Here is a 55,357-nt window from a genome sequence, read left to right as displayed (position 1 = left end):
CCGCGGTGGCCCTCCGGAGCCTCCTCGGTGGACAGGGCCGAGGCACCCGCCGTCTCCGCGCCGGCGGAGAGGCCCTGCATGAGGCGCAGGACAACCAGCAGGGCAGGCGCCCAGTAGCCGGCGGTGTTGAAGTCCGGGAGCGCGCCGATCAGGAACGTGGCCGATCCCATGAGCACCAGGGTCAGGACGAGGGTGTTCTTGCGGCCGATCTTGTCGCCCAGGTGGCCGAAGACGACGGCGCCGAACGGGCGGGCCACGTAGGCGACGCCGAACGTGGCAAACGAGGCGATGAGGGCGACGGTTGCATCGCCTGAGGGGAAGAAGATCTTGGAGAAGACCAGCGACGCAGCGGTGGCGTAGATGAAGAAGTCGTAGTACTCGAGCGCGCCGCCAAGGAAGGCGGCGAGGGCGGCCTTCTTGGCGCGCTTGAGTTGGTACTGCTTCGCCTCAGCGGTGACATTGGGGGCGAGATCGGTCATTGCAGGGGTCCTTCCGCACTGAAAGACGGGGTCCGGATTTTTATATTTGTGCGTATCGCGAACAAGAGTGCGATATGCGACTAGAAAAAGGATAGCGCAGAGTGAAGCGGCTCACAATCCGCTTTTGTTGCCGGCTCCCGGCCGGAGGTTGCCCTGCGCCCTGCCGGAGGGTGGCCCGTATTCTTGGTAGGTCAGGAACAGCGCGCAGCTTGAGGTGCAGGGAGCTCATGGACGAACAGCCGGCCTACTTTGTGAAATCGGTCGAGAAGGCGTTCGACGTGCTCCGGGCCTTCACCCCGAGCACTCCCCGGCTGACGGTGTCCCAGGTGGCCGCGGCGGCGGACACCACCAGGGCTTCCGCCCGGCGCTTCCTCCTCACCCTGGCCGATCTCGGGTACCTGCGGGCGGACGGGGCGCACTTCGAGCTGACCGCGCGTTCGCTGGACATCGGCCGGTCCTTCCTGGCTAACCTCGAGCTTCCGGCCATCGCGGACCGGCACCTGAAGGCGCTCGCTGCCGAGCTGAACGAGACCACGACCCTCTGCATTCTCGACGGCGCCGACGTCGTGTACGTCGCCTGCGTGCCGTCGCCCCGGCTCCTCAGCGTGACCATCACCGTGGGCACCAGGTTCCCGGCCTGGGCCACCTCCATGGGGCGTGTGCTGCTCGGCGCCCTGACTGAAGGGGAACTGGAGGCCTACTTCGAAACCGTGCGGCTGCAGAAACTGACCGAGCACTCCGTTGCCAGCCTCGACCAGCTGCGGGCCGAAATTGACCGTGCCCGGTCCAGGGGGTGGGCCATGGTGTCGCAGGAACTGGAAGAGGGACTGCGTGGCGTGGCGGTGCCGGTATGCCGCGGCCATGAGGTGGTGGCGGCCGTCAATGTTTCCCTGCAGACGCACCGCTCACCTGCCGAGGACATCGAAAAGTCAGTGGTGCCCCGCCTGCAGGCGGCTGCCCGGCAGATCGGCCTGGACTACGGCGGGGACGCCTCCGGGCTGCGGCGGGCCTGATGGCCAACTCGCCCTCCGGCGAATCCGTCATCCAGCGCGTCGTGAAGATCCTGGATGCCTTTTCGAAGGGCCGCCCGCGGATGTCGCTGAGCGAACTGGTCCGCGCCACGGGCATGTCCAGCAGTACCGCCCACCGGCTGGCCAATGACCTGGTGGACAGCGGGCTGCTGAACCGCAGCGAGGCCGGCGATTACGGCGTGGGCATGAAGATGTGGGAGCTGGCGTCCCGCAGCAATCCGCTCGAGGAATTCCGACGGCGGGGCCTTCCGTTCCTCGAAGGCGTCCACGCCGCCGTCCGGGAGCAGGTGTCACTCTCCATTCCCGACGTCGGTTCCGGCACCGTGCTCTACCTGGAGCAGCTGGACCGGCACGGCACCGCCACCAACCTTGCCGCGGTGGCCGGCAGGCTCCTGATCCACAACACCTCCTCCGGCATGGCCATGATGGCGCACATGCCGCGCGACGTGCAGGAACGGTTTCTGGCGGGCCGGCTGGAGAAAACCACGGCGGCAACGGAGACGGACCCGCTGCGGCTGCGCGCCCAGCTCGCCCTGGTCCGCGAGCGCGGCTACGTCCGCATGGCGGGCGTCCTGGTGGAGGAAAACACCGCCTATGCCGTGCCGGTCTTTGGCGAGGGCAACAGCGTGATCGGGGCGATCGCCGTCGTAATTCCGACGGCGGACGAGGACCCCAAGGTGGTCCTTCCCGTCCTGGTGGCCGCAGGGCGCGGCCTGTCCCGGACCATGGGCGCAGAACGCCGTCCCTACGGCACCCGTCCTTGGCTCCAGGGCGCCTGACCCGGGGCTTTAGCGGCCTTTCCCTTCGCTTACCGGGCCAGCCGGCGTCCCGTTGAACGGGAAGTTTCGCCCCGTCGCTTTGCTCTGCTCCTAGTGTTTTTCTCCAGGGCGACAGCCACCCGAAGCGGTGCACGCCCAAGCCTTTGGCCCCCGCCAACCTCGGTGGCGGCCGCCCTGGAAACTCAATGAGGAGAACCGATGGGACACGTCCAACCCCCAACCCCCGCTGCGGAAACCGCCGTCCTGGAGCAGGCTCTCGTGAAGCCCGCGGACAGCCTGCCGGCAAAGACCCCGCGGAGGGCCGCGCTGGCTTCCTTCCTGGGATCCACGCTGGAGTACTACGACTTCTTCATCTACGGCACGGCAGCAGCGCTGGTGTTCCCCAAGATCTTCTTCCCCGGCGGAGACCCGGTGGTGGCCCTGCTCGGCGCGATGGCCACGTTCGGCGTCGGCTATCTGGCACGGCCGCTGGGCGGCGTCATCATGAGCCACTTCGGGGACAGGATCGGCCGCAAACAGGCGCTGATGATCACGCTGGTGATCATGGGTGTTGCCTCCATCGGCATCGGCTTCCTGCCCACCTATGACCAGCTCGGCTACTGGGCGACGGCGCTCCTGCTGGCGGGCCGGCTGGCGCAGGGATTCTCGGCCGGCGCCGAGGCCGCGGGCGCGTCCACCCTGACCATGGAACACTCCCCGGATGGACGCCGCGGCTTCTTCACCAGCTTCGTGATGACCGGCTACGCGTCCGGCATGGTGCTCTCCACGGTGGTGTTCATTCCGCTCGCCGCCCTCCCCGAGGAGCAGCTGCTTGGCTGGGGTTGGCGCGTCCCCTTCTGGCTGTCCGCCGTGGTGCTGCTGGTCGCTTACTGGATCCGCACCCGGCTGGAGGAGCCGCCCGTGTTCGAGGAGACCGTGGAGGCGAAGAAGCCCAAGGGAATTCCGGCGGCCGAGGTGCTGAAAACGCAGTGGCGCGACGTCCTGCGCGTTGCCCTCGTGATGCTGTTCTCCGTCATGCAGACCACCTTCACCGTGTATGCGCTGGCGTACGCCACCGGCAAGGGCATCGGCCTGGACCGGACCCTGATGCTCACGGTCAACGCAGTCACCATCGGCCTGTCCATGTTCACCATCCCGCTGGCCGGCATCATCTCGGACCGGGTGGGCCGCAAGAAGGTGCTCCTGATGGGCTCCCTCGGCTGCGCCGTCACCGCGTTCGGCTACTTCTGGGCCATCAGTGAGCACAACATCGCCCTGATCTTCGTCTTCGGGTTCCTGAACATGTCCGTCTTCTACTCCTGCTGGAACGGTGTGTGGACCGTTTTCTTTCCCGAGATGTTCCCGGCGCCGGTCCGCTACTCCGGGATGGCCATCGGCAGCCAGGTGGGCCTGATCCTCACCGGCTTCGCTCCCGCCATCGCCACCGTCCTGGCCCAGCCGGGACCCGGCGGCTGGATCCCGGTGGCAGTTTTCACGGTGGCCTGCCTGGCGGTCTCCGCGGCCGCCATCGCCACTGCCCGCGAGACGCACAAGACTCCCCTCGAAGAGCTCGGCCGGCCGCGCCAGCGCACGTCCGCCTGATCCCCCGCCCCGCCCTTCCCGCCCCCGTACAGAGAGAAAGTTGGACCCATGACCCCGCCAGCAACCGCCCCCCGCACCTACCGAGCCGGCATCGTGGGCTGCGGCGCCATCTCCCGCAACCACCTCGAGGCCTTCGGCGCCCTGGACAATGTGCAGGTGGTCGGGGTGTGCGACATCGACCTGGACCGGGCACGCGCCACCGCCCGGAACTGGGACGTGCCGGATGCGGTGGACACCGTGGACGAGCTCCTGGCGCTGGGGGTGGACATCGTGTCCGTCTGCACGCCACACCCCACCCACGAGGACGTGGTGACCAAGGCCGCGGCGGCCGGGGTGCATGTGCTGTGCGAGAAGCCGATTGCCACCCGGCTGGACTCGGCTGAGCGCATGGTGGACGCGTGCGCGGACGCCGGCGTGCAGTTCGGGGCGCTGTTCCAGCGCCGCTTCTGGCCGGCCGCGCAGAAGATCCGTTCCGCCATCGACGACGGAACGCTGGGCCGGCCGCTCATGGCCCAGTGTTCGGTGATGCTGCACCGCGCCCCGGAGTACTACAACCGGGACGCCTGGCGCGGCACCTGGGAGAACGACGGCGGGGGCGTGCTCATGACGCAGGCCATCCACCAGATCGACCTGCTGCAGTGGTACCTCGGCGACGTGGCGGAGGTCTACGGGAAGGTCAACACGTTCCGGCACGGCGACTACATCGAAGTGGAGGACTCCGCCACGGCCGTCATCACCTTCACCTCCGGCGCCATGGCAACGCTGGAGGCGTCGACGGCGGTGTCCCCCAACCTGGGCATCCAGCTCCGGATCACCGGCGAAACGGGTGCCTCGGCGTCGCTGACGGAATTCCCCGAGGGCAGCGACGGCCGGCTGGACCTGTGGGCTGTCGGCGAAAAGATCACCGTGGAGCCCGTCCATCCCGAGGGCGTGGAGCCCAACATTGACCTCTCCACCATCAACGGGCAGCTGATTCCGCACCACACCAGCCAGGTCCGCGACTTCGTGCAGGCACTGGACGCCGGCACCGAGCCCGCCATCACCGGCAAGGACGCCCTCAAATCGCTGCGGATCCTGCTGGCGGTCTATGAATCCGCACGCACCGGCCGCCCCGTCCGGTTCGCCGACGTCGAGGCTCCGGTCCGAGTCCAGGTGCCGGCCGACGTCGAGGTTTCAGCGGGCACCCGCATGGCCGCGGCGGCGGCAGGCTGAGCCATGACGGAGCACAACACCCGCCACGCAGCCCGCCCCCTCATCCTGGGCCGGAACGGCCGCACGCCGCGGACCCTCCGCAACCGGCTCGCCTCCGCCCCGATGGAACGCAACTACGGGACGGCGGACGGGAACATCACCGAGCAGTACATCGACTACCTCCTCACGCGTGCCAGAGCCGGTCTGGGCATGGTCACCACCGAAGCCACGTATGTGCGGGCCGACGGCAAGGGCCGCACGCACCAGCTGGGCCTGCACACCGACGCCATGATTCCCGGGCTGCGCAGGCTCACCGACGCGCTGCACGCGGAAAGTGCGCTGGCCGCCGTCGAACTTAACCACGGCGGCCGGACTGCCCAGGCGGCGGTGTCCGGGCATAAGAACGTGGCGCCGTCGCCGGTGCCGTGCGCGGTGGCCGGCGGGGAGGTCCCGCGGGAACTGACCGCCGGCGAATGCCATGATCTTGTGGCGTCCTATGCCGCGGCGGCGCGCCGGGCAGTGGCTGCGGGCTTCGACGTGATCAACATCCACGGCGCGCACGGCTACCTGATCCACCAGTTCATGTCCCCCATCTCCAACCACCGCACGGATGAGTTCGCCGCGCCTGAGCACTTCCTGAACCTGGTCATCGACGCCGTCCGTGAGGCTGCGCCGGACGCCATCGTGGGCGTGCGGGTGTCCGTCGTCGAGGGCCCGGCGGATGGCATCAGCGCCGCGGACCAGGTGGCCATCATGGCCAAGGCGCACCTGGACCAGCTGGACTTCCTTGACCTGTCCGCCGGCAGCTACGACGCCGGCGAATGGATCGTGCAGCCCGGCGAGTGGAAGCCCGGCCTGCTCCGCGACTACGCCACGGCGTACCGCCGGTTCGGGCTTCCGCTGGGCATGGCAGGGAGGCTGAACTCGCCGGCCGTCATCGAGGAAGTTATCGGCGGCGGCGCCTGCGATTTCGTCAGCCTGGCGCGCGCCATCCACGCTGACCCCGCTTTCGTCGGGGGCGTGCTGCGCGGCGAGGCCTACCGTCCCTGCATCGCCTGCAACGTCTGCATCGACACCCTCGGCCAGGGGCAGGTCACGTGCACCGTCAACCCCGCCGTCGGGCGCTCGCGGATTCCGCTTCCGACGCCGGGGGTGCGGCCGGGTGCCCGGGTTGCCGTTGTGGGGGCCGGCCCCGCCGGCCTCACCGCCGCCCGGGAACTTGCCCTGGCAGGGGCGCAGGTCACCGTGCTCGACGGCGGCGCCCGGCTTGGCGGGCAGCTCGCCCTCGCGGAACAAATGAAATCCACCCCGGATTTCCACCGCTTCACCGACTGGTCGGCGGCCGAGAATGCGCGGCTGGGTATCGACGTCCGGCTGGGCAACCCGGTGGATCCGGGCGACGTCGGTGCGCTGGTCCGGGAAACCGGGGCCGACGCCGTCGTGCTGGCCACCGGGGGAACCCTGCCCGGCGCAGGCTTCCCCGGCGCCGGCCGGCCCGGCGTGACGGACGTGCGCGACTGGCTCGCGGACCACCCGGAGGTATTGGAGGGTAAGGACGTTCCGGACGCCGTGACCATCTGGGGTGCGGACTCGGTGGCCATGAGCCTGGCGGACACCCTCGCGGACCGCGGCACCGCCGTGCTGCTGGTGGGGCCGCAGGAGGTCCTCGCGCCGGAATCCGGGCGGCGGGCGAAAATCCTTGCCGTGCCCCGGCTCGAACAGAATCCGCGGGTGCGGATCCGGCTGGGTGCCACGATCGAGGAATACGACGGCGGCCGGATCCGGATTTCGGGCACCGCCGGAGACGGGGCCGGTTCCGAATGGCTGGAGGCACCGGGAAGCCTCCTGGTGTCCCGCTCAGTGCTGCCGCTGGCCGGATCCGTGCCCGCGGCGGACCGTGAGGCGGACCTGGCCCGGGAGGCCGGCGTGCCGGTTGCGTTGGCTGGGACGGTGGTGGACCGCACTCCGGCCATCGCTTCCAACGCGGTGAAGAGCGGCTACGACGCCGCGCAGCGCATCGCCGCGGCGCTTGCCGATCAGGCAGCGCTTGTCGAACATACAGGGCTCGCCGCCGAGCCCGTCCGCCCCATCGAACTGAGCATGAACGGAGCAGCATCATGAGCGTACCGCGCCGCCCGCTGGGCCTGGCCCAGCTCTCCCTCCTGAACACCGCCCCGCCCGAGCTGGTGACCATCGCCGCGGACGCCGGCTTCGATTTCATCGGCGCCCGTGTCCGTCCCGTCACTCCCGGCGAGCGGCCCTACGACCTGCAGCCGGGATCACCGATGCTGAAGGAGACCCTGGCCCGGATGGACGGCACCGGGGTCACGGTCCGCGACATCGAGTTCCTGCTGCTCGACGGCACCGACCAGCGCGACGCATGGCGGGCCATGATGGAGGCCGGGCAGGCCCTCGGCGCGGCATCCCTGACGGTGGCCGCGTCCGACCCCGACCCCGCCCGCCTGGCCGACACGCTGGCCCGCATGGCTGAGGACGGCCGCAGCTACGGCATCGTTCCCACCCTTGAGCCCATCTCCTACCAGGCGGTGAACTCCATCCCCGCCGCGGTGGCCCTGGCCCGCGCCTCGGGCTGCCGGATCGTGGTGGACGCGCTGCACCTGAACCGGTTCGGGGCGGTTCCGGGGTCCGCGCAATGGCATGACCTCGAGGCGAACCTGGACCTGGTGCCGCTGCTGCAGCTGTGCGACGGGCCGGCACAGCGTCCGGCCGACCGGGCGGCGCTGGTGGCGGAGTCACGCTCGGAACGCGGTGTCCCCGGCGAAGGCGGCTTCGACCTGGCCGCCCTGGTCAACGTTTTCCCCGCTGATGTTCCGGTGAGCGTCGAGGTGCCGTCGGACAGCACGGTGGCCCGGCTGGGAGAGCTGGGCTGGGCCCGGAAGCTGCAGGAAGCCGCCACGGCCGTCCTGGCATCCGCCTCAGGAAAAACAACCGGGAAGCCAGCAACCGAGAAAGTGGGAACAGCATGACGGAAACAGCAGCCGAAGCAACCGGAACGGCGGCACCGGGAACCACAGCGGAACCGCGCACGACGGCGGAACTGGCGCCCGGCGTCGTTATTCCACTGATCGGCCTGGGCACCTGGCCCATGGCCGGCGGGGAAGCCACCGGCGCCGTGGCCCGCGCCATAGCCAACGGGTACCGCCACATCGATACAGCCGAAAATTACAACAATGAAGAAGCCGTGGGGGAGGGCATCCGCCGCAGCGGCATCGACCGCGGGGACCTGTTCCTTACCACCAAGTTCAACAGGCAGTGGCATGGCCGGACGGCTGTGCGCGAGGCCTTTGGCGCGGCAACCCGGCGGCTTGGGACCGAGTATCTGGACCTCTTCCTGATCCACTGGCCGAATCCTTCCCAGGGCCGCTTTGTCGAAGCAGCGGAGGGGCTCACCCGGCTGGCCGAGGAGGGGCTGATCAGGTGTTGGGGCGTGTCCAACTTCAAACCGGCCCACCTGCGGGAGCTGCAGGCGGCAGGGCTGGAAGTCCCGGTCAACCAGGTGCAGATCGATCCGGAAACCCAGCAGCCGGACCAGCTGGCTTTCCACCGAGGGCACGGCATCGTCACGGCCGCTTACAGCCCCCTGGGCCGCAACGGCTCCTTCCTCTCGGCCCCTGTAGTCACCGGTCCCGGCGCCGAATACGACAGGACGCCGGCGCAGGTGGTGCTCCGCTGGCAGGTCCAGTCCGGCCGGGTGGCCATCCCCAAATCGGCGGACGACCGGCGGCAGCGCGAGAACCTCGACGTCTTCGGCTTTGCCCTCACCGAGGCGGAAATGGCCGGCATCGACGCCCTCGACACCGGCGCACCGCCGCGGCTGGACTCAGACGAATTCGGACACTGAAAGAACCACTGGAGCAAAAGATGACTTTCCCGACTGACGCAACAACCCCTTCCCCGGCCGGCGACGGCCTGCCGGCCGCCGACAACGGGCAGCCCACCCTGGACTGCGACGTCCTGGTGGTGGGCTCCGGCGCGGGCGGGCTGGCCGCCGCCGTGACGGCCGCGTACCACGGCCTGAAGGTTGTGGTGGTGGAAAAAGCGGACGTGTGCGGCGGTGCCACAGCCTGGTCCGGCGGCTGGGCCTGGACGCCGGGCAGCCCGCTGGCCAGGGCCGCCGGGGTCAGCGAGGACAAGGAGACCTTCCGCACCTACCTGCGCGGTGTCCTGGGAACCGACTACCAGGCCGACAGGGTGGACGCGTTCCTGGAGGCCGTGCCGCATATGGTGGGCTTCTTTCACCAGAAGACGTCGCTGCAGTTCGTTCCCGGTGACAGGATCAAGGACGTCTACGGCGGGCTTCCCGGCGCCGGGACCGGTCACCGCTCCGTTGGCCCCAAGCCCCTGAACGCCAGGCGGATCCGTCCCGAGGTGCGCGCCAAGCTGCGGCACCAGCTGTATGAAACCTCGTTCCTGGGAATGGGCATTATGGCCGGACCGGACCTTGCCAAGTTCCTGTCCGCGTCGCGGGGCAATCCGCGCGGGCTCCTCCATGCAGGCTGGCGCTTCGGCCTGCACATCCTGGATCTGCTGATGCACCGGCGGAACATGCAGCTGGTCAACGGCACGGCACTCACCGGCCGGCTGCTGCAGTCCGCAGACCACTTCGGCGTGGACATCCGCGTCTCCACCCCGGCCCGCCGCCTGCTGGCCGACGGGAGCGGCAAGGTGACGGGCGCCGTCGTCGGAACCCCCGAAGGGGAGCTGCGGATCAACGCATCCCGTGGTGTGGTCCTGGCCGCCGGCGGCTTCCCGCACGACGTGCAGCGCCGGAAGGAGCTGTTCCCGCACACGCCCACCGGGCACGAACACTGGACGCTGGCGCCCGCGGAGGCCAGCGGCGACGGCATCAGCCTGGGCCTGTCCGTGGGAGCACGCTTCAGGGCCGACGTGAAGTCCGCCGCGGCCTGGTGCCCGGTGTCGCTGGTGCCGTACCGCAGCGGCAGGACCGGCACCTTCCCGCACATCATGGACCGCGCCAAACCGGGCAGCATCGGCGTCCTGCGCAGCGGGAAGCGGTTCGTCAACGAGGCCAACGGGTACTACGACTACGTGGCGGCGATGCTCGAGGCCACGCCGCCGGGGGAACAGGCGGAGGCCTGGCAGATTGCCGATGCCCGCTTTGTGCGCCGTTTCCCGCTGGGCATGGCCAAGCCGCTGCCGGTGCCGCTCTTCCCCTACCTGCGTTCCGGCTATCTGAAGCGGGGCCGCACGCTGGAGGAGCTGGCCGCGAAATGCGGCATCGACCCTGCCGGACTGAAGGAGACCGTGGAGCGGTTCAACCGCCACGCTGCCGCCGGCGCGGATCCGGACTTCGGCCGCGGCTCCACTGCCTTCAACCGCTACGGCGGTGACGCCGCGGTGAAGCCAAACCCGTCGCTGGGTCCCCTCGCGAAGGGGCCGTTCTACGCCGTGCGGGTGGTGCCGGGCAGCTTCGGCACGTTCGCCGGGCTTGATGTGGACGGCCGCTCCCGCGCCCTGGACGACGGCGGCCGGCCCATCCCGGGGCTGTACGTCGCCGGCAATGACCAGGCCAGCGTGATGGGCGGGCATTACCCGGCGGGCGGCATCAACCTTGGCCCGGCCCTGGCGTTCGGGTATGTCGCTGGCCGCGACCTGGCCGGCGCGGTGGAGTACGAGGATGACGGGACCGTGCCCGCAGCCTCTGTACCCGTGGAACGCACCGTGCCCGCAACATCCGGCACCGGGATGGGTGCCGCATGAGCGGCGGCATGCGCGTCGGTGTCCTGAACGGGCCGAACCTGAACCGGCTGGGCAAGCGCAAGCCGCAGTACGGCACCCGGACGCTGGCCGACATCACGGCCGATCTCGACGCCACGGCCGCGAGGCTGGGCACCACGCTTTGCCACTTCCAGTCCAACTACGAGGGAGCCCTGGTGGAGTGGCTCCACGAACACGGCGAGGAGCTGGATGCCGTCATCCTGAACCCCGCCGGGCTGACGCCACATGGGCGCCCGCTGCTCGACGCACTGCTGGACACGGACCTGCCCGTCGCCGTCGTGCACATCTCGCAGCTCTACCGGCACTACGGCGACGACACCGCGGACCTCTTCCGGGCCACCGCGGACGTCTACGTCTGCGGGCTCGGCTGGCGCGGCTACAGCGCGTCCCTGGAGCGGCTCCACGAACTGCGGGAGGCGCAGATGCTGCAGGAAGCAGTCCAGGTGCTCTCCTGATGGACGCCCGCGAGTCAGCCTACGGAGTGGTTCCCTGCAGGTGTTCCTGGCATCCCACGCTGTAGGCCTCGCGCAGCCAGATCCAAACCATTGACACACTCTCGTGAGCGCAATATCCTACAACCAAATGGTTGTAGATCAGCTTAGCGATGCCGAACTCGACCGCCTCTTCCAGGCGTTCGCGGACACCACCCGGCGGGACATCATGCGCCGGGTGACGGTGGGCCAGTATTCCGTGACCGGCCTGGCTGCGCTCTACGCCATGAGTTTTGCCGCCGTTCAAAAGCATGTGGCGGTGTTGGAGCGCGCCTCCCTGGTCACCAAGGAGAAGCGTGGAAGGGAGCAGATCGTGCGGGGCAACCATGACGGCCTGGAGAAAGCCCGCCGGCTGCTCGACGAGTACGAGGCGATCTGGCGGCAGCGCGTCGCCCGGATCGCAGACATCCTCACTGAAGAACCAGACATCCGCACTGAAGAATAGGAAGGGTCCGGCAATGACGGTTATCAGTTCCACCAAGAATCCCGAGGCGCTCAGTTTCATCCTCGTGGCAGAGTTCGACGCCGACGTGAAGCGCGTCTGGCAGATCTGGGAAGACCCGCGGCAACTCGAGCGCTGGTGGGGCCCGCCCACATGGCCGGCAACGTTCAGGCAGTACGAATTCACCCCCGGAGGCGAAGCCTCGTACTACATGACCGGCCCGGAGGGTGAGAAAGCCGGCGGCTGGTGGCGCATCACCGACATCCAGGCGCCCAACCGCCTCGAGTTTGACGACGGGTTCGCAGACGACAACGGCGCACCCGTCGCGGAGATGGGCACCACCCACGCCACCGTCACGCTGGAGGACATCGGCGGACGCACCCGGATGACGGTCCAGTCCGTTTTCGAGTCGGAAGAACAGATGAACAAGATGATCGCGATGGGCATGGAGGACGGCATGAAGGAGGCCGCCGGACAGATCGACGCCCTCCTGGCTGAGCACTCCAACGCTTAGTCGGCTGCCGCAGCTTAGACGCAAGAGGACGACGGCGGGAAGTTCCCGCCGTCGTCCTCTTTTGGTTTGTACTGCTTGGGTTTGTGCTGCCTAGAGGGTGTTCAGGCTGAGCGTGAAGGTGTTCGGGCCGCTGAGGGTGACGGCGACGTCACTCTTGTGTGCGTTGGCCCGGCTCGAAAAATCGTGCACCAGCGTCTCCAGCGTGTGGTCCACTGCAGAACGGTCCCAGATCTTGATCGTCATTGATTCAGTATTTTCGAAGGTCATTTCTCAGTGCTTTCGTGTCTGGGCAAGGCGCCAATGCGATGCCGCGGAACAGGACGGCCCAGGAACGCTCGGAGGCCTAGGGCAGCTCGACGAGCTCACCGGTTTGGCCTCATTGCGTCCACCAGGATTTTGTTTTTTTGGAACTTTGAACCCATCTAGGAAAGCGTGTTCCTATGTGGTTTCATTCCATCATGCACAGGCCGCCGAGGGCTTTTCAACCAATATGGCCCGAATCGGAGGGTGAGGTTTGACACACGCAGTCGGGGAGCTGCTAGCCCTCTGCGAGGACGGCAATGGCGCGGCGGCCCAGGCTGCCCACGACGTGCCGCTGCATGATCTCGCGGGCCCGGACGGCGTCACCGGCCACGACGGCGTCGGCGATCTCGATGTGTTCTTCGCGGACACGCTTGCGGTCCTTCGCCGAGTCCTTCTGGCTTTGCAGCCCGATCTGGCGGTAACGGTCGGCCCTGTCCCACAGGCCTTCGAGGATCCCGATGAGCAGGGGGTTGTGCGAGGCTCTGTATACCGTGCGGTGGAATTCGCGGTGCGCCGTCATGGCATCCAGGTCCGCGGCGTCGCGCAGTGGCGTCAGCTGCTTCAGCGCCGCCTGGATGGCCTCGACGTCAGCGGGGGTCCGGCTCTCCGCCGCCAGCCCGGCGGCCAGGGGGTCCAGGTTCTCCCGGAGGACGTACAGGTCCCGCGCTTCGTCTGCGGTGAGGGCGGCGACCCGGGCATCACGGTGGGACTCAAGCTGCACGAGCCCCTCCGCAGCCAGCCGGCGGAGAGCCTCGCGCAGGGGAGTGGTGCTGACACCGATCTCATGCGCGAGCTGGGCCTGGCTGAGCACCGACCCGTGGGAGATCTCCCCGGTCAGGATCCGGCGGCGCAGCTCTTCGTAGGCATAGTCGCTCTTGGTCAGTGCTACGGCCGGGTGGATCACTGTTTGCTCCTCTCGGATGGTTCCTGCTGTTATAGGTTATAACCTATAACAATCGCGTGCCTTGTCAGAAGGATTGCCCATGAGTGCTGCCGCCGCCGGCTCCGACCCCTGCATTGCCAGCCTCTCCGTCAACGGCGAGGTCCTGCAGGCTGTGGACATCGAACGTGCCGTCGGCGCCGGGTTCGCCCGGCTGCCCGTGGTGTTGCGGCTGCTGGCGGAAAACGTGCAGCGGAACATGGCCGGACAGGAGCGCGAGCAGGCCACGGATGCCCTGCGGAACTGGCTGGCCACAGGCAGCAGCACGGCCGAGATCGAGTTCCTGCCCACGCGTGTGCTGATGCACGACACCACCAGCACGCCGGCGCTGGTGGACATTGCGGCCATGCGCGACACCCTCGCCGAGTCCGGTGCGGACCCCATGGCGCTGAACCCGCTGCTGCGCGTCGACGTTTCCATCGACCATTCCCTGGCGGTGGAGGAATACGGGCGCTCCGATGCCGCGGCACGGAACATCAAGCACGAGATCCGCCGGAACCGGGAACGCTACCAGTTCCTCAAATGGGCGTCGAAGGCCATGAACGGCGTGCACATCAACCCTCCCGGCACGGGCATCATGCACACGATCAACCTGGAGCAACTGGCCACCGTGGTGTCCGTCGTCGAAAAGGACGGGGTTCGGTGGGCAGTGCCGGACATGATGGTGGGCACGGACAGCCACACCCCGATGATCAACGGCCTCGGTGTCCTGGGCTGGGGCGTCGGCGGTCTGGAAGCACAGACGGTGATGTTCGGGATGCCTGCCACGCTGCGCATACCCGACGTCGTCGGCGTCCGCCTGACCGGCGAGCTGGCCGCAGGCACCCTGGCAACCGACCTGGCCCTGGCCGTCACCCAGAGGCTGCGCGACGTGGGCGTCACAGGGGAGTTCGTCGAGTTCTTCGGCCTCGGCGTGTCCACGCTTAGCGTGGGAGAGCGGGCCGTCGTCGCGAACATGGCGCCCGAGTACGGCGCCACCACCGGATACTTCCCGATCGACGGGCACGTCCTGGACTATCTCGCCGGCACCGGGCGCAGCGCCGAACAGACGCGGCTGGTCGAGGCGTACGCCCGGCAGGCGGGCCTCTGGTTCGACCCTTCCGCAACGCCGGTCTACACGAGGATCGTCGACGTCGACCTCTCCGCCGTCGCGATGCATGCCGCCGGCCCGCGCCGTCCCCAGGACCTCCTGCCCTACGGCGGCATCCGCAAAGCACTGGAGAAGGAGGCAGGCCCCGCCAAGGCAGGCGGCGGTGTCATGCCTGACTTCCCCGTGGCACTGGCCGCCATCACCAGCTGCACCAACACCTCAGACCCGCGCCTGCTCATCGCTGCCGGTCTGCTCGCCCGCAACGCCCGCAGCCGCGGACTCACCGTGCCGGACTGGGTCAAGACTTCGCTTGCCCCGGGCTCACCGGCGGCCGCCAGCTACCTCAGGCGTGCCGGACTCATCGATGACCTCGCCTCCGTGGGGTTCGACATCGTCGGGTTCGGCTGCACCACCTGCATCGGCAACCCCGGCCCCCTGACGCCGGTGATCGCCAAGGCCCAGGCCCACGGCGTGAGCGAACCAGTGGCCATCCTGTCCGGAAACCGCAATTTCCCGGGCCGCGTGCACCCCGACGTCGAGCTCAGTTTCATCATGTCGCCCCCGCTGGTGGTGGCCTTCGCGCTGGCCGGCGATGCCAAGTTGGACCTCAGCGAGGAGCCCGTGCAGCACGCGGCGGACGGCGCTCCCGTCTACCTCAGGGACCTCTGGCCGTCCCGCGATGAGATTGACGCCTTCGTGGCCAAGGCCAACGACCCCGCCGACTTCCGCCGGGACTTTGCCATCGCCAGCCGTGACCCCCAGTGGAAGCGCGTGGAAGCGCCGGACGGGGCGCAGTACCCGTGGGATGACGCGTCCACCATCCTCCGCCGCCCCCCGTTCGCATCCCTGACCGAGGGCAGCCTGCTGGGGGAATTCACCGCACATCCGCTCCTGGTGCTGGGCGATGACATCACCACCGACCACATCTCCCCGGCGAGTGCCATCCCGCCGGCCAGCGGCGTTGCCGACTTTCTGGTGGACAGGGGAGAGGACCGCGCTGACCTCAACGTGTTCGCCTCCCGCCGCGGCAACTGGGAGGTCATGGTCCGCGGCGCCTTCCACAACAAGTCGCTCAGGAACCTCCTGCAGCCTGAGGCGCCGGTGGCGCACACCGTCCACGCGCCGTCGAACGAAACGCTGCCCATCTGGGACGCCGCCCTGCGGTACCGGGATGCCGGCGACTCCGTGGTCATGGTTGCCGGGGAGCGGTACGGCATGGGCTCGTCCCGGGACTGGGCCGCGAAGGCCCAGCGGCTGCTGGGCGTCCGTGCGGTCATCGCCGCCAGTTTTGAACGCATCCACCGCTCCAACCTCATCGGCATGGGCATCCTTCCGCTCGTTATGCCCGCGGACATGAGGGCCAAGCTCCTCAGCCTCGCGCCGGGCGACCGGATCGCGCTCGACGCCCCCGAGGAACGCATCCACCCCCGCGCCGGGATCGCCGCGGCGATCGTGCGCGCGGACGGCAGCCGGGAACCGTTCACGGCCATCGCCGCGGTGGAGACGGGGCTGGAATGCGACCTCCTCGCCGTCGGCGGCGTCATCCCCATGATCCTGCGCAGGACGCTGGGTTCCTAAAGCAGAAGAACGACGGCGGGAGGTCCCGCCGTCGTCCTTCGTTGCGTTAGCGGATAAGCGGCTCAGCCGATAAGCGCCAGGACCGAGCCGGCGGTGACCACGTCGCCGGCTCCGGCGGCGACGCCGGACAGGACGCCGTCCCGGTGGGCGGGGACGCTGGTTTCCATCTTCATCGCCTCCAGGACCACCACGGGATCACCGGCGGTCACGTCGGAGCCCGGTTCCACGAGCCACTTCACCACGGTGCCGCTCATGGCGGCGCGGAGTTCTGCCGGGTCAGGCACACTGCCGTCCGGGGAACCGCCGTCGGACGAGCCTGCGGCTGGCGCAGCCGAGAGTCCGCCGGGAAGCCCCTGGCCTGAGCGCGCCCAGCCGTCCAGCAGGTCCGCAGGAAGCCCGACGGCGAGCCGGCGGCCGTCCACGTCTACCGTGATGGTGCGCCTGCTGCCTTCGGGGCCGGTGGTGGAGTAATCCGGATCGGCCGGGATGCTGTCCGCGAAGTCCGTCTCAATCCAGCGGGTATGGACGTCCAGGCCGGTCTCGGAGGTGAAGTCCGGGGCCACTACCACCGCGCGGTGGAACGGCAGTACGGTGGCCACGCCGGTGATGCCGATCTCGGCCAGGGCGCGGCGGGCACGCCGCAGCGCCTGCTGGCGGTCGGCCCCGGTGACGATCAGCTTGGCCAGGAGCGAGTCGAACTGCGGTGCCACGAAGGAGCCGGAGCGGACTCCGGTGTCCAGCCGGATGCCGGGGCCGGTGGGTGCGGTGAACTCACTGACGGTGCCGGGGGAGGGCAGGAAGCCGCGCCCCACGTCTTCGGCGTTGATTCTGAATTCGAAGGCATGGCCGCGCGGGGCAGGATCGTCGGTGAAGCGGAGCCGTTCCCCAGCGGCGATCCGGAACTGCTCCTGGACCAGGTCGATCCCCGTGGTTTCTTCGGTGATGGGGTGTTCCACCTGCAGCCGCGTGTTCACCTCGAGGAAGGCGACGGTGCCGTCGACTGCGACCAGGAACTCCACCGTCCCGGCACCCGAGTAGCCGGCTTCCCGGCAAACTGCCTTGGCGGCGTCGTAAATCTGCGTCCGCTGCCCGTCGCTGAGGAACGGCGCGGGAGCCTCCTCCACCAGCTTCTGGTGGCGGCGCTGCAGGGAGCAGTCCCGGGTTCCGACGACGACGACGTTGCCGTGCGTATCGGCAAGCACCTGTGCTTCGACGTGGCGCGGCCGGTCCAGGTAGCGCTCCACGAAGCATTCGCCGCGGCCGAACGCGGCCACCGCCTCGCGCACGGCGGAGTCGAAGGCCTCCTCGACCTCCTCCATGTTCCGGACCACCTTCAGGCCGCGGCCGCCGCCGCCGAAGGCTGCCTTGATGGCAATCGGGAGCCCGTGCTCCGCCGCGAAGGCGCGGGCCTCGGCAGCGGATTCCACGGGTCCGTCACTGCCGGCCACCAGCGGGGCGCCGGCGCGGACGGCGATCTCGCGTGCCGTGATCTTGTTGCCGAGCTGGCGGATGGCGTCCGGCGACGGCCCGATCCACGCGAGTCCGGCGTCCAGCACGGCCTGGGCGAATTCCGCGTTCTCGGACAGGAATCCGTAGCCGGGATGGACCGCATCGGCCCCGGAAGCGGCTGCGGCGCCGAGGAGCTTGCCGATGTTCAGGTAGGTGTCCGCCGGTGAGTTGCCGCCAAGGCTGAAGGCCTCGTCCGCGGCGGCGACGTGCATGGCGTCCGCGTCGATGTCTGCATACACGGCCACGGAGGCCAGCTGTGCGTCGTCGCAGGCCCGGGCGATCCGGACGGCGATTTCGCCGCGGTTGGCGATGAGGACCTTGTGCATCAGTTGCTCGCTTTTCGTTGTGGAGTCTGTTCGTGTGAAGTCTCTTCAGGGGCGCCGGCTTCAGGGGCGCCGGCGGGGGCGGCAGATCCGGGGTCGATGCGGAAACGGATGTGTCCGCCGATCGGGACCTGGGCGGCCAGGTCGAGCTGGTGGTCCACCACCACGCCGATCACCGGGTAGCCGCCCGTGATGGGATGGTCGGCGAGGAAGAGGACGGGCAGGCCCTCCGGCGGCATCTGGATGGCACCCGCCACCGTTCCCTCGCTGGGCAGCTCGCCGGTGCGGCTGCGCTCCAGGGGTGTTCCCTGCAGCCTCATGCCCACGCGGTTGGACTCCGGCTTGACGGTCCAGTCCTGGGCGCACAGGGAGTCGATCGCGGCCTGGTCGAACCAGTCCGCGCGCGGGCCCGGGACAATGTCCAGCACGGTGACCCCGCCGCTCGGATAGTCAGGCTGGATTTCCGGGCTGCCCACAACGCCGGACTCGGCCGCGCCGCCGGACGGCAGCACCTGCCCGGCCGCCAGCGGCTTCGGCCCGATGCCGGACATCGTGTCCGTGGACCGGCTGCCCAGCACAGCCGGGACATCGACGCCGCCGCGGATAGCCACGTAACTGCGGAAGCCGGCGTCGGGAACTCCGATGGTGAGGATTTCGCCGTCCAGGAGGGCGAACGGTGCAGCCACCGGGACGGTGCGCTGCCGGTCTTCTGCACCGCCGGTTTCCGGCGCGCCGGGGAAGGCCGACGGCGTCACGACAGTGAGTGCCGACGGCGCCCCCGCAACGGCCAGGACCTGGTCGCCGATGGCCTGGACCCTGAGCCCGCCGGAGACGGACTCGACGGCGGCGGCCGACGGCGCGTTCCCGACAAGGCGGTTCGCCCTGCGGAGCGAGGCCCGGTCAAGCGCCCCGGCGGCGGAGACGCCGAGGGCCGAATGCCCCTGCCGGCCAAGGTCCTCGATGAGGCTGTGGATTCCGGGCGACAGGACGCGAAGGCCCGACGTCGTTGCCGGGGACGGCTGCCGGCCGCCGGTTTGGTAGCTGTCCTGGGATACACCGGCGGAGGGCTCAGTGGCCAGCTGGACCACGTCGCGGACGGCGCGGAACTGAACCCGGTGCCCGGGGCTGGCCAGGGCGGGTTCGGGGCGGTCGAGGTCCCACATCTTCGCTCCGGTGCGGCCGATCAGCTGCCAGCCTCCCGGCGACTTTCGCGGGTAGACGGCGGAGTAGTTACCGGCCAGGGCTACCGATCCTGCCGGGACCGCGGTGCGCGGGGAACTCCGGCGCGGAACTTCCAGGGCCTGGTTTTCGCCCACCATGTACCCGAAGCCGGGGGCGAAGCCCGCGAAGGCAACGGTCCAAACCTGGCCGGTGTGGGCGGCGATCACGCCGTCGGCACCGAGGCCGGTAAGCGTCCCCACTTCGGCGAGATCCTCGCCGTCGTACACGGTGTCAATGACCACCAGGCCGCCGGCCTGCTCGGCCGGTGCCGTGAGGTCCAGCTCCAGGAGGGCCTGGCCGATCCGCCGGGCAGCGGCGGGGGAATCGGCCCGGACCATGACGGTTTCGGCGGCGGCCAGGACGTCCTGCTGGCCCGGCAGCGGGGCATCGAGAAGCGCGGCCTGCAGGGCGAGCACGTCCTGCGTGCCGGATACTTCGGCGAGGACCGTGCGCGTCCCCACGGGGCGCACCGAGCGGACCCTGTTCGGGCGGGCCGGGCTTGGGGTCACGGTGCCGGAAGGAGCGCTTTCCGGGCGGGCGTCCGGGGCGGACCCGCCGGATGGCGCGGAGGGCGTGCCAGCGTTGGTGTTTGCCATCGGGTCCTGGATCCGTCGCTTCATGCTAGACGAAGGCCTTGATGGTGATGCCGGCGGCGTCGAGCGCGCGCTTCACGGCGACGGCCATGGCCACCGCGCCCGGGGAATCCCCGTGGACACAGACTGATTCGGCGTTGATCAACAGGTCCGAACCGTCGATCGCGCTGATGGCCGCCCCGGTGGTCATCTGCAGGACGCGGGCGGCAACCGCCTCCGGGTCCTCAAGCACAGAGCCGGGCTGGGAGCGCGAGGTCAGGGTGCCGTCCGGGTTGTAGGCACGGTCGGCGAACGCCTCTGGGACCGCGCGGAGCCCGGCTGCCTCCGCGAGCCGCAGCACCTCGGACCCGGGCAGGCCAAGGATGGGAAGGGCAGGATCCACCGACTTCACCGCGTCCACCACAGCCCGTGCCTGGGCGGTGTTGTGGACGATGGCGTTGTAGAGGCCGCCATGCGGCTTCACGTAGCGGACCTTGGTGCCGGCCGCTGCGGCCAGTGCCTGCAGCGCGCCGATCTGGTAGACGACGTCGTCGGCCAGTTCCCGCGGGTCGACGTCCATGTACCGGCGGCCGAATCCGGCCAGGTCGCGGTAGCCCACATGGGCCCCGACCACCACGCCGGCCTTGGCGGCCGCCTCGCAAGTTTTCCGGATGACGCTGGGATCGCCGGCGTGGAATCCGCAGGCGACGTTGGCGCTCGATACGGAGGCCATCATGGCAGCGTCGTCTCCGAGGCTCCATCGCCCGAAGGATTCACCGACGTCGCTGTTCAAATCTATTGCGTGCATTGTGACCCTCATCTCAACTCGTCCTTAGACAAGGATGCACCCTTCAGCAGAAATGTTCAACAATTCAACAATCCGAATGTGGTTGGTTCGTGTAAATTCGGTGTATGGCCACAGGAAATCTCCATGACTCAACGGTGGGGGCAGCATCCGGCGCCGCCCGGCTGCGCGTCGCTGTGCCCTCGGTGGCCACCCGCGTGGCGAGCGAACTCCGGCTCCAGATTGCGGAAGGTGCACTTCTGCCCGGGGCGAAGCTGAAGGAAGAAGCACTTTCCGAGGAGCTTGGGGTCTCACGCAACACGGTGCGCGAGGCGTTTGCCGAACTTGCCAGCGAGCGGCTTGTGGTCCGCCAGCCCAACCGCGGCGTCTTTGTGGCGAGTCTCGAGGCCAGCGATATCCATGACGTGTATGCCGTCCGGCGCGCCATCGAAGTCAGTGCCGTGCGGGGTGGCGGCAGTGCCGAAAGCATTGCGGCCGTGCGCGGTGCCGTGGAAGAAGGCAAGCGCGCAGCCGAGGCCGGCGACAGCGAAGGGCTTGGCAGTGCCAACCAGCATTTTCACGGTGCCCTCGTGGCCATGGCCGGCAGCGAGCGACTCAATATCATCATGTCGCAGGTGCTGGCCGAGATGAGGCTGTTCTTCCACAAGGCCTCCATTGACGGCGGTTTCTACCAGGACTACCTACAGGAGAACGAGCAGATCTGCAGGGCGCTGGAGGCCGGGGAGTACGAGCGCGCCGCCGAGCGCCTCCTCGCCTACCTCGACCGGTCCGAAGAACACCAGACTGCCGTCCACGCGTCCTAGCCGGCCTTCTTCACCTTGCGCTGCGCATGCAGCGCGAACGCACACTTGAGCCCCGCTGCGTTGGGTCTCAAGTGTGCGTTCGCGCTTAACTGGAGCACCGCTCCCTGCCGCCTGGCGGCACGAGCCCCTTGACCGTGTGATCTGCGTCGCGTAGATTGTTCAACACGTTCTGGATTGTTCTACATTTCCACAATCCAACAGAATGCTCGCTTTCGGCGGCTACCGGGGAAGCCGCCAACCAGCCTCAGTGCCCGGACCTGACAATGCCGCAGGGCTGGGACTGGCGCACCAGCGCATCCGTAGCAACACGGATGGCATCCACACTCTTTCTGGAGGAACAAATGGCCAATCAATCCGCAATGGCCGCCGCAGGTAGCAGGCCCGCCGTCGGGCGCAAGGACATGTACAAAGCGTTCGCGGCCAGCCTCACCGGGACCGCCCTGGAGTTCTACGACTTCGCGGTCTACTCCGCCGCTGCCGCCATCGTCTTCCCGCTGATCTTCTTCCCGGCGTCGGACCCGGTGACCGGCACCCTGCTGGCGTTCTCGACCTACGCGGTGGGCTACATTTCCCGGCCGGTCGGCGGCATCATCTTCGGCCGGCTCGGTGATGAGATCGGCCGCAAGAAGATCCTGGTCGTCACCCTGATGCTGATCGGTGTGGCCACCTTCCTCATCGGCCTGCTGCCCACCTACGGCACGATCGGCATCATGGCCCCGGCCATCCTCGTCTTCCTGCGGTTCGCGCAGGGCGTGGGAGTCGGCGGCGAATGGGGCGGCGCCGTCCTGCTGTCCAGCGAATTCGGGGAACCCAGCCGGCGCGGTTTCTGGGCCTCCGCGGCGCAGATCGGGCCGCCGGCCGGCAACCTCCTGGCCAACGGTGCGCTCGCCGTCCTTACCCTGACCCTGTCCGAGCAGGCATTCCTGGACTACGGCTGGCGGATCGCCTTCCTGATCTCTGCACTCCTGGTGGCCTTCGGACTGTGGATCCGCCTGAAGCTTGAAGACACCCCCATCTTCAAGGCCATGGAAGCCCGCGGCGAGCAGCCCAAGGCCCCCATCCGGGAACTCCTCACCACCCAGCGCCGTCCCCTCCTGGCCGCCATGCTCAGCCGCATCGGCCCGGACGTCACCTACGCGCTCTGCACGGTCTTCACCCTGACCTACGGCATCCAGGAACTCGGCTTTGACCGCGGTCAGGTGCTCCTCGCCGTCCTCATCGGCTCAGCCCTGCAGCTCTTCACCATGCCGCTCGCGGGCGCCCTCTCCGACCGGATCAACCGGCGCCTCGTCTACGGCATCGCTGGAGTCGCCGCCGCTGTCTGGGGCTACCTGTTCTTCATCGTGCTGGAAGGCCGTTCCCCGGTGATGCTCGTGGTGGGCACCGTGCTCGGCCTGCTGTGCCACTCCTTCATGTACGGCCCGCAGGCCGCGTTCGTCGTCGAGCAGTTCTCCCCGCGGCTCCGCTCCACCGGCAGCTCCCTGGCCTACACCTTTGCCGGCATCATCGGCGGTGCCATCGCCCCGTTCATGTTCACCCTGCTGCAGAGCACCTTCCACAGCTGGGTCCCGGTGGCCATCTACCTCAGCGTTGCCTGCCTGCTGACCGTGGTGGGCCTGGCACTCGGACGCGACTCCAATGTCGCCGAGGACGAGGAATACCTGCGGGCGTCGGCCGAAGTTGCCGATAGCCCAGAGGTTGCTGAAGGCACAGTCCGATGACGCAGGCGAACGCGCTCCTGGCGCCGGCCGAGGCGCGCCGGCAGTTCCGCGACGGGCTCGTCACACCAACCTCCGGCTGGAGCGACGGTTACACGCAGGCCAACCTCATCGCCGTGACGGCGGACTACGCCGACGAGTTCCTCGAATTCTGCCGGCTCAACCCCAAGGCCTGCCCCGTCGTCGACGTCATTCCCGCGGGTAAGTACGAAAGTGCCCTGGCCCCGGGGTCAGACATCCGCACCGACATCCCCGCCTACCGGGTGTGGAAGGACGGTGTGCTGGCCGCCGAGGTTCCGGACGTCCGCCCGCTCTGGCGCGGTGACATGGTGGGCGTGCTCATCGGCTGCAGCTTCACGTTCGAGGCCGCGCTGGCAAAGGAAGGCATCCCGCTCCGGCACACCGAGACGGGCCGCAATGTCCCGATGTACCGCACGAATGTCGAATGCACCCCGGCAGGGCGGATCCACGGCCCCATGGTGGTCTCAATGCGCCCGATGCCGGCTGAACTGGTGGACACCGCCATCCGGGTCACCGCCGAGGTGCCCAAGGTTCACGGCGCGCCGGTCCACGTCGGATCACCCGGGGAGCTCGGCATCGCCGACATTTCCCGCCCGGACTTCGGCGATGCCGTGGACATCCGGCCCGGCGAAGTGCCCGTGTTCTGGGCCTGCGGCGTCACCCCGCAGAGCGCGGTCATGGCGTCGCGGCCGGCCTTCGCCATCAGCCATGCTCCCGGCCACATGTTCATCACGGACGTCCCGGAGAGCAGGTACCGGGAGCCGGCAGGGCGGCAGGACTAGAAGCTCCGTGCGTTGGCCAGCACGGGAAGCTTTCCGCGGACGTCCGGGATGACGGAGGTATCGACGTCGACCACGGCCAGTTCCGGTTCGCCGCCAAGCGCCACCAGCGCGGATCCCAGCGGCGACACCACCGCACTGTGGCCGATCCCGGTGGGCGCAGCGCCGGCGGACGGCAGCCCCAGGGTTGCCGGATCACCCTGGCCGCAGGCCACCACAAAGGTGGTGCTGTCCACGGCCCGGGCACGGACCAGCAGGTCCCACTGCTCCGCCTTGCCTTCGCCGGCACCCCAGGACGCGCAGACGATGTTGATGGCGGCGCCGGCCCTGGCGTTGGCCGTGAACAGTGCAGGGAAGCGGACGTCGTAGCAGGTGGCCAGGCCGATGGTGGTGCCGCTGACCTCGAAGGTCACCGGCGCCGTTCCCGCATCCACCGAATCGGACTCGGCGAACCCGAACGCGTCAAAGAGGTGGATCTTGTCATAGGACGTGTCGAGCCCCGGGCCGGTGACCAGAAGTGTGTTCCGTACCCGGCCGCCGTCGCCGGGCGTGAACATGCCAACCACGACGGCGATGTCCAGCTCCCGGGCCATGGCCCGTACCGCCGTGGCCCACGGCCCGTCCAGCGGTTCGGCGATGTCGGCCAGCGGATTGCCGAAGGCGCGCATGGCCGCCTCGGGGAATACCACCAGCTCGGCGCCGGCCGCCTTTGCCCGCGTGGCGTAGTCTCGGATCAGCCCGAGGTTGGCCGCAAGGTCGGCGCCGGTGACGATCTGGGCAACTGCTAAACGCATGGATCTGCTTCTCTCTGTTGTATACCTGATGTATGCGAAAAAGTTCGGGGACGGCGGCGTCCGGCCGGGAGAAGGCATACGCCTACCTCCGTGAAAACATCCTGACCGACCCGGAAATGCAGGGCCGCTTCCTCAACGAGCAGGAGCTGGCCGCAGAAATCGGAGTATCCCGCACCCCCGTCCGCGAGGCCCTGCTGCTGCTGGTCTCCGACGGGCTGGTGGAACTCATCCCGCAGCGCGGGGCCTATGTTCCGCCGGTGACGGGCCGCGAAATCTCGGAACTGATGGAACTGCGCGGCGTGCTGGAAAGCCACGCCGCCCGCCTCGTCATCGAGCACGGAAGCGTGCCGGCGGACAAGATGCAGGACACCCTCGACCAGCAGTCCAGGCTGCCCGAAGGCCAGGGTGCGGAAGCCGCTCAGGAGTTCATTCGGCTGGACACCCTCTTCCACCAGCAGCTCATCGACGCCGCCGGTAACGAGCTGATTTCCCGGACCTACAGCAAGCTGCACGTCCGGCAGGTCGTCGTCGGGGTTTCCGCCCTGTTCCGGACCGGAGGCCGGCGCGAGCAGGTGTGCACCGAACACCAGGACATCCTCGATGCCCTGGTGTCCGGAGACGCGGCGAAGGCGCAGGAGGCCATCGACCATCACCTGGCCGTCACCCGCGACATCCTGCTCCGCACCTGATCCCGCACCTGATGGAGTTTTTGTCCAGCTAATGGGACTTCCGAAGCCTTTAGCGGCCAATATCTGGACAAAAACTCGCAACCGTCAGCGGGATTCGCCGACGCCGGACTGCTGGCGGGCTGACGTGGAACCTTCCAGGAGCAGCCGGTAATCCAGGTCCTCCACCGCGTCGTTGTCCCGGCCGAGGGCCAGTCCCACCACGGTGACCGCTGAAGCCACGGCCACGTAGATGGCCACCGGAATCCAGGTCCCGAACTGGGCGAGCAGCACCGTGAACAGGAGGGGTGCGATGGCGCCGCCGATCACGCCCGCGAAGGTGTAGGCCAGCGAACTGCCGGTGGACCGGAGCCGCGGGGAGAACTGTTCCACGATGAAGGCCGCCTGCGGTCCGTACATGAAGGAGTGCGCCATGAGGCCAAGGACGATGCCGATGATCAGCATCGGCTGGTTGTTTCCGCCCAGGACGCCGAAGAAGACGAACGTCCACACAGCGCCCACCACAGCGCCGACCCCGTAGACCAGGCGGCGGTTGAAGCGGTCGGAGACGGCGCCGGCCAGCGGGATCATGAACAGCTGGAAGGCTGAACCGATAAGGACGGCGGTGAGGACCTGGTTGCGCTGGTAGCCGAGGACCTGAATGCCGTAGGTGAGCGTGAAGACGGTGAACAGGGCGTACAGGACGTCAGGTCCCACGCGGCACAGGATGGCGGCGATCAGTGGACGGAGCTCCTTGCTGAAGACCTCGCGGACGGGGGCATGCGGCTGTTCGCCGTGCGCCTCGATGGCCTTGAAGATGGGGGTGTCCTCCAGCTTCAGCCGGATCCAGAGGCCGAAACCGACCAGCACAGCCGAGACCAGGAACGCGATGCGCCAGCCGAAGCTCAGGAACTGCTCCTCGGTGAGCGCGACCGTCAGCACGGCAAGGGCGCCGTTGGCCAGCAGGTTGCCGGCGGGCGGGCCCACTTGGGCCGCGGAGGCCCAGAAGCCGCGGCGGTGCGGGTCTCCGTACTCGCTGGAGAGCAGGACGGCGCCGCCCCATTCGCCGCCCACGCCCACGCCCTGCGCGAACCGCAGCAGGACCAGGAGGATTCCGGCCGTGGCGCCGATGTTGGCGTAGCCGGGCAGCACGCCGATGAGAACCGTGGCCACGCCGATGATCATCAGGGTGGTCACCAGGACCTTCTTGCGGCCGATGCGGTCCCCGAGCCGGCCGAAGATGATGCCGCCGACCGGGCGGGAAACATAGCCGACGGCGTAGGTCGAGAAGGCGAGGACCGTCCCGGTCAGGGGATCGGTCGCCGGGAAGAAGACAACCGGAAATACGACGGCGGCCGCCGCCGAGTAGACGGCGAAGTCGTACCACTCGAGGGCGGTGCCGGTGAGACTGGCGGCAAAGGCCTTGTACAGGCCCTTGGGGTGAACTGTCGGATGCGGGGTGGCATGCGGATGCGGCGTGGTGCCGGGACCCGGAACTGGAGCGTTGGCCATGGTGTTGTCCTCCACGAGGTTTTTCTAGTGACGACTGTCACGCTGGCGTTAAATGTATACATTACGCATACTGGATGTACATTGGCGACCGTTTCCGGTTTCCGGTTTGTAAAAATTTCTGCAGCAGCAAATGCAAAGGATGGATCCACGATGACGACGCTGAGCTTCGAACTACCGGACGGCCGCACGCAGGATGTGGAGGTCAGGCACCTCCTGAATGCCGGCTACGCGGGGCGTGAGCAGGATGAAGTCCAGGCCCATATCGCTGAGCTCGCTGAACTTGGCGTTCCGGGCCCGGCCACTACTCCCGCCCTGTATCCAGTGTCCCCCTATCTGGCCCAGCAGGTATCGGAAGTCCAGGTGCAGCATGAGCGGACCTCCGGGGAAGCCGAGTGGGCCCTAGTCATCACCGCGGACGGTGTGCTGCTCACCGTCGCCTGCGACCACACGGACCGCGCGCTCGAGGTGCACGGTGTGGCCTGGAGCAAAAACGCGAGCCCGGACGTCCTGGGCCGCAAGGCCTGGCGGCTCGATGACGTGCGGGACCACCTGGACCGGATCACCCTCAGGGCCTGGGTGGGGGAGGGCGACACCCCCGACACCCTCATCCAGGACAGCTCGCTGGAAGCCCTGCTGACCCCCGACTACTGGCTGGACGTCCTCACCGAGCGGGGCCTCAACGCCCCCGGAACGGTGCTCATCTCCGGCACCGTGGCGATGACCGGCGGCGTAAACCAGTTCGCCCGCAGCTGGAAGGTGGAGATGGCCGATCCCGTGACCGGAACCTCCGTGGACGTCCAGTACGTCGTGGAACAGATGGCCGAGCCGATCGGCTGACGATTCCGGACGCTAAGGCAGGACGACGACGGCGGGAACCTCCCGCCGTCGTCCGTCACCTTAAGCGCGTCCCGCCTTGGGTGCCGCTCCCGCCGGAATCTGCCCGCGCGCCCGTCGCTTCCGGACTGTCAGGTAAAGCCTGTGGGCGGTGATCACGAGTGCCAGCCACGCCGCGCCGAGCGCCCACGCGGCGAGAACGTCGGTGAGCCAGTGGTGGCCCAGGTACACCCTGCTCAGGCCCATGGCCGCTGCGAAAACCGCGGCGGCCGCTGCGGTGAGAACGCGGCTCCGGGCCGTCTTTAGCCGCAGGATGATCAGGTAGGCCACGATTCCCGCGATCACCACCGCATTCAGGGAATGGCCGCTGGGGAACGAGGCCGAATGCTCGTAGGGCGGTACGGCGTCGCTGAGGTCCGGGCGGGTGCGGCCGATCAGCCGCTTTCCGGCGATGGTCATCAGAAGCGACCCCAGGCCCGCCGTGACGATCAGGATGACAGGCGTCCAGGACCGTCGGCGAAATGCCAGTATGCCCATCACTGTCAGGGCGAGGATCGGCATCCCGATGGTTCCGCCCACGTCCGTGAAGGCCGTGATGGCCACGTCCAGGCCGGGGGAGCGCAGGCTCTTGCCGGCTGCCAGCACCGGATGGTCCAGGCCGGCCACCCCGTCGGCGCGGACCACGGACTCGTAAACTTCGGCAAAGGCCGCGGTCAGCACGGCTGCGGCCACCGCGCCCACCAGCAGCGTCAGTACCAGGGCGCCGTGCGGACCCAGGATCTGGCTGATCCGCTGGACTCCGTCGACCAGAAGCCGGCCGAACCGGCTCTGCCAGCGGGTGAGATCCTTGCCGCCGACGGATGTGTCCTGGCGCAGCTCGCCGCGCACGCCTGTTTGCGGCGTTCCCTGTTTGTCAGTCAGCGGTCCGCCGGGCAGCGGCCTGTCCGTCAATGGCTTGTCAGTCAACGGTTCGTCAGGCAATTAGGGGTCCTGTCCCTCGTCGGTGGCACCGCACTCAGCAGCAAGGCATTTAGTAAGCAAGCTTACTGCTTGTTGCCCTGAGCCGTCCACGGGAACAGCCGTCTACGGGAACAGAAAACGCGGACGACGGGGGGGTCCAGCCCCCCGCCTGCCCGTTACACAGCCGTTTTGTCTGCGCCGCGTAAACGGCAGGGGGCAGGGGCTGAGTTAGTGCGGGCTGTGGTGGGGGGCGGTGGCGGGCCAGGCGCGGGCGCGGCCGGCCTTGGCCCGGTAGGAGGACAGGAAGGTGGAGATGCGGCGCACGGCCTCGCGGATATCGTCCACCGCGGGCAGGATGACGAACCTGAAATGGTCGGTGGCGTGCCAGTGGAACGCCGTTCCGTGCGAGACCAGGATTTTCTGGTCCTGCAGCAGGTCAAGGACGAACTGCTCGTCGTCCACGAACGGGTACATCTCCGGATCCAGCTTCGGGAACAGGTACATGGCGCCGGCCGCCGGCACGCAGCTCACGCCGGGAAGCTCGTTCAGCAGCCGGCAGGCAAGGTCGCGCTGCTCCCGCAGCCGGCCGCCGGGCCGGATCAGATCCGTGATGCTCTGGTAGCCGCCCAGCGAGGTCTGAATCGCGTGCTGCGCGGGAACGTTGGGGCAGAGCCGGAGCGAGGCCAGCAACTCCAGTGATTCCCGGTAGGCGGCGGTGGCCCAGCGCGGCCCGCTCACCGCCACCCAGCCCGCCCGGTAGCCGGGCATCCGGTACGCCTTGGACAGGCCGGAGAACGTCAGCACCGGGATGTCCCGGGCCACCGAAGCCATGTGGATGTGGACGTAGTCCTCGAACAGGATCTTCTCGTAGATCTCGTCGGAGAACAGCACGAGGTCATGGCGCCGGGCCAGGTCAGCGAACCCCTCCAGGATGTGCCGCGGATACACGGCGCCGGTCGGGTTGTTGGGGTTGATGAGCACGATGGCCCGCGTGCGGTCCGTGATATTGGCCTCGACGTCCGCCATGTCAGGCCACCAGTTGTTCTCCTCATCGCAGACGTAGTGCACGGCGCTGCCGCCGCACAGCACGGTGGCAGCCGTCCACAGCGGGTAGTCCGGCGACGGGATCAGGACCTCATCGCCGTCCTCCAGGAAGGCCTGCAGCGTCATGGAAATGAGCTCGCTGACCCCGTTGCCGATGAAGATGTCCTCGACGCCGATCTCCATCAGGCCCTTGGTCTGGTAGTACTGCGAGATGGCGGTCCGGGCGGAAAAAATGCCCTTCGAGTCGCTGTATCCCTGGGCCTCGCGCAGGTGGTGGATCATGTCCACCACGATGGATTCCGGCGCATGCAGGCCGAACGGCGCCGGATCCCCGAGGTTCATGCGCAGAATGCTGTGGCCTTCCGCCTCCATCTTCTTTGCCGCATGCTGCACCGGACCCCTGAGGTCGTAACGGACATCTTGCAATCGGCTGGAATTCTGCATGGCGCGCATGAGGCATGCTTTCACAGCTGCGCGGCTCCGGACAACGTGAAACGTCCCGGCCCCACGGGTTTGCCATGAATGACCTCGACGCCCTCGCCGGGGCTTCCGGAATCCGCTATGGTGCGGGCATGGCCAGTGACCCGATTGCTGATTACGCCCTTCTTTCCGACTGCCGTTCAGCCGCGCTGGTGGGGGCGGCCGGATCGGTGGACTGGCTATGTTTTCCGCGCTTTGACAGCCCCTCGGTTTTTGGCCGCATTCTCGGCGAGGAGGCCGGATTCTGGGCGATCCGGCCGGTGGACGGCACCGGAACGTCCCGGCGCTACGTTGGACCGAGCATGGTCCTCGAAACGACGCACACCTCGGGGTCGGGGACAATCACGGTGACCGATGCCCTGTTGCTCGGCGACGGCAACCGCGGCCACGAACTCGGCGCAGCGTCTCCGGGCGCGCTGCTGCGGAGCGTCAGGTGCACCAGTGGGGAGGTTGCGGTGGACGTGATCTTCGATCCGCGGCCCGAATACGGGCTGGTCCGGCCGCTGCTGCAACAGGCCGACGGCGGGCTGCTCGCCAGGGGCGGGGCCGATGTGCTGGCCCTTTCCAGCCCGGTGCCCTTCGAACTGGACGGCGGGCCCGCCCATGCCCGCCTATCACTGCGTGCGGGTGATGCAGCGCATTTCGTCCTGCACCACCGGCACAGCTGGGAGGACCGGCCTCCATTGTGGGACCAGGCGGAAGCCGCGCGCCGGCTCGAGGACACGCTGCAGGGCTGGAACAGCTGGTCGGAACTGCACCAGGGCTACCGCGGGCCGTGGCAGGATCTCGTCAGCGCCAGCGGACGGTTCCTCCAGGCACTGACGTACTTCCCTACGGGTGCCATGGTGGCTGCCGCCACCACCTCGCTGCCCGAGGTGGCCGGCGGAACCCGCAACTGGGACTACCGGTACACCTGGATCCGGGACGCAAGCATGACGCTGCAGGCCTTATGGGTGGCCGCCTGTCCCGACGAGGCCGGAAAGTTCTTCCGCTTCCTGGCCACGGCGGTCGCGGCGCAGCAGGACGGCGACGATCTGCAGATCATGTACGGCATCGGCGGGGAACGTGACCTGTCCGAGCGGGAACTGCCGCACCTCCCGGGCTGGCGCTCCAGCCGGCCGGTGCGCGTGGGCAACGGCGCCTGGCAGCAGCGCCAGCTCGATATCTACGGCGAGCTGCTCGACGCCGCGGACCGGCTGCCCGAATACCTCGCCGACCTGGAACCGGAAACGAAACGCTTTCTGGCGGGCGCTGCAGACCTCGCCGCCGCCCGGTGGCAGGCACCGGACCAGGGCATCTGGGAGGTCCGCGGCGAGCCCCGCCATTTCCTGCATTCGAAGCTCATGTGCTGGGTCGCCGTGGACCGCGCCATCCGGCTGGCGGATGCCCTGGACGCGCAGGACAGGGTCCCGGACTGGGAGCAGGCACGGGAGGCAATCGCTGCCACGATCCGCGGGGAAGGCTGGAGCGAGGCCGCGAACGCCTACACCCAGTCCTTCGGCTCGGCGGAGCTCGACGCCTCAAGCCTGCTGCTCTGCATCGTGGGCTTCCTGCCCGCCGATGACCCGCGCATGCTGGCCACCATCGATGCCGTCGACCGCAACCTCACCGATGACCGCGGGCTGGTCTTCCGCTACCGGGCTGCCGACGGGCTGCCGGGGGAGGAGGGAACCTTCCTGCTCTGTACCTTCTGGCTGGCCCAGGCCCTGGCGCTCGCCGGGCAGACCGGACGTGCCCGCAAAGTTTTCGACCGTGCCGCCGGCTTCGCGTCGGACCTGGGGCTGCTCGCCGAGGAGGTGGCGGCCGACGGCCGCGAACTGCTGGGCAACTTTCCGCAGGCCTTCAGCCACATCGGCCTCATCAACGCAGCCTGGGCCATCGCAGCTGCTGAACAGGAAAGCTCCGGCGGCTAAACGCCAGGCAATCGGACGACGGCGGGACCTGCCGTCGTCGTCAGCGAGCCGCTGGCAGGGTCAGAGTTCCGGAACGCACTCCCCGCCGCCCAGAATGGCCAGGCCGGCGAGGTCGCCTGAGGCGAACTCCGTGAGGTCGGCGCCCTCCGGGTTCATCAGCTGGGTGGGGTCATTGACGTGGTCCAGGCCTACGACGTGGGCGAGCTCGTGCATGATGACGGCACGGGCGTACCGGCGTCCGTCCGGCCACTGCAGAATGTCGGCGAAATCGGGGGCATCGAGTGCCACCTGCCCGGCCACCAGGACATACGGCTGCCCCTCCACGTACGCATATCCGCTGCCGCCCAGGCCGTCCACATCCCCGGCCAGGTCTGGACTCTCCGCAGGGTTGGACCAGGCGATCAGTACAGGTGCCCATCTCTTGCCGTAGAGGTCCGGCTGGTACATTTCGCGCTCCTCGCTGGGAGCTTCCGACGTGGGGCCGTCATAAACGAAGCGCAGCCCGGTGGCGGCCGAAACCCTGGCGACCGCCTCCTGGATCATCTGGTCAGCACCCGGCGGGGCGTCGTCGGGGCGGACCACGTAATGCACGGGCCGGCAGGGATCGTAGGCAGCAAAGGGCTGGCCGGGGTCCGGGGACTCCTGCAGGGCGTAAGCCTTCGACCCTGTACTGGCAGGCGGCTGCCCCAGCGGTGCGTCGGCGGCTTCGAATCCGGGCGGCGGCACCGGCGCTCCCGGGAGATACGGCAGGACTGCGGGCAGCACAAAGCGCTCGAACAGCATCGGCACGGACGAGAGGCCAAGGAGCAGGGCGATGCCCGCGCCGATGGCCCACTTCCTGCCATGCCCGCGTGTGGGCCGGACCGGAAGCGGCGGGCCCGAACGCCATGGGGCGGGGCCCTGCTGGATACCCAGGGCCTCATCGATGGCCCACTGAGGAATCCGCCCGCTCGCGGAGCGGCGGACACCCGGGGGCAATCCCTCTGCGGTCACGCCATGGTCAGCCGGCATGCCCGAGCCGGCCGGTCCGCCAAAACTGGATGGCAAGCCAAAATCGGCCGGCGGCGGGCTCTCCCGCCAGTTGGAGTCCGGACGCAACAGTGACCCCCTGTTGTTGCATTGCGCCATCACGCGGGATGGATCACCACAGCATAAGGGGACGGAGCGACAAATGCTGACTTCGGTTTCAGACCAGCGCCGCCGGCGTTGCCGTGATCAGTGGCAGCACGTAAGTTTCAGCATAGAAATGCCCAGCACACAGCCTGAAGGAGAGCTGAGGATGTCCCTGTTCAAAGGACTTGTTAATGGAGCGCTCGCCGGCGCCGCGGGAACCACGGCGCTGAATGCCGTTAGCTACCTGGATATGGTGTGGCGGGGCCGGGCGGCGAGCACCACGCCCGCCGACTCTGTGGAGCGGCTGGCGGAGCAGGCAGGCGTGACGATCCCGGGAACCGAGGCCCAGCGTGGGAACCGGGTGGAGGCGCTTGGTCCGCTGCTCGGCATCGCCACCGGCATGGGACTCGGCGCTGTGCTGGGGGCGGCCGGATCACTGGGGGTGCGCACCGGACCCGTCTTGTCGGTGGCGGTGGCCTCCGTGGCGGCCCTGCTCGTCTCGAACGTTCCCATGACCGCCTTGGGCGTGACTGATCCGCGGACCTGGAGTGCCGCGGACTGGGTCAGCGACATCGCGCCGCACGTCGCGTACGGCGCGGTCACGGGGCACCTGCTGGAGCACCTGCCCAAGTAGGTGGCTGTCCCCAGAGGTACCGAAACCATGCAGGAGCCTGAGCACTCCCGGCCGGACAGCCGGAAGGCGCGCTGGGGCACCCGCTGGGCCACCGTCGTCGCCGTCCTCCAGCGGCTGCTGTACGTGGCCATCACCGCCGCCGTGGGCTGGGCTGTCTATTTCTTCCTGCTCGCCCGGCTGGCGAAGGGACCGGAGCAGGTGTGGGTGTTCCTCCCCGTCTGGTTGATTGCCGCGTACGCCTTCCTGCCCCGCGTCCACAAGATCCTCAGCAGCCTGTACCTGCCGAATTACTTCATCGGGCGAGCCCGCACGGGCGACGGAGTGCTGGGCGATCCGGTCAATCTCGCCGTCATCGGTCCGGCGGACGAGCTGCGCACCGCCATGCTCACGGCAGGATGGACCGAGGCCGATCCCGTCACCCCGGCCACCGCATGGCGGACCCTCACCGCGACGCTGCTGGGCAGGAGTTATCCGCAGTCGCCGGTCAGTGCGCTGTACGTCTTCGGCAACAAACAGGACATGGCGTTCCAGCGTGCAATCGACGGCAATCCGCGCAAGCGGCACCACGTGCGGTTCTGGAAGTGCCCGGACGGCTGGATGCTTCCCGGCGGGTTCGCCGTCGACTGGGTGGGTGCCGGAACATACGACAAAAGCGTGGGCCTCTCGCTCTTCACGTTCCAGATCACGCACAAGATCGCCGACGGGACCGACGAGGAACGCGACTTCATCATCGGCACCCTGAAGACTGCCAATGCCGTGGAATCCGTGCACGTGATCAGGCACTTCTCCTCCGGCTACCACCACCGCAACGGCGGAGGAGACAGCATCCGCACGGACGGGGACCTTCCCATCATCGACCTCCGGCCGCCCGGCCATGCGGAGAACGAACCCGTGCTTGACTGCTAGTCACAGCAACGGAGGTAAGGACGGCATGGACAAGGCGATCATCAAATGCGCGCACTGCGGGCAGGCCAACCGCGTGCCCGCTGCCGCAGAGGGCCGGCCGCGGTGCGGAAAATGCCGCCGCGACCTGCCCTGGGTGGTGGAGGCGGGCGACGACGACTTCGCAGTCATAGCCGAAGAGTCCCGCGTGCCTGTGCTGGTGGACTTCTGGGCGGTATGGTGCGGACCCTGCCGGATGGTGAGCCCGGTGCTGGACCAGTTGGCGCATGAGCGGGCGGGCGAGGTGAAGCTCGTGAAAGTGGACGTGGACAAGGCACCGCAGCTTTCCGCCCGTTTTGCCATCCAGGCGGTCCCGACGCTGATGGTGATCGTGGATGGAAAGATCGTGGCCCGAAAGGCAGGCGCGGCCCCCGCCCCCGAGCTGGACCGCTGGCTGAGGGAGGCCCTCGCATGAGTGCTGAAGCTCTTCCGGGAGTGGACACTGCTGCGGCCAAACTTTTCTGGTCTGAGTATGCCGCCGCCTGCCCTGAAGCGGTCCGCCTCTGTGGGGACTACACAGTTGAACGCTTCGGGGATTCGGTGGCACTGGCCGATGAGCTGTTGCGGGCAGTGACCGAGGGGGCCAAACGGGCCACCTCTGAACTCGCCGACGAATTCCTTGCGGCCGGGGAGAGCCTGCCCCGCATCGGGTCGCACTGGATCGCGTGTGACGGCTCTGGCGTCCCGCGTGTCGTGCTGCGGACCGTCGAGCTGCGACTCGGCCCGTTCACCAGCGCCGATGAGGCGTTCGCCCGGGATGAGGGCGAGGATGACGGCTCGTTGACGAGCTGGCAGGCGGGGCACCGGAGGTACTGGACCCGCGCCCGCGACCGCCGCGGGCTGGAATGGGCGGAAGCCGACGAGATTGTTTTCGAGCGGTTCCGGGTGGTTTGGCCGCCTGACCTGGCGGACCCGGCCTAGGGTCCGCCGGGTCCGCTCGTCAGGGTCTGGCCTGGGATGTTGGGTATCAGATGGTCCGCGGGGCCTTCGCCAGGTTCTCGCGGAGCTCGGCCGCGTTCTGCCGGACGACGTAGGCCGGACGGTCGCGCTCGACACGCCAGCTGTCGGACAGGGGACCGATGTTCACGGTGTCGAAGCCGAACTCGTCGTAGAGCTTTGCCACCAGCTCACTCGCCTCGGGGTAGTCGCTGGCCGTGGCCAGCGCGCGGCGGTTCTCCGTGCCCGCCGGGGCGCCGTCCGAGGTGATCTGCTTGGCCATGATGTGGTTGAAGCCCTTGGCCACCCTGGACTCCGGAAGGTGTTCCTGCAGCAGGCCGGACGTGGTGGCTACCCCGTTGTCCAGCGCCGGGAATCGGCCGTCCCGCTCCCAGTAGTAGTTGTTGGTATCTATCACGATCTTTCCGGCCAGCGGCTCCACGGGGATGTCCCGGTAGCTCTTGAGCGGAACGGTGACGACGGCAAAGTCGCCCTCTGCTGCAGCCTCCGCAGCCGTGGCCGCTTTTGCCCGCGGGCCCAGCTCCGCAACGAGGGCGGCCAGCGTTTCCGGCCCCCGTGAATTGCTGATGACCACGTCATAGCCAAGCTCCACAGCCTTCCGCGCGACCTGGCTTCCAATGTGTCCTGCACCGATGATTCCGATTGTTGTCATGTTCGGCGCAACAGCCGGCGGCCGGCAGGTATTTCGCACATTACGCCAGACGACGTACCCCCAACGACGGCGGACTGCCGCAAGCCAGCGAGTGCCCAAGTAGCGGACGCTGCGCAAATTCGAGTACCTGCTACGGATGCCGGTCAACGCTGTGGCACATAGGGTTGATTTATTGGGTGGTGGAAAGTGTGCCGGCGCCACCAGTTGCTGGCAGACACTGGGCTGGGAAGGCCGCCACGGTTGTTGCCGGACCGGCCGGTCCTCCCCGGCTGATTCGGCACGTCGGTGATCGCCGGATCGGTTCGACGCAGGGCTCGCCAAAGCCTCGTCCGACCGCCGGCAATCATGGTTGAGTACCCGGTCCGGCCTTAAGTTGCCGCCCCACCTGTGAGGGCCACTATGAAGATTCCGAGGTCTGAACTTCCCGTCATCACGGCGGCTGTGAACGCGGCCCCCGTGAAGGCGGTCCCCGACCTGACTTCCGGCCCGGCCGCGGTGGCGGACGCTGCCGCCGTGCGGCCGCAAGGCGATGGGGTCGCCCCCGTTCCGGCGCGCGCCGATATCGGCAACTGGCCCGACCCCATGTAAGCCGGATCCGACGTAGAACGCACCGCTGCAGGCGGACGACGGCGGGAGGTCCCGCCGTCGTCGTTCTTGCCGGCGTCTGCCTGGTTCCCCTCGGCGCTCCGTTGAAGTGTCCGGCACGCCCCGGAATACTGGAAACGGGACAATCTCCGGAGGCAGGGGCGGTGAAAAGGTGACGGGTTCAGCAGGGGGCGACTTCAGGCGGAAAGTGGAGCGCGCGGCCGAACTCCGTGCCCTCCGGTCCGCCGGCGGCACAGCGGCGGACGACGCGGAGCTGTCCGCCGCGGAGGCTGAACTGCGCGAAAAGCGCCGGAAGGTCAGCGACCCCGCCCGGGCCGACTACCTGATCCGGGACGCGATGGCGCAGGGAAAGTTCGACAACCTGAAATACTCCGGCAAGCCAATTCCCGGCCTGGGGGAGGGCTACGACCCCGACTGGTGGGTCAAGGGCCTCATCCAGCGTGAGCACCTTAGCGGCCTCGGACCAAAAGCGATCCTGCTGCGCACCGAGGACGCGGAGCTGGACGCCAGACTGGACGCACAGCACACGGAAAAACAGGTGCGCGACATCGTCGAGGACTTCAATGCCAGCGTCATCGACGCCCGCCGCCAGCTGCAGGGCGGGCCACCGGTGGTGACGAAAACCCGTGACGCCGGCCTCGAGGTGCAGCGGTGGCGGGAACGGCGGGCGGCGGCGGCCGCGGCTGCGCCGGAACCTGCTACCGAAGCCAAACCCCCGTGGTGGCGACGCCTGCGAAACCGCCCTTCCTGAAAGCTGCTCCCTGCGCCACCGTCCTGAAGTCCGCGGAACATGTCCGCCGTGACTCGGGCACGGCCGCACCCGCAGGTGGCACCATAAAGGAATGGTGGCTGTTCTGCTGGGATGGAACCCGGGCGTAGGCGATACCTGGCCGGGCTATTCGCGGGTGGTGGATGAGCTGGGCGCCGCGGGTGTGCACCGGCGGGCGTGGCCCACCGCCCCCGGTGCCCAGCCGGCGCCGGGAGCGGATGCATGGCTCCTGCTGCTTGGAAAGACAGGCTGCGGGCTGATTGGCCACGGGGTGGTCGCCTCCAGGCCATACACGGCTGCCGGGCCGGGTCTGAAACACCGGACCCGGACCTGCATTGACGTGGACTTTGACGTGCTGCTGCCGCTCGGAGACCAGGTCCCGGCAGACATCCTGGCGGCCCGCGCGCCGCTGACGGACTGGGCGGCTGCGGCGGACGCTGGCGCCTGCAGGCCGATCCCGGAGGAACAGGCGCGCGCCATCAGGGAGCTCTGGGCCGAGTGCCTGCCGGCCGATGAGATTGATCCTGTTCTTCCGGTGCCCGGCACCTTGCCGCAGGACGACCTGATCCGGGTAGGCGTGAACCGGTACGAGCGCAACCCGCACGCCCGGCGCGTCTGCCTGGCGCACCACGGCACCTCATGCGCCGCCTGCGGATTCTCCTTCGAAGCCGCTTACGGCCCGGAAGGCGAAGGCTTCATCCACGTCCATCACCTGGTGCCGGCAGCGCAGCTAGGTCCCGGCTACGAGCTGGATCCTGTGGGGGACCTCGTTCCGCTGTGCCCCAACTGCCATGCCATGGCGCACCGGCGCCGGATCCCCTACACCGTGGCGGAACTGCGGGCCATGCTGTCCCGCGCGGGATACATCAGCGGGTCCGTGGTGTCTGAGCAGGAGCTTGACGCCCAGGCCGACGCCCGCCGTATCCTGGGCAGCACCTGAATCGCGCAGCACCTGAATCGCGCCCTGCCAACGGGATTTAGGGGGACCAGAGCCAGTCCCGGTTGAAGTCGGGATGATCACTGTAGGGGACCGCGAGCGCATTGAGGGACAGGGTGGTCCATTCCAGTGCCTGCGGAATCCATTCGGTCTCATCGCCGAAGGGATCGCTCACGAGCGTGGCCAGGGCGGTCTGCCGGGCCGCCTCGACGATGCTGATCAGGCGCCGCTTGGCTTCGCATTCCAGCAGCAGGCGGCGTTCGTACCACCTGCCCGATTCCGAGGTCGTTCGGTCGTCGAGCAGCTTGCGCGCCGCCGCCTCGTCTTCGGCGATGCGCGCGGACAGGAACTCCACAATGTCCACTGTCTGAGCGTACGCCCGCCGCAACGCGGGCACACGCTGCTAGACGGCGGCGCGAAGCTCCGCGGCAGAGCTGAAAGCCGCTGTGCTGAAATCGGCGACCCTGGGGTCCATCACGCTGCTGAGGTCCGTGGGGGACAGCGGCAGGTAGTAGGCGGAGTGGTACCTGGTGCGGTCGCCGGTCAGCACCCAGGCCGACCCCTTGCGGACGCGGAAGCGCTTGGTCAGGACCGTCCGGTCGCGCTGGATGAGGTGGGCCAGGATATCCGCCATGACATCCTCGTGGGTGGACAGGACCGTTCCCGTCCCGCGGGCCGCGGCCACGAGATCCAGCGCGGCCGCCAGATTGCCGCCGGTCAAGTGTTCTGAACGTTCCACTTCGAGGGACTCCCCGCGCGCCAGTGCGGCGACCGTTTCGACGCAGCGGATCGAGGGTGCCGAGACGATGCGTTCAATGTCAAACATGGTTCCCAGCGAGGCCAGCGACCTGGCGGCCTGCTGCCCGGCCGGCGACAGTGGCCTGCTGCCGGCTGCCGGGTCCCACTCGTCCGTTTTCGTCATCTCAGCCCCGCGCACCAGCAGCAGCATTTTCTCCCGCTTCGGCGCCAATCGGACGCCCAGCTCCAACTGGAGCAGGCTGCCAAGGGCGATGATGGCGGGCCTGTCCCGCGGTTCTGTCACCGTGCGCAAGGCGGCCGGCAGTGATAGCCACTTGACGGCGTCGACCTCTTTGTTGGGAGTGAAGCGGCCTGACTCGGCCGCGGCAGCCCAGTAACGGATGGTCCTGATTCTGCGCTTGCTGTCCTCGTAGCTGATGCTGGGCAGTTCCGCGCCCATGCGGCAGCGCAGGCCCGTTTCCTCCCGCACCTCGCGTTCCGCGCACTCCCGGCCGGTTTCACCAGGGTCCGCCTTGCCTTTGGGGATGGACCAGTCGCCGTGGCCTGGCCGGTGGATCAGGAGCAGTTCAAGGGCGCCCTTCTTTCCGATCCGCCAGGGCAGTGCGCCGTAGGTCGGGGGCTTCCTGCTCATGCGCTCGTCTCCGTCTGAAGGCTGCCGGTTTCGGCAGGAAGCAGGTTCTCGGCAGGAACCAGCGTGAGGGCTGGGGCGTCCTTGGCATGCTGCAGGCTGTCCAGCCGGCTGTAGAGGCCGCCGGACCCGGCGAGTTCGGCGTGCCTGCCGCTTTCCACGATCCGCCCCTTGTCCAGCACGTAAATCCGGTCGGCCCGTTTGAGCGTTGAGAGCCGGTGCGCGATGACGATCACCGTGCGCCCTGCCATGAGCCGCTCGAGACCGCGCATAACGTACTGCTCCGAGATGGCGTCCAGGCCGGACGTCGGTTCATCGAGGATGACGATGGGGGTGTCCCGGACCAGCGCACGGGCGATGGCGATGCGCTGGCGCTGGCCGCCCGAAAGGGTGACGCCGCGCTCGGCCACAGGGGTGTCGTATCCCAGGGGCAGGTTGCGGACGAACTCGTCCACGTGGGCTGCCTCGGCCGCGGCCAGGACCTGCTCCCGGGTGACGCCCTCCGAACCGTAGGCGATGTTGTCGTAGATGGTCCCGCGGAACAGGATGGATTCCTGCAGCACCATGGAGACCTGCCGGCGCACAGTGGCCACCTGCAGGTCCCGTACGTCGATGCCGTCAAGCAGAACTTCTCCCTCGGCAGCATCGTAGAGCCGTGGAATCAGGCTGACGACCGACGACTTGCCGGCACCCGTCGGGCCGGTGATCGCCACGACGCTGCCGGGCTCCGCCTTGAGGTCAATCCCGTGCAGCACGTGCCGGTCGCCCTGGTAGCCGAAGCTCACTAAGCGCAGTTCGACGGCACCGGCCAGCCGCGGTGCGGGCCGAGCGCCGGGCAGGTCCGAGATGGCCGGCGCGGTGTCCAGGATTTCCTGGATGCGCTCGGCGCTGGCCTGGCCTCGGCTGATGACGGTGGTGAGCTTGGCCAGTGACTTCATCGGGGAGTACATGGCTTTGAGGTAGGCAAGGAAAACGAGGAGCAGGCCCAGCGTCAGGGACCCGTCCAGCACCCGCTGGGCGCCGATCCAGAGGACCAGCACTGTGCCCAGGGTCGCGATGATGTCAACCAGCGGCGAGAACATGGACTGCAGCCGGATCACCCTCAGGCCGGCATCACGCCGGCCGTCATTCCGGGTCCGGAATTCCTCCTCGTGGCGCGCCTCGCTGGTGTACGTCTGCATCACCCGGACCGAGGCGAACGTCTCCGACATCGCCGCCGCGATGTCGCTGTCCCTGTTGCGGGACTCCTTCGACGCGCCCTTGATGCGGCGCCGGTAGAAGAGCACTGTGATGAACAGCAGCGGCGACACCGCCAGGCCGATCAGGGCAAAGGTCGGGTCAATCAGCACGCAGATCGTGATGACGAAGCCGAGAATAAAAATATTGGGCAGGAGCACCGACAGGATGGACACCATGAGGGCGCGCACGTAGTCGACGTCGGTGGTGGTGCGCGTTACGAGGTCGCCCAGCCGCTGCTTGTCGTGAAAGGCCAAAGACAGCCGCTGCAGGTGGGTGAAGACTTCGGCCCGGATCGTGGCCATCGCCCTCTCACCGACGCCGTTGAGCAGGCGGGTGCCGAGGTAGTCCGCCCCCGCATTCAGCACTGTCATGGCGAGGAGCGCCGAGGCGGCGAGCAGTAGCAGTTGGAGCTGGCTCAGGCCGGCCAGGCCGAGGAAGGCAGGCATCTCATGGAGCTTGGAGCTGCCCGTCGGCTGCAGCACGTCATCGACGATGACCTTCATGGGCCACGGCAGGGCCACTTCCATGGCGGCGACAAAAACCACCAGGAGGGCGCCGCCCGCCAGCGCCCAGACATGTGGGGCTATCGCCCCGCGGAACCGCCAAAAGGTTTGAAACATCTCTCCCCCTAAGAACCCGGCGGTCGCGGGCATCGCCCGATGGCTGTGCGTTCGGCGATGCTCTGAGACCGGCCAGGGATAATCCCTGGTCCGGCTCAGTATTTCCTACGGAACTTTGGGAAAACCCTCCAGGAACTTGGGGAAAACCTGCTGGCGGTTTGAATAACGACGGCGGCTGCACCGTTTGGGGGGCTTACATCCGGGCTGTCTCGGACTACCGTTTGCATGTAGAGGCAGTTTCAGCCCGCACGGCAGCAAAGGAGACGCCATGGGTGACGTGTGGATCCGCACGATCAATCATGGACTGGTGCGGGCCGACAGGGTTACGGAGATTGCCGCATCCCGCGGATCGGTCCACGAGGAGCGCGGGTATTCGATCAAGGCCGTGGCCGAAGGCAAGGCCTACATTCTTATCGACAACAGCGACCTCGAGGGCACCCCGAACGCACGGTTCGGGCATGCCAGCCGCATGCAGGCGGCACTGCTGCTGGCAGTGGACGCGGCAAGCACTGCCTCCGCGCCCATGGTGATCAGCTATGAACAGGACGGGGAACGCTGGGTCCTCACCCCGGCGTCGGACATCGCGGGTGAACCGGTGCCGGCCGTACCGGTGGCATCGGGGGACCACGCGAAATTGTCCGCCGGCCGGGGCTACCCGAGCAGGTCGTCCAGGTAGCACCACCGCCAGTCCTCGCCCGGTTCGATGCTGCGCATGACCGGATGCCCAGTGGCCTGGTAATGCCTGGAAGCGTGGGTTGCGGACGAGGAATCACAGCAGGCCACGTTTCCGCACTCAAGGCACATCCGCAGGTGGACCGTGACCGTGCCTTCGCGGACGCAGGCGTCACAGCGTGCACCGCGGGGAACCTCGGGATCGGGCGCCGACTCCAGATGCTCGCAGGCGCCGCCCGGCCGGGCGACGGCACCGGATCCGGAAACGTCGGCCTCCTCGATGACGGCGTCCAGCATCGATTCTTCGACGTCGAGCCGCTCCAGGACGCTGCTCAGCACCTCGTGGGCGTAGTTCCCGCCGCTCCTGAGTTCGAGGACCTTCGCCCGCTCGGCCTCGAGCATGGCCAGCCGCAGCTGGGCATAGCGCTGGCTGGGAGTGGCGGCTTCCGCCGTCGGCCTGCCCAGGCGTTCCCACGCTGCCAGGCCGCGCTCGAGCGTCCTTCGCTTGAGCATGGCCACCACCTCCGGAGGGTCATCGTCGGTCCGGAGTTCGTGCAGCCGCTCCACTCCAGCCGCCGTGGCCTGCTGCGTCAGCGAGGCCTGGGAGAGTGCGTCCTCGCCCGGATCGGGGCCCTGCACCCGCAGCAGCCGCACCAGGGCGGGAAGCGTGAACCCCTGCAGCGCCAGGGTGCCGCCCACCACCACCATCGCCGCAAGGATCAGGACGGTGCGGTGCTCCAGGTCCTTGGGTAGCGTGAGGGCTGCGGCGAGCGTGACCACGCCGCGCATGCCGGCCCACGAGATGATGGCTGGGTACTGCCAGGGCGGCGAAGGGTCGTTCCGGGCCACGGCCGGGATGACCCTTGGCAGGTAGGTGGCCGGAAAGACCCACACCGGCCGCAGCAGCAGCACGGCCAGCAGGATCACCGCGCAGCCGGCCCAGATCCTGGCGGCGCCCAGGGAGTCGTCCTGGACGCCCTCGATAATGGCCCGCACCTGCAGGCCGATGAGGAGGAACACCGAGTTTTCCAGCAGGAACTGCACGGTCTCCCAGTTGCTCCGCTGACTCTGCCGGGCGGCCCCGTTGGGCATCGAAGGTGCTTTGGTGCCCATGATCAGGCCGGTGACCACCACTGCCAGAACGCCCGACGCATGGATCGCCTCCGCCGGCAGGTACGCCACGAAGGGTGCCATCAGTGACGTCGAGGTGTTGATGGCAACGTTGCGGATCCGCCGGCGCAGCTGCGTGAGGACGTAGGCTGCGGCGAGCCCCGCCACCAGCCCGCCGCCGGCAGCCAGCAGGAAATCGGCGCCGATCTCCAGCACAGAAACAGTTCCGGCGAGGGCGGCGACGGCGGCGCGCAGGCACACCAGGGCGGTTGCGTCGTTGACCAGCGACTCGCCCTCCAGGATGCTGACGATCCGGCGCGGCATCCCCACCTTGCGGGCAATCGCCGTGGCGGCCACCGCATCCGGCGGAGCCACCACGGCAGCGAGCGCGATGGCCGCAGCCAGCGGTATCTCCGGGAACAGCCACCAGACCACCAGGCCGACGACGACGGTGCCGAAGATGACGTAGCCCACCGAGAGCAGCCCGATGGCCCGCCGGTTGGAGCGGAAGTCGAACAGCGATGTCCGCAGTGCGGCGGCGTACAGCAGCGGCGGCAGCAGTCCGACGAGGACGAGTTCAGGGTTGAGATCGACGCGGGGCACGAACGGGAGGAAGGAACCGCCCACCCCTGCGAGCACCAGGAGCAGCGGGACCGACACATCAAGCTTGCGGCCCAGCGCGCTGACCGCACAGACCACGGCGGCGAGCGCCAGTAACCCCAGGGCGACGTCCATGCGGCTATTCTCTCAACTGTCCCGGACCGCCCGACCGGCCCGGACCGCCAAACGGCGGGCGGCGCCGTCGGGCGGCATGACTACGCAGGCTACGGCGCAGTTCCGCCGACGTCGTCCACACCTTCCGCCGGATCCTGCGAATGCATGCGGATGTCGGTGGGGTCCGCCGTTTCATCGCCTTCGGCTGGTGCTTCGCTGTGGATGCGCTGCAGCATCTCCGGATTTTCGCTCATGACTGCCGCTCCTTAGTTGCGGTTCTGTGCTGGTGGCCATCCCTTAACGTTCATCTAGCTACCGCACCACTCAGCCTGTCAAGAACCGGCCCTGCGCTCTGGCCGTGAATTTTGTTCTGTGCTGAACTGTTGGGGTTGCACCCGAAATGCCCCTGCGGCTGTCCGTCGCAGCACTGCCCTTTGCACCGTCGGCCCAGCCGGTTCGCGCCGGTTGTTGGGAAGGAACACCATCATGGCAACGCACAAGATCGGCTATTTCGTCGGGAGCCTGGCCAGCGGCTCCATCAGCCGGACCCTTTCCAAGGCCCTCATTAGGCTCGCCCCCGGGGACCTCGAGTTCACCGAGATCCCCATTAAGGACCTGCCCCTCTACAGCTACGACTACGACGCCGACTTCCCGCCTGAAGGCCGGGCCCTCAAGGAGGCCATCGAAGGCTCCGACGGCATTCTCTTTGTCTCCCCGGAATACAACCGCTCCATTCCCGGCGCCCTGAAGAATGCCATCGACTGGGGATCGCGTCCCTGGGGCACCAACTCGTTCGCCCGCAAGCCCACCGGCATCATCGGCGCTTCGCCCGGGAGCATCGGCACAGCGGTGATGCAGTCCTCCATGCGCGCCGTGCTGAGCTTCCTCGACGCCCCGCAGCTTAACGCCCCCGAGGCCTACGTGAAGTTCAACCCGGACGTGTTCGGCACTGACGGCGAGGTCAACGACGAATCCACCGAGGCCTTCCTGCGCCACTACATGGAGGAGTATGGCGCCTTCGTCCAGCGGGTCCTGGCGGCCAACGCCCCCGGCCACATCGGTGACCGGGAACCCGACACCCAGAAGCTCTCCCGCTGACCATCCCCCCGTTCTTCCCGAGTTTTTGTCCAGATAATGGCCGTACGGCGGCCCCGAGGCCCCATTATCTGGACAAAAACTCCTGCAAGTGAGGGAAGGGCGGAGCGGGGAGGATGGTCCTAGAGGGGGAGCGGAACCAGGCCACCGAGGTTGCGGTACTTATCGAGCCGCTGCGGGAGGAGTTCGGCCACCCCGGCGGAGCAGAGCGCGGCCAGCTCGTACTCGATGGCCTGACCCAGGCGCTGGCAGAAGGCCCGGCCTTCCAAGGCCGCGTCGGGCCGTTCATCCACGATGTGCTCCACCATGCCATGGGCGTACAGCGAGCCCACGTTGACGCCCTGCGCCTGGGACATGGCCGGGGCGAACTCGGTGCTGCGGTGGACGATGGCGCTCGCGCCCTCGGGCGGCAGCGGGGACAGCCAGGCATGCTGCGCCGCAATCGTGCGGTCGGCCGGGAACAGCGCCAGGGCGCCGCCGCCGGTGCCCTGCCCCATGAGCACGGAAACGGTGGGGGAGTTGAGCCCGATGAGGTCGTGGAGCGACCGGGCGATTTCGCCGGCCAGCCCGCCCTCTTCAGCTTCCTTGGATAGCGCCGCGCCGCCGGTATCGATCACCGTTACCAAAGGCAGCCCGAGCTCCTCGGCCAGCCGCATGCCGCGCCGGGCTTCGCGCAGCGACGCGGGCCCCATGGCGGTCTGCTGCGAGGGCCGGGGCCGGGTGTGCCCGATCACCACGCAGGACTTCTGCCCGAAGCGGGCCAGCGCCAGCAGCAGCCCCGGGTCCTTTTCGCCCTGGCCGGTGCCGTTGAGCGGAAGCACATCGCGGGCACCGTAGGCGAGCAGTTGCCGCAGGTCCGGGCGCCGCGGATTCCGGGAGATTTCGATTGATTCCCAGGCGCCGGCGTCGGACGGTTTCACGGACAGCGTCCGCGGCGGGCGGACCCGCGCAGGCGGGCCGGCCACAAAAATGCCCAGGGCGCGGTCCACGACGTCGGACAGCTGCCACGGCGGGACCACCGCGTCCACGAGCCCCTTGTCGAAGAGGTTCTCGGCCACCTGGACGTTCTCCGGAAAAGGGGAACCGTGTAGCGCCTCGTAGACCCGGGGCCCCAGAAACCCCAGGAGGGCGCCCGGCTCCGCCACGGTGATGTGCCCGAGGGAACCCCAGGAGGCCATGACGCCGCCGGTGGTGGGGTGCCGGAGGTAGACGAGGTAGGGCAGGCCTGCCTGCCGGTGTGCCCGGACGGCCGCGCTGATCTTCACCATGGAGAGGAACGCGATGGTCCCCTCCTGCATGCGGGTGCCGCCCGACGCCGGTCCGGACAGGAGCGGTAGCCCCTGCCGGGTGGCGCGTTCGACGGCGTTCACGATCCGTTCCGCTGCAGCGAGGCCGATGGAGCCGGCCAGGAAACGGAATTCGCTGACGATGACGGCCACCCGGCGGCCGCGGATGAGGCCTTCGCCGGTGAGGACGGACTCGTCCACGCCGGTTTTCTCCCGGGCCGCCGCCAACTCCTGCCGGTATTCCGGGCTGGGATCAGGGTCCACCACGGGCGAGTCCCAGGAGTGGTACGAGCCGGGATCGAGCACGGCGGCGATGAGTTCGGCAGCATCAAGGTGCCGGACCTTCTGGCCTGTGCCCTTATTCTGACCGGTCCCCATGCTCAGCGGCCTTCCCCGGAGGCGGCGGCAGCGGCGGCGGCGGCCGGAACCAGGCCGAGCCACTGCCGGATCTGTTCGCCGTCCTGGTCCAGCAGCGGCGGAGCCGTGTGGGCCTTGAGCGTGGTTTCCGCGGTGTCCGCGGCGCTGAAGAAACGCAGCGGCGGGCCCGGCAGGGTGACGTTGCCGAGGATCTTGTGGGCGACGTCGATCACCAGGCCCTGCGAATGGACCTGTTCCCATTCGTAGACCTCATCCAGGGTGCGGACCTTGCCCGCGGGGATCCCGGCATCGTTCAGCATGGCCAGCAGCGGCTCCGCCTCGTACCCGGCGAACACCCGCTCCACCTCCTCGATGACCTTTTCCCGGTTCCGGACCCGCTCTGCGTTGGACGCGAACTCCGGACGGTCCGCGTCAATGCCGAACGCCGCCGCAAACGTGCGCCACAACTTCTCGCTGCCCACGCTGATCTGCACGCTGCCCTGCCGGCAGTGGAACAGGCCGTAGGGCGCGATGGACGGATGGTGGTTGCCCTGCGCCTGGGGCACCTCGCCGGCAACGGTGGCGCGCGTGCCCTGGAACGCGTGCACACCGATCAGCGCCGCGAGCAGCGAGGTCCGCACGATCTGCCCCTGGCCCGTCCGTTCGCGCTGCAGCAGCGCCGCCAGCGTGCCGAACGCCCCGTACATGCCCGAGAGCAGGTCCGCGATGGGCACACCCACCCGCTGGGGGTCGTCCGGGCTGGAGCCGGTGAGGGACATCAGGCCGGCCTCACCCTGCAGGATCTGGTCGTAGCCGCTGCGGCGTGATTCGGGGCCGTCGTGGCCGAAACCGGTGATGGACAGGACCACCAGCGACGGGTTCAGCGAATGCATCTCCGCGGCGGAGAAGCCGAGCCGGTCCAGCACGCCGGGGCGGAAGTTTTCGATGACCACGTCGGCGCGTTCGAGCAGTTCACGCAGCACCGTCCGCCCGTCGTCGCTCTTCAGGTCCAGGGCGATGGATTCCTTGTTGCGGTTGCAGGAGAGGAAGTACGTGGCCTGGGGATCGTCCTCGGGACCGACGAACGGCGGCCCCCAGCCGCGCGTATCGTCTCCGGTGCCGGGGTTCTCAACCTTGATGACCCGTGCGCCGAGGTCCGCGAGCATCATGCCGGCGTGGGGCCCGGCCAGTGCGCGGCTCAGGTCCACCACAAGGTAGCCGGCGAGGGGCCCTTCGGGCTGGGGCGTGGATTCATGGCTCATGCTGGGTGTTCCTTCACTTGCTTGGAGGGGCTGAGTGGTGCTGTTCGGGACGGCTACATCCAGCCGGGGAGCACCATGACCAGCCAGGCGATGGCGGGTCCGGCGACGACGACGATGCCGCTGTAGGCCAGGATCTGCTTGTAGAACTTGTCCTTGTCCACGTCCTCCGGGGCGTTGGCGAGTACCAGGGCTCCATTGGTCGAGAACGGGGAGACGTCCACGATGGTGGCGGCGACGGCCAAGGCGGCGATCACGCCGACGGCACCTATTTCGCCGCTGGACAGGAACGGGACGGCCAGCGGGATGAGCGCGGCCAGGATGGCCGTGGAGGAAGCGAAGGCCGACACAATGGCGCCGATGTAACAGATCAGCAGGGCCGCGAGCAGCGGCATTCCGAGGTGGGCGACGCCGTCGGAGACGAACTTGATGGTGCCGGCTTCCTCGAGGACGCCCACGAACGTGAGCATGCCGCAGATGAGCAGGACGGTGGACCAGCTGATCTTGTTGATGGCGCCCTTCTGGGCGGCCGGTGAAACGAGGGCCAGGACCATGGCGATGGTGATGGAGACGAAGCCGACGTCCACCTTGAAGCCCAGCGAGATGACGGCCAGGGCGATCAGGCCGGCGATGGTGACCAACTGCGGAACCGTGGCGCGGGCGCTGCCGGCTTCGGCGGACTTGGCGGCGGAAGTGGAGCCGGAGGTTCCTTTGGCTGCGACACCGGAGGAGGAGATGTCGGTGCCGGAGCCCCTCAGGGTGGCACCGGCGGCGCGGGCCCCGACGCTGACGGCCATCCTGGACTCAGCGGCCTGTTCAACGAGCCGGCCGGTCTTGGTGGAGAGCAGTTTACTGCCGCCCAGGACGATGAAGAGCACCACGGCGATGGCCAGGTTGAAGATGAAGCTGGCGAGGAAGATCGCCATCGGGCTGGCTTCCAGATCCGTCTTGGCGATGATCCCGTTGACCGTGACGCCGTAGACGGCGATCGGGGAGAAGCCACCGGCCTGCGCCCCGTGGATCACCATCATGCCCATCATCAGCGGGTTGATCTTGTGCTTTGCGGCGAAGCTCAAGGCGATCGGCGCGATGATCGCGACGGCGGCGGGGGAAAGGGCGCCGACGGCCGTGATGACCGCCGTGATGGCGAACATGACCCAGGGGATGAGCGCCACCTTGCTGCCCACCATTCGGACCGCGCCGCGGACCAGCAGGTCGATGGTTCCGTTGTTCTGGGCGATCGCGAAGAGATAGGTGACCCCGACAATCGTCAGGAACAGGCCGCCGGGGAAGTTGGCGAGAATATCGCTGGTGGACATTCCGAGCACCACCGAGCCCAGCAGGAACGCGCCTACGAAAGCCAGGGCGCCCATATTGAGGGGCAGGACCGTGGCCAGCAGGAACATCACCGCCAGGATGATGATGGAGAGGACGGGAGCGGACATCGTTGTGCCTCCGGGGTGAGAGTTGATGTGATGTGGCTTACAAGCTCACTGGCCTAGCCTCCTAGACACTAGGTGACTTTGTCAATATTCCTCCGCTAAGCTGGAGCCAGATCGCCGGAAGGACGCGCATGCCCAGGAAGACAGCAACGCAACAGATTTCCCGTGTCGCCCGGCCCCGGCTCTACGAACAGCTCGTGGAGCAGCTCATGGATTTCATCGAGTCCGCGCAGCTGGGGCCTGGAGACACCCTTCCCGCCGAGCGGGACCTGGCCGAGCGGCTGGGCGTTTCCCGGGCCACGCTTGCCCAGGCGCTGGTGGCCCTGGAGGTCCTGGGCGTGATCGATGTCCAGCACGGGACCGGGGCGGTGCTCGTCTACCGGCCCAACGTTCCCTCCGTGCTCAAGGGGCTGCGCGAGCACCGCAGCCGCCTTCCCGAGATTGTCGAGGCCCGCAGCACGCTCGAGGTCAAGCTGGCCGAGCTTGCTGCCGAGCGACGGACGGACGAGGACATGCGGGCCATCGACAAGGCCCTGGAGGTCATGGCGGAGGAGGTGGCCGCCGGCGCCAAGGGTGCCCACGGCGACGAACTGTTCCACCAGGCCATCACCGCCGCGGCGCACTCCGGTGTGCTCGCACAGCTGATGACCTTCATTGCGGAGATGATCCTGGAGACGCGGCTCGAGTCGCTGGGGCAGCCCGGCCGGCCGGAGCAGTCGCTGGCATCCCACCGCAAGATCGCGGACGCCATCCGGGTCCAGGATCCGGAAGCCGCCGCGGCAGCCATGCTGGACCACATCACCCTCGTGTCCGACGTCGCCCTGCTGAAGTAGGCATTGTGAAACCGTTTCTGCTGCTCGCATCGCGGGCCGAGGACGTGGCCGCGGAGGACGAATACGAGGCGTACCTTCGCTTTGGCGGGCTGGAACCGCACCAGCTGACACGGATCCGGATGGAGCGGGCTGCGCTGCCGGAGCTGGACCTCCATGACTACTCCGGCATCATCGTGGGTGGCAGCCCGTTCACCTCGAGCGACCCGCCCGAAAAGAAGAGCGAAGCCCAGCACCGCGTGGAGCGCGAACTCTCTGCACTGCTGGACCGGATCGTGGCGGAGGACTTCCCGTTCCTGGGCGCCTGCTACGGGGTCGGCACCCTTGGCCTGCACCAGGGCGCCGTGATCGACCGGACGTACGGCGAGCAGTTGGGCGGCGTGACCATCAGCCTGAGCCCGGAAGGCCTGCAGGATCCGCTTCTGGCCGGCATGCCGGCGCAGTTCACCGCCTTCACGGGCCACAAGGAAGGGTGCACGGTGCTTCCGCCGCACGCGGTGCTGCTGGCGAGCTCCGCCGCCTGCCCCGTGCACATGTTCCGGGTCAAGCAGAACCTGTACGCCACGCAGTTCCATCCGGAACTTGACGCCGAAGGGCTGGTGACCAGGATCGACATCTACCGCCACGCCGGATACTTCCCGCCCGAATCCGCCGAGGCGCTGATGGCGGAAGCCCGGACCTTTACCGCCACCGAACCGATGAAGATCCTGCGGAATTTCGTGAAGATCTACGGCACATAACCGCAGCAACTTTTCCCATTGACTTCGCCCCGCAGAGGTCTACCGTTGAACTACGTCAACATTTGATCTGTTGCGTGTGCGTGCGGCGAGGGGGCAGCCGCACCAACAAGAATGCGGCTGCTGCACTGTCACGCCTCGGCGGCAGCCCGCACGTCGCCAGCGTGGTGCTTCTCCCGAAGCCGCCTTCAAATTTCAGGTCTCAACCAAATCTGCAGGTACCGTCCATGACCGCCAATTTCATTACCGCCCTTGCCGTCAAGTCCTTCGATGACCCGGACAAGAAGAGGTGCCCGGACAAAGCCGAGGTGGACCTGGTCAGCGTCAACGACTTCTCCGTTGCCCGGCTGATCCTCGCCCCCGGCTGGCGCTGGTCCGAATGCACCAAACCCACGGAACAGACCCCCTTCTGCCAGCACAACCACCTGGGATTCTGCCTCTCCGGCGTCATAGAGGTGGAAACGCCCGAGGGGGTCCGCTCTGTGATCAGGGCCAATGACACTTACGCGATTCCGCCCGGGCACGATGAATGGGTGGTGGGCTCGGAACCGTTTGTGGCCGTTGAATTCCTCGGCGCGGCCTCCTTCGGGCGTCCGGTCAGCCGCGGTCTCCACGCCAGGATCTGACGCGGGCGAACACGGGAGCCAGCATCCAAGCCGCCAGCCCTGCGCCGGCGGCTTTCCGTGTGGGGGTGTCCTATCGGCATGGCGCCGTATTGGCACGGCGGTCTGGAAGGGCTAACGTCACTGCCATGGGATGCCGGTCCACCTGAGGAGTCGCTGCCATGGCCATTGTTGATAACGCCGTGTACGTGGCCGGACGCCGGACGGCGGATCCGGACGGGCTGGAGGAGACGTACTTCCTGCTGCGGCAGCGGGAGGGAATGGCTTGGATCGGGCTCTACCGGCCGGACCCCCACGAGCTGCGGTCGGTGGCCGACGAGTTCGACCTCAGCCCGCTGGCGGTGGAGGACGCGCTCACCGGACACCAGCGCGCCAAGCTTGAGCACTATGGTGAAACGCTCTTCCTGGTCCTGCGTCCGGCACGGTACCTCGACGACGTCGAAAAGGTGGAGTTCGGCGAGATCCACGTTTTTGCCGGGCCGGATTTCGTGGTCACCGTCCGCCGCGCGGAGTCGCCGGACCTGGCACGGGTCCGCCGCCGCATGGAATCCCAACCGGAGTTCCTGGCCCTCGGCCCCGACGCCGTGCTCTACGCCATCCTGGACCAGGTGGTGGACGAGTACGAACCGGTCGCGGCAGGCCTGGAAAACGACATCGACGAGATCGAGGACGAGCTGTTCGGCGCAGACCCGGAGGTGTCCCGCCGCATCTACGAACTGTCCCGCCAGGTCATCACCGTGCAGCGCGCCACGGGGCCGCTGGCCGGAATCCTGCAGGCCCTGATCACCGGAGCGCCGGACCACCACCCCGGCCCTGAGCTGCAGGACCACCTCCGCGACGTGCTGGACCATGTCCTGCGGCTCAACGACCGGATCGCGTCCTTCCGGGCGCTGCTGCAGAACGCGCTCGCGGTCAACGCAGCCCTCGTGGCCCAGCGCCAGAACGACGAGATGCGCCGCCTCACCGAGTCCAGCTTCGCGCAGAGCGAGCAGGTCAAGAGAATCTCTTCCTGGGCGGCCATTCTCTTCGCGCCGACGCTCATCGGCACCATTTACGGGATGAACTTCCATACGATGCCTGAACTCGACTGGATCTTCGGCTATCCCATGGCGATAGGGCTGATGATCGGCATGGGCATAGCCCTGTATGCCGCCTTCAAGCACAACAACTGGATCTAGGCCTTCCCCGCACGGACTCGCCGGCCGGCGCCCCGTGAGCAAGCAAGCGCAGGGTTACGCCGGTTTTTCCGCAGCAGCCGAAGCTTTATCGAAGCTTCCGTGCAGCTGCGGGCCGGCGCGGGGGTGCGGAAAATACACTGGATGCAGGCCTTCCACTGGCTTTCCCCGCCGGCCCCCAGCTTTCGAAGGAACCCCAAAATTCGCGCTTCGTCTGTTCTCCGTCCTGCCCTGGCCTCGCTGCTGCTGACGGGCTTTGCCGCCGCCTTCGCAGGAGTCTCGCCGGGCATTGCCGGCACCGGCACTGCCGCCGCGGAAACCCAGGCGGCTGCTCCTGCGCGCTACATCGTGCGCTACTCCGCCGGGACCGACGTTTCCTCGGCCGTGCGGAACCTTCGCTCGCGGAACATCGGCATCGGACGCACCTTCGCCAAGGCCATCCGCGGCGCCGTGGTGACGGCGACGCCGGGACAGGCCGCGGAACTGAAGCGCTCGGCGGGCGTCGCGGCCGTCGAACTGGATGCCCCGGTGACGGCCGCCGATACCCAGCAGTCCGCAACCTGGGGCCTGGACCGCATCGACCAGCGCGCCCTCCCGCTGTCCGGGACGTACACCGCGCCCTCCTCCGGCGCCGGCGTGAACGCCTACGTAATTGACTCCGGCGTGCTGTCTGCGCACGCGGAGTTTGGCGGCCGCGTCGCGCAGGGGTGGACGGCAATTTCCGACGGGCTGGGCACCGGGGACTGCAACGGACACGGCACGCACGTTGCCGGCACCATCGCGGGAAAGACCTACGGCGTGGCCAAGGCGGCCACCGTGATCCCCGTCCGCGTGCTGGACTGCAACGGATCGGGCTTCAACTCGGACGTCATCGCCGGGCTGGAGTGGGTCGCTTCCAACCACCAGGCCGGAACCCCGGCCGTGGCCAACCTGAGCCTCGGCAGCACCGCCAGCGCCATGGTGGACGCCGCGGTGCAGGGCATCATCAACGACGGCGTGACCGCGGTAGTCGCCGCCGGTAACTCCGCCGCCGATGCCTGCAACAGCTCCCCGGCCCGCGTTGCCGGCGCGCTGACCGTCGCCGCGAGCGACTCCGCGGACAAGCAGGCGTCCTTCTCCAACTACGGTAGCTGCGTTGACCTGTACGCGCCGGGCGTCGGCATCAAGTCAGCTTCCCCTGCCTCCGCCACGGCCACGGCCCTGATGAGCGGCACGTCGATGGCGTCCCCGCACGTGGCCGGCGCCGCAGCCGTGCTGCTGTCCCGGTCGCCGGGACTGCTCCCTGCGGACGTGGCGGCGAAGCTGCTTTCCGCTGCCACCCCCGGAGCCGTCTCCGCAGCCACCGCGGGAACCCCCAACCGCCTGCTGTTCACCAACCCCGCCGCCGTGGTCCTGGCCGCGCCGGCCGTGACGTCGCTCAGCCCGGCAGCCAAGTCCTCCGCCGTCGCCGTGGCAGCCAACGTCACCGCCACGTTCGGCACCGCTGTCCGGGGCGTTAGCGGTTCCACCTTCGTCCTCCGGAACGCCTCGGGAGCAACAGTGCCCGCCGCCGTCAGCTACGACGCCGGCACGCACACCGCGACGCTGAACCCGGCGGCCAATCTTGCCAACGACGCCAAGTACACGGCCACGCTGACCGGCGGAGCCGCCGCTGTCCGCGACGCCGCGGGCACCCCCTTCGTGACGGGCAGCTGGACGTTCACCACCGGCCCGGCCCCCGTCATCACGGCCATGACACCACGACCGGGCGCCACGCTGGTACGCCGCGCCAACAACATCGCGGTGACCTTCAGCGAGGCCATCCAGGGAGCGACCACCGGCACCGTCACGCTGAAGAACGCCGCCACCGGCGCCAGGGTGACCGCCACCGTTTCCCGCAACGCCACCACGAACCAGTGGATCCTGAACCCCTCGGCGGCCCTGGCCGCGCGGACCGCGTACACGGTCAGCGTGACCGGCGGAACCGCCGCGGTCCGCGACCTGGCGGGCAACCCGCTGAAGTCCGCCCGCTGGACGTTCACTACCGGTTCCCTCTGAGCTCCGGCAACTCCTCACCCCCACTACAACAG

Annotated in this window: 52 protein-coding genes (1 of these 52 cut by a window edge); 32 read left to right on the top strand and 20 right to left on the bottom strand. The window is 68.2% G+C overall.

Annotated features, from left to right (window positions below; all coding sequences use genetic code 11):
- Positions 1-479: the 5' portion of an MFS transporter gene (locus tag ACFRAU_RS02220; RefSeq protein WP_377998621.1), read on the bottom strand. Its footprint begins 850 nt before the window's first position; the window shows 479 of its 1,329 coding nt (coding positions 1-479); the start codon lies at positions 477-479; the stop codon falls past the left edge of the window.
- A 227-nt stretch (positions 480-706) separates the two neighbouring features.
- On the opposite strand from ACFRAU_RS02220, the gene ACFRAU_RS02215 reads away from it, so the two are divergent.
- The 11 genes from ACFRAU_RS02215 (at position 707) to ACFRAU_RS02165 (ending at position 12,268) form a co-directional block, all read left to right on the top strand.
- Positions 707-1,492 carry an IclR family transcriptional regulator C-terminal domain-containing protein gene (locus ACFRAU_RS02215; protein ID WP_377998620.1) on the top strand — a complete coding sequence of 262 codons (786 nt, stop codon included), beginning with the start codon at positions 707-709 and terminating at the stop codon, positions 1,490-1,492.
- Positions 1,492-2,289 (top strand): IclR family transcriptional regulator, encoded by a 798-nt coding sequence (locus ACFRAU_RS02210; protein WP_377996496.1) that lies wholly within the window; start codon positions 1,492-1,494, stop codon positions 2,287-2,289. The genes ACFRAU_RS02215 and ACFRAU_RS02210 overlap by 1 nt, the downstream gene beginning before the upstream one ends.
- A 198-nt stretch (positions 2,290-2,487) precedes the next feature.
- Entirely contained in the window at positions 2,488-3,870 is a 1,383-nt protein-coding gene (locus tag ACFRAU_RS02205) for an MFS transporter (RefSeq protein ID WP_377998619.1), read from the top strand.
- A 48-nt stretch (positions 3,871-3,918) separates the two neighbouring features.
- Positions 3,919-5,082 carry a Gfo/Idh/MocA family protein gene (locus tag ACFRAU_RS02200; protein ID WP_377998618.1) on the top strand — a complete coding sequence of 388 codons (1,164 nt, stop codon included), beginning with the start codon at positions 3,919-3,921 and terminating at the stop codon, positions 5,080-5,082.
- 3 nt (positions 5,083-5,085) lie between these two features.
- Positions 5,086-7,182 carry an FAD-dependent oxidoreductase gene (locus ACFRAU_RS02195; RefSeq protein ID WP_377998617.1) on the top strand — a complete coding sequence of 699 codons (2,097 nt, stop codon included), beginning with the start codon at positions 5,086-5,088 and terminating at the stop codon, positions 7,180-7,182.
- Positions 7,179-8,048 carry a sugar phosphate isomerase/epimerase family protein gene (locus ACFRAU_RS02190; protein WP_377998616.1) on the top strand — a complete coding sequence of 290 codons (870 nt, stop codon included), beginning with the start codon at positions 7,179-7,181 and terminating at the stop codon, positions 8,046-8,048. The genes ACFRAU_RS02195 and ACFRAU_RS02190 overlap by 4 nt, the downstream gene beginning before the upstream one ends.
- A complete protein-coding gene (locus ACFRAU_RS02185; RefSeq protein ID WP_377998615.1) occupies positions 8,045-8,923 on the top strand; it encodes an aldo/keto reductase in 879 nt (292 codons plus the stop codon). The genes ACFRAU_RS02190 and ACFRAU_RS02185 overlap by 4 nt, the downstream gene beginning before the upstream one ends.
- A gap of 20 nt (positions 8,924-8,943) precedes the next feature.
- Positions 8,944-10,803 (top strand): FAD-dependent oxidoreductase, encoded by a 1,860-nt coding sequence (locus tag ACFRAU_RS02180; RefSeq protein ID WP_377998614.1) that lies wholly within the window; start codon positions 8,944-8,946, stop codon positions 10,801-10,803.
- Positions 10,800-11,276: a type II 3-dehydroquinate dehydratase gene (locus ACFRAU_RS02175; protein ID WP_377998613.1), complete on the top strand. Its 477-nt coding sequence runs from the start codon at positions 10,800-10,802 to the stop codon at positions 11,274-11,276. Before ACFRAU_RS02180 ends, ACFRAU_RS02175 begins: the two co-directional genes overlap by 4 nt.
- A gap of 127 nt (positions 11,277-11,403) precedes the next feature.
- Complete coding sequence (locus tag ACFRAU_RS02170; protein ID WP_377996484.1) at positions 11,404-11,757, top strand: ArsR/SmtB family transcription factor; 354 nt, start codon at positions 11,404-11,406, stop codon at positions 11,755-11,757.
- A gap of 13 nt (positions 11,758-11,770) precedes the next feature.
- Positions 11,771-12,268, top strand: coding sequence for an SRPBCC domain-containing protein (locus tag ACFRAU_RS02165; protein ID WP_377996482.1), 498 nt, complete (start codon positions 11,771-11,773; stop codon positions 12,266-12,268).
- A gap of 90 nt (positions 12,269-12,358) precedes the next feature.
- On the opposite strand, the gene ACFRAU_RS02160 is transcribed toward ACFRAU_RS02165, so the two are convergent.
- Both ACFRAU_RS02160 and ACFRAU_RS02155 read right to left on the bottom strand, forming a co-directional pair.
- Complete coding sequence (locus tag ACFRAU_RS02160) at positions 12,359-12,535, bottom strand: hypothetical protein (protein ID WP_377998612.1); 177 nt, start codon at positions 12,533-12,535, stop codon at positions 12,359-12,361.
- A gap of 271 nt (positions 12,536-12,806) precedes the next feature.
- The gene (locus ACFRAU_RS02155) at positions 12,807-13,475 is read right to left on the bottom strand and encodes a GntR family transcriptional regulator (protein ID WP_377998611.1); all 669 of its coding nucleotides are present in this window, start codon (positions 13,473-13,475) and stop codon (positions 12,807-12,809) included.
- 79 nt (positions 13,476-13,554) lie between these two features.
- On the opposite strand from ACFRAU_RS02155, the gene acnA reads away from it, so the two are divergent.
- Positions 13,555-16,179, top strand: a complete 2,625-nt coding sequence (gene acnA, locus ACFRAU_RS02150) for an aconitate hydratase AcnA (RefSeq protein ID WP_377998610.1) — start codon at positions 13,555-13,557, stop codon at positions 16,177-16,179.
- 62 nt (positions 16,180-16,241) lie between these two features.
- Here the strand turns inward: acnA and ACFRAU_RS02145 are convergent, their stop codons facing one another.
- The 3 genes from ACFRAU_RS02145 to ACFRAU_RS02135 are packed head-to-tail and all read right to left on the bottom strand — an operon-like array spanning position 16,242 to position 20,612.
- Positions 16,242-18,014, bottom strand: a complete 1,773-nt coding sequence (locus ACFRAU_RS02145) for a biotin carboxylase N-terminal domain-containing protein (RefSeq protein ID WP_377998609.1) — start codon at positions 18,012-18,014, stop codon at positions 16,242-16,244.
- Positions 18,014-19,828, bottom strand: coding sequence for a 5-oxoprolinase/urea amidolyase family protein (locus tag ACFRAU_RS02140; RefSeq protein WP_377998608.1), 1,815 nt, complete (start codon positions 19,826-19,828; stop codon positions 18,014-18,016). The genes ACFRAU_RS02145 and ACFRAU_RS02140 overlap by 1 nt, the downstream gene beginning before the upstream one ends.
- Before the next feature lie 25 nt (positions 19,829-19,853).
- Complete coding sequence (locus ACFRAU_RS02135) at positions 19,854-20,612, bottom strand: LamB/YcsF family protein (RefSeq protein ID WP_377998607.1); 759 nt, start codon at positions 20,610-20,612, stop codon at positions 19,854-19,856.
- Between the two features lie 104 nt (positions 20,613-20,716).
- Here ACFRAU_RS02135 and ACFRAU_RS02130 point away from each other — a divergent pair, with 104 nt between their 5' ends.
- The 3 genes from ACFRAU_RS02130 to ACFRAU_RS02120 all read left to right on the top strand — a co-directional run bounded on the left by ACFRAU_RS02130 (position 20,717) and on the right by ACFRAU_RS02120 (position 23,933).
- Positions 20,717-21,412, top strand: coding sequence for a GntR family transcriptional regulator (locus ACFRAU_RS02130; RefSeq protein ID WP_377998606.1), 696 nt, complete (start codon positions 20,717-20,719; stop codon positions 21,410-21,412).
- Positions 21,413-21,753: 341 nt separating this feature from the next.
- Positions 21,754-23,133 (top strand): MFS transporter, encoded by a 1,380-nt coding sequence (locus ACFRAU_RS02125; RefSeq protein WP_377998605.1) that lies wholly within the window; start codon positions 21,754-21,756, stop codon positions 23,131-23,133.
- The gene (locus ACFRAU_RS02120; RefSeq protein ID WP_377998604.1) at positions 23,130-23,933 is read left to right on the top strand and encodes a putative hydro-lyase; all 804 of its coding nucleotides are present in this window, start codon (positions 23,130-23,132) and stop codon (positions 23,931-23,933) included. The genes ACFRAU_RS02125 and ACFRAU_RS02120 overlap by 4 nt, the downstream gene beginning before the upstream one ends.
- Here the strand turns inward: ACFRAU_RS02120 and ACFRAU_RS02115 are convergent.
- The gene (locus ACFRAU_RS02115; RefSeq protein WP_377998603.1) at positions 23,930-24,724 is read right to left on the bottom strand and encodes a carbon-nitrogen hydrolase family protein; all 795 of its coding nucleotides are present in this window, start codon (positions 24,722-24,724) and stop codon (positions 23,930-23,932) included. The genes ACFRAU_RS02120 and ACFRAU_RS02115 overlap by 4 nt on opposite strands.
- A 32-nt stretch (positions 24,725-24,756) precedes the next feature.
- Here ACFRAU_RS02115 and ACFRAU_RS02110 point away from each other — a divergent pair, with 32 nt between their 5' ends.
- Positions 24,757-25,413, top strand: a complete 657-nt coding sequence (locus ACFRAU_RS02110; protein ID WP_377996464.1) for a GntR family transcriptional regulator — start codon at positions 24,757-24,759, stop codon at positions 25,411-25,413.
- 84 nt (positions 25,414-25,497) lie between these two features.
- Here ACFRAU_RS02110 and ACFRAU_RS02105 read toward each other — a convergent pair whose 3' ends face one another.
- Positions 25,498-26,901, bottom strand: coding sequence for an MFS transporter (locus ACFRAU_RS02105; protein WP_377998832.1), 1,404 nt, complete (start codon positions 26,899-26,901; stop codon positions 25,498-25,500).
- A gap of 150 nt (positions 26,902-27,051) precedes the next feature.
- Here ACFRAU_RS02105 and ACFRAU_RS02100 point away from each other — a divergent pair, with 150 nt between their 5' ends.
- Positions 27,052-27,738 carry a DUF2848 domain-containing protein gene (locus ACFRAU_RS02100; RefSeq protein WP_377996462.1) on the top strand — a complete coding sequence of 229 codons (687 nt, stop codon included), beginning with the start codon at positions 27,052-27,054 and terminating at the stop codon, positions 27,736-27,738.
- A gap of 60 nt (positions 27,739-27,798) precedes the next feature.
- On the opposite strand, the gene ACFRAU_RS02095 is transcribed toward ACFRAU_RS02100, so the two are convergent.
- Both ACFRAU_RS02095 and ACFRAU_RS02090 read right to left on the bottom strand, forming a co-directional pair.
- Positions 27,799-28,611, bottom strand: a complete 813-nt coding sequence (locus ACFRAU_RS02095; RefSeq protein ID WP_377998831.1) for a phosphatase PAP2 family protein — start codon at positions 28,609-28,611, stop codon at positions 27,799-27,801.
- A 312-nt stretch (positions 28,612-28,923) separates the two neighbouring features.
- Complete coding sequence (locus tag ACFRAU_RS02090; RefSeq protein ID WP_377998602.1) at positions 28,924-30,192, bottom strand: pyridoxal phosphate-dependent aminotransferase; 1,269 nt, start codon at positions 30,190-30,192, stop codon at positions 28,924-28,926.
- A gap of 65 nt (positions 30,193-30,257) precedes the next feature.
- Here ACFRAU_RS02090 and ACFRAU_RS02085 point away from each other — a divergent pair, with 65 nt between their 5' ends.
- On the top strand, positions 30,258-32,132 hold the full coding sequence (locus ACFRAU_RS02085; RefSeq protein WP_377998601.1) for a glycoside hydrolase family 15 protein: 1,875 nt from the start codon (positions 30,258-30,260) through the stop codon (positions 32,130-32,132).
- A gap of 60 nt (positions 32,133-32,192) precedes the next feature.
- On the opposite strand, the gene ACFRAU_RS02080 is transcribed toward ACFRAU_RS02085, so the two are convergent.
- Positions 32,193-33,143, bottom strand: a complete 951-nt coding sequence (locus ACFRAU_RS02080) for a peptidase (RefSeq protein ID WP_377998600.1) — start codon at positions 33,141-33,143, stop codon at positions 32,193-32,195.
- A gap of 268 nt (positions 33,144-33,411) precedes the next feature.
- On the opposite strand from ACFRAU_RS02080, the gene ACFRAU_RS02075 reads away from it, so the two are divergent.
- The 4 genes from ACFRAU_RS02075 to ACFRAU_RS02060 are packed head-to-tail and all read left to right on the top strand — an operon-like array spanning position 33,412 to position 35,742.
- Positions 33,412-33,879 carry a hypothetical protein gene (locus tag ACFRAU_RS02075; RefSeq protein ID WP_377998599.1) on the top strand — a complete coding sequence of 156 codons (468 nt, stop codon included), beginning with the start codon at positions 33,412-33,414 and terminating at the stop codon, positions 33,877-33,879.
- A 27-nt stretch (positions 33,880-33,906) separates the two neighbouring features.
- Positions 33,907-34,785: an LssY C-terminal domain-containing protein gene (locus ACFRAU_RS02070; RefSeq protein WP_377998598.1), complete on the top strand. Its 879-nt coding sequence runs from the start codon at positions 33,907-33,909 to the stop codon at positions 34,783-34,785.
- 25 nt (positions 34,786-34,810) lie between these two features.
- Positions 34,811-35,236, top strand: a complete 426-nt coding sequence (gene trxA / locus ACFRAU_RS02065; protein WP_377998830.1) for a thioredoxin — start codon at positions 34,811-34,813, stop codon at positions 35,234-35,236.
- The gene (locus ACFRAU_RS02060) at positions 35,233-35,742 is read left to right on the top strand and encodes an ASCH domain-containing protein (protein WP_377997699.1); all 510 of its coding nucleotides are present in this window, start codon (positions 35,233-35,235) and stop codon (positions 35,740-35,742) included. Before trxA ends, ACFRAU_RS02060 begins: the two co-directional genes overlap by 4 nt.
- 46 nt (positions 35,743-35,788) lie before the next feature.
- On the opposite strand, the gene ACFRAU_RS02055 is transcribed toward ACFRAU_RS02060, so the two are convergent.
- On the bottom strand, positions 35,789-36,469 hold the full coding sequence (locus tag ACFRAU_RS02055; RefSeq protein WP_377998597.1) for an NADPH-dependent F420 reductase: 681 nt from the start codon (positions 36,467-36,469) through the stop codon (positions 35,789-35,791).
- A 360-nt stretch (positions 36,470-36,829) separates the two neighbouring features.
- Between ACFRAU_RS02055 and ACFRAU_RS02050 the strand changes: the two genes are divergently transcribed.
- The 3 genes from ACFRAU_RS02050 to ACFRAU_RS02040 all read left to right on the top strand — a co-directional run bounded on the left by ACFRAU_RS02050 (position 36,830) and on the right by ACFRAU_RS02040 (position 38,745).
- Entirely contained in the window at positions 36,830-37,018 is a 189-nt protein-coding gene (locus tag ACFRAU_RS02050; protein ID WP_377997697.1) for a hypothetical protein, read from the top strand.
- A 169-nt stretch (positions 37,019-37,187) separates the two neighbouring features.
- A complete protein-coding gene (locus ACFRAU_RS02045) occupies positions 37,188-37,787 on the top strand; it encodes a DUF1992 domain-containing protein (protein ID WP_377998596.1) in 600 nt (199 codons plus the stop codon).
- A 91-nt stretch (positions 37,788-37,878) separates the two neighbouring features.
- On the top strand, positions 37,879-38,745 hold the full coding sequence (locus ACFRAU_RS02040) for an HNH endonuclease (protein ID WP_377998595.1): 867 nt from the start codon (positions 37,879-37,881) through the stop codon (positions 38,743-38,745).
- A 37-nt stretch (positions 38,746-38,782) separates the two neighbouring features.
- On the opposite strand, the gene ACFRAU_RS02035 is transcribed toward ACFRAU_RS02040, so the two are convergent.
- Genes ACFRAU_RS02035 through ACFRAU_RS02025 form a run of 3 tightly spaced genes read right to left on the bottom strand, consistent with a single transcriptional unit; the run spans position 38,783 to position 41,988 of the window.
- The gene (locus ACFRAU_RS02035) at positions 38,783-39,106 is read right to left on the bottom strand and encodes a DUF6221 family protein (RefSeq protein ID WP_377998594.1); all 324 of its coding nucleotides are present in this window, start codon (positions 39,104-39,106) and stop codon (positions 38,783-38,785) included.
- Positions 39,107-39,145: 39 nt separating this feature from the next.
- Complete coding sequence (locus ACFRAU_RS02030; RefSeq protein ID WP_377998593.1) at positions 39,146-40,132, bottom strand: NUDIX domain-containing protein; 987 nt, start codon at positions 40,130-40,132, stop codon at positions 39,146-39,148.
- On the bottom strand, positions 40,129-41,988 hold the full coding sequence (locus ACFRAU_RS02025) for an ABC transporter ATP-binding protein (protein ID WP_377998592.1): 1,860 nt from the start codon (positions 41,986-41,988) through the stop codon (positions 40,129-40,131). The genes ACFRAU_RS02030 and ACFRAU_RS02025 overlap by 4 nt, the downstream gene beginning before the upstream one ends.
- 268 nt (positions 41,989-42,256) lie before the next feature.
- On the opposite strand from ACFRAU_RS02025, the gene ACFRAU_RS02020 reads away from it, so the two are divergent.
- Positions 42,257-42,664 (top strand): hypothetical protein, encoded by a 408-nt coding sequence (locus ACFRAU_RS02020; RefSeq protein ID WP_377998837.1) that lies wholly within the window; start codon positions 42,257-42,259, stop codon positions 42,662-42,664.
- Here ACFRAU_RS02020 and ACFRAU_RS02015 read toward each other — a convergent pair.
- Together ACFRAU_RS02015 and ACFRAU_RS02010 are read right to left on the bottom strand one after the other, a co-directional pair.
- A complete protein-coding gene (locus ACFRAU_RS02015; RefSeq protein ID WP_377998591.1) occupies positions 42,640-44,505 on the bottom strand; it encodes a Na+/H+ antiporter in 1,866 nt (621 codons plus the stop codon). The two genes, ACFRAU_RS02020 and ACFRAU_RS02015, sit on opposite strands and share 25 nt — an antisense overlap.
- An 89-nt stretch (positions 44,506-44,594) precedes the next feature.
- Positions 44,595-44,738, bottom strand: a complete 144-nt coding sequence (locus ACFRAU_RS02010; protein ID WP_377997690.1) for a hypothetical protein — start codon at positions 44,736-44,738, stop codon at positions 44,595-44,597.
- A 232-nt stretch (positions 44,739-44,970) separates the two neighbouring features.
- Between ACFRAU_RS02010 and ACFRAU_RS02005 the strand changes: the two genes are divergently transcribed.
- Positions 44,971-45,582 carry an NADPH-dependent FMN reductase gene (locus ACFRAU_RS02005; RefSeq protein WP_377998590.1) on the top strand — a complete coding sequence of 204 codons (612 nt, stop codon included), beginning with the start codon at positions 44,971-44,973 and terminating at the stop codon, positions 45,580-45,582.
- A gap of 119 nt (positions 45,583-45,701) precedes the next feature.
- On the opposite strand, the gene ACFRAU_RS02000 is transcribed toward ACFRAU_RS02005, so the two are convergent.
- Genes ACFRAU_RS02000 through ACFRAU_RS01990 form a run of 3 tightly spaced genes read right to left on the bottom strand, consistent with a single transcriptional unit; the run spans position 45,702 to position 49,926 of the window.
- The gene (locus tag ACFRAU_RS02000; RefSeq protein WP_377998589.1) at positions 45,702-47,243 is read right to left on the bottom strand and encodes a carboxyl transferase domain-containing protein; all 1,542 of its coding nucleotides are present in this window, start codon (positions 47,241-47,243) and stop codon (positions 45,702-45,704) included.
- 2 nt (positions 47,244-47,245) lie between these two features.
- Positions 47,246-48,484 carry a CaiB/BaiF CoA transferase family protein gene (locus tag ACFRAU_RS01995; RefSeq protein ID WP_377998588.1) on the bottom strand — a complete coding sequence of 413 codons (1,239 nt, stop codon included), beginning with the start codon at positions 48,482-48,484 and terminating at the stop codon, positions 47,246-47,248.
- Positions 48,485-48,537: 53 nt separating this feature from the next.
- A complete protein-coding gene (locus ACFRAU_RS01990; RefSeq protein ID WP_377998587.1) occupies positions 48,538-49,926 on the bottom strand; it encodes an SLC13 family permease in 1,389 nt (462 codons plus the stop codon).
- 128 nt (positions 49,927-50,054) lie between these two features.
- On the opposite strand from ACFRAU_RS01990, the gene ACFRAU_RS01985 reads away from it, so the two are divergent.
- From ACFRAU_RS01985 to ACFRAU_RS01965, 5 genes are all read left to right on the top strand, one after another.
- Positions 50,055-50,756, top strand: coding sequence for a FadR/GntR family transcriptional regulator (locus tag ACFRAU_RS01985; protein ID WP_377997685.1), 702 nt, complete (start codon positions 50,055-50,057; stop codon positions 50,754-50,756).
- A gap of 5 nt (positions 50,757-50,761) precedes the next feature.
- Positions 50,762-51,493, top strand: coding sequence for a glutamine amidotransferase (locus ACFRAU_RS01980; RefSeq protein ID WP_377998586.1), 732 nt, complete (start codon positions 50,762-50,764; stop codon positions 51,491-51,493).
- Positions 51,494-51,717: 224 nt separating this feature from the next.
- On the top strand, positions 51,718-52,116 hold the full coding sequence (locus tag ACFRAU_RS01975; RefSeq protein ID WP_377997683.1) for a cupin domain-containing protein: 399 nt from the start codon (positions 51,718-51,720) through the stop codon (positions 52,114-52,116).
- A gap of 158 nt (positions 52,117-52,274) precedes the next feature.
- A complete protein-coding gene (locus tag ACFRAU_RS01970; protein WP_377997682.1) occupies positions 52,275-53,291 on the top strand; it encodes a magnesium and cobalt transport protein CorA in 1,017 nt (338 codons plus the stop codon).
- A gap of 141 nt (positions 53,292-53,432) precedes the next feature.
- Positions 53,433-55,325 (top strand): S8 family serine peptidase, encoded by a 1,893-nt coding sequence (locus ACFRAU_RS01965; RefSeq protein ID WP_377998585.1) that lies wholly within the window; start codon positions 53,433-53,435, stop codon positions 55,323-55,325.
- The last annotated feature ends 32 nt before the right edge of the window (positions 55,326-55,357 follow it).

Origin of the sequence: Arthrobacter sp. NPDC056691 (assembly GCF_042791415.1) — a bacterium.
Classification (GTDB): Bacteria; Actinomycetota; Actinomycetes; order Actinomycetales; family Micrococcaceae; genus Arthrobacter.
Note: the sequence above shows the minus strand (reverse complement) of the source record. Positions and strands in the feature narration are given on the sequence as shown.

Excerpts from the sequence above, each read along its gene's own strand:
- ACFRAU_RS02050 (WP_377997697.1), top strand. The coding sequence starts at position 36,830 with ATGAAGATTCCGAGGTCTGAACTTCCCGTCATCACGGCGGCTGTGAAC.
- ACFRAU_RS02215 (WP_377998620.1), top strand. The coding sequence starts at position 707 with ATGGACGAACAGCCGGCCTACTTTGTGAAATCGGTCGAGAAGGCGTTC.
- ACFRAU_RS01965 (WP_377998585.1), top strand. The coding sequence starts at position 53,433 with ATGCAGGCCTTCCACTGGCTTTCCCCGCCGGCCCCCAGCTTTCGAAGG.
- ACFRAU_RS02160 (WP_377998612.1), bottom strand. The coding sequence starts at position 12,535 with ATGACCTTCGAAAATACTGAATCAATGACGATCAAGATCTGGGACCGT.
- ACFRAU_RS02190 (WP_377998616.1), top strand. The coding sequence starts at position 7,179 with ATGAGCGTACCGCGCCGCCCGCTGGGCCTGGCCCAGCTCTCCCTCCTG.
- ACFRAU_RS02080 (WP_377998600.1), bottom strand. The coding sequence starts at position 33,143 with ATGCCGGCTGACCATGGCGTGACCGCAGAGGGATTGCCCCCGGGTGTC.
- ACFRAU_RS02110 (WP_377996464.1), top strand. The coding sequence starts at position 24,757 with ATGCGAAAAAGTTCGGGGACGGCGGCGTCCGGCCGGGAGAAGGCATAC.
- ACFRAU_RS02025 (WP_377998592.1), bottom strand. The coding sequence starts at position 41,988 with ATGTTTCAAACCTTTTGGCGGTTCCGCGGGGCGATAGCCCCACATGTC.
- ACFRAU_RS02020 (WP_377998837.1), top strand. The coding sequence starts at position 42,257 with ATGGGTGACGTGTGGATCCGCACGATCAATCATGGACTGGTGCGGGCC.
- ACFRAU_RS01990 (WP_377998587.1), bottom strand. The coding sequence starts at position 49,926 with ATGTCCGCTCCCGTCCTCTCCATCATCATCCTGGCGGTGATGTTCCTG.
- ACFRAU_RS02210 (WP_377996496.1), top strand. The coding sequence starts at position 1,492 with ATGGCCAACTCGCCCTCCGGCGAATCCGTCATCCAGCGCGTCGTGAAG.
- ACFRAU_RS02090 (WP_377998602.1), bottom strand. The coding sequence starts at position 30,192 with ATGCGCGCCATGCAGAATTCCAGCCGATTGCAAGATGTCCGTTACGAC.
- acnA (WP_377998610.1), top strand. The coding sequence starts at position 13,555 with ATGAGTGCTGCCGCCGCCGGCTCCGACCCCTGCATTGCCAGCCTCTCC.
- ACFRAU_RS01975 (WP_377997683.1), top strand. The coding sequence starts at position 51,718 with ATGACCGCCAATTTCATTACCGCCCTTGCCGTCAAGTCCTTCGATGAC.
- ACFRAU_RS02010 (WP_377997690.1), bottom strand. The coding sequence starts at position 44,738 with ATGAGCGAAAATCCGGAGATGCTGCAGCGCATCCACAGCGAAGCACCA.
- ACFRAU_RS02115 (WP_377998603.1), bottom strand. The coding sequence starts at position 24,724 with ATGCGTTTAGCAGTTGCCCAGATCGTCACCGGCGCCGACCTTGCGGCC.
- ACFRAU_RS02085 (WP_377998601.1), top strand. The coding sequence starts at position 30,258 with ATGAATGACCTCGACGCCCTCGCCGGGGCTTCCGGAATCCGCTATGGT.
- ACFRAU_RS02075 (WP_377998599.1), top strand. The coding sequence starts at position 33,412 with ATGTCCCTGTTCAAAGGACTTGTTAATGGAGCGCTCGCCGGCGCCGCG.
- ACFRAU_RS01985 (WP_377997685.1), top strand. The coding sequence starts at position 50,055 with ATGCCCAGGAAGACAGCAACGCAACAGATTTCCCGTGTCGCCCGGCCC.
- ACFRAU_RS02145 (WP_377998609.1), bottom strand. The coding sequence starts at position 18,014 with ATGCACAAGGTCCTCATCGCCAACCGCGGCGAAATCGCCGTCCGGATC.
- ACFRAU_RS02135 (WP_377998607.1), bottom strand. The coding sequence starts at position 20,612 with ATGCACGCAATAGATTTGAACAGCGACGTCGGTGAATCCTTCGGGCGA.
- ACFRAU_RS02105 (WP_377998832.1), bottom strand. The coding sequence starts at position 26,901 with ATGGCCAACGCTCCAGTTCCGGGTCCCGGCACCACGCCGCATCCGCAT.
- ACFRAU_RS01995 (WP_377998588.1), bottom strand. The coding sequence starts at position 48,484 with ATGAGCCATGAATCCACGCCCCAGCCCGAAGGGCCCCTCGCCGGCTAC.
- ACFRAU_RS02140 (WP_377998608.1), bottom strand. The coding sequence starts at position 19,828 with ATGGCAAACACCAACGCTGGCACGCCCTCCGCGCCATCCGGCGGGTCC.
- ACFRAU_RS02185 (WP_377998615.1), top strand. The coding sequence starts at position 8,045 with ATGACGGAAACAGCAGCCGAAGCAACCGGAACGGCGGCACCGGGAACC.
- ACFRAU_RS02005 (WP_377998590.1), top strand. The coding sequence starts at position 44,971 with ATGGCAACGCACAAGATCGGCTATTTCGTCGGGAGCCTGGCCAGCGGC.
- ACFRAU_RS01970 (WP_377997682.1), top strand. The coding sequence starts at position 52,275 with ATGGCCATTGTTGATAACGCCGTGTACGTGGCCGGACGCCGGACGGCG.
- ACFRAU_RS02130 (WP_377998606.1), top strand. The coding sequence starts at position 20,717 with ATGGCCACAGGAAATCTCCATGACTCAACGGTGGGGGCAGCATCCGGC.
- ACFRAU_RS02120 (WP_377998604.1), top strand. The coding sequence starts at position 23,130 with ATGACGCAGGCGAACGCGCTCCTGGCGCCGGCCGAGGCGCGCCGGCAG.
- ACFRAU_RS02070 (WP_377998598.1), top strand. The coding sequence starts at position 33,907 with ATGCAGGAGCCTGAGCACTCCCGGCCGGACAGCCGGAAGGCGCGCTGG.
- ACFRAU_RS02125 (WP_377998605.1), top strand. The coding sequence starts at position 21,754 with ATGGCCAATCAATCCGCAATGGCCGCCGCAGGTAGCAGGCCCGCCGTC.
- ACFRAU_RS02030 (WP_377998593.1), bottom strand. The coding sequence starts at position 40,132 with ATGAGCAGGAAGCCCCCGACCTACGGCGCACTGCCCTGGCGGATCGGA.
- ACFRAU_RS02100 (WP_377996462.1), top strand. The coding sequence starts at position 27,052 with ATGACGACGCTGAGCTTCGAACTACCGGACGGCCGCACGCAGGATGTG.
- ACFRAU_RS02000 (WP_377998589.1), bottom strand. The coding sequence starts at position 47,243 with ATGGGGACCGGTCAGAATAAGGGCACAGGCCAGAAGGTCCGGCACCTT.
- ACFRAU_RS02175 (WP_377998613.1), top strand. The coding sequence starts at position 10,800 with ATGAGCGGCGGCATGCGCGTCGGTGTCCTGAACGGGCCGAACCTGAAC.
- ACFRAU_RS02195 (WP_377998617.1), top strand. The coding sequence starts at position 5,086 with ATGACGGAGCACAACACCCGCCACGCAGCCCGCCCCCTCATCCTGGGC.
- ACFRAU_RS02040 (WP_377998595.1), top strand. The coding sequence starts at position 37,879 with ATGGTGGCTGTTCTGCTGGGATGGAACCCGGGCGTAGGCGATACCTGG.
- ACFRAU_RS02200 (WP_377998618.1), top strand. The coding sequence starts at position 3,919 with ATGACCCCGCCAGCAACCGCCCCCCGCACCTACCGAGCCGGCATCGTG.
- ACFRAU_RS02060 (WP_377997699.1), top strand. The coding sequence starts at position 35,233 with ATGAGTGCTGAAGCTCTTCCGGGAGTGGACACTGCTGCGGCCAAACTT.
- ACFRAU_RS02165 (WP_377996482.1), top strand. The coding sequence starts at position 11,771 with ATGACGGTTATCAGTTCCACCAAGAATCCCGAGGCGCTCAGTTTCATC.
- ACFRAU_RS02180 (WP_377998614.1), top strand. The coding sequence starts at position 8,944 with ATGACTTTCCCGACTGACGCAACAACCCCTTCCCCGGCCGGCGACGGC.
- ACFRAU_RS02205 (WP_377998619.1), top strand. The coding sequence starts at position 2,488 with ATGGGACACGTCCAACCCCCAACCCCCGCTGCGGAAACCGCCGTCCTG.
- ACFRAU_RS02015 (WP_377998591.1), bottom strand. The coding sequence starts at position 44,505 with ATGGACGTCGCCCTGGGGTTACTGGCGCTCGCCGCCGTGGTCTGTGCG.
- trxA (WP_377998830.1), top strand. The coding sequence starts at position 34,811 with ATGGACAAGGCGATCATCAAATGCGCGCACTGCGGGCAGGCCAACCGC.
- ACFRAU_RS02170 (WP_377996484.1), top strand. The coding sequence starts at position 11,404 with ATGGTTGTAGATCAGCTTAGCGATGCCGAACTCGACCGCCTCTTCCAG.